A 52,516-nucleotide genomic window follows, 5' to 3' on the forward strand; every position below is an offset into this window, starting at 1 on the left:
TGCGGCCTTGGCGGAATAGGCAGACGCGCACGTTTGAGGGGCGTGTGGGAGACCGTACCGGTTCAAGTCCGGTAGGCCGCACCAAGTTCGACTCGGGATTTTTCGGAATTCCGAGTTTTTTGTACAAATATGTTTTAAAATCAGAATCATTCAGTTACTTTGCCTTGTAAAAAATTTTGATTATAGATATAATGATATTATATAAATTTATTATAAGAGAGCCGGCACGGTGTAAAAAGGAATGGGTGTATCATGATAGAACGAGAATTTATAAAATTTATATCGGGAACACCGATTGCCATCAGAACCTATAACATAGATAAATATGAGCCTCATTATCATGATGATTGTATTGAATTGTTATTCGTGTTGAACGGAGCTGTTAACATACGGGCCAACTATGACAGGTTCTATATGACAAAAAATGATTTTACGATAATAAACAGAGGTGATATTCACTATATAAGAGGTGACAAAGATAACATGGTAGTATCTCTGTATATAAATCTAAAAGCATTTGAGGAAAAATACGAATATGTAAGATATATTTATTTTCTGTGTGAGAGTTTTAATGCCAACAGTGTACAGAAAAAATATAATCCTGAGGTGAGGAAACTTTTTACTGATATAGTTTTAGAGACTGCAGAAGAAAAAAAAGATATACATAAAATAAATGATAAAATATGGCAGCTTATGGATATTTTTATCAGCAAATACGATTTTGCTCATTATCATAATGGCAGAGAGATTCCTGATAATCAGCTTCAGAGATACTATAGAATAATAAAAGAAATAGAAACCAATTACGGAGAAAAGCTCGATCTTGATTATTTTGCTCAAAAAGAATTTGTAGGAAAAAATTATATTTCACAGTTTTGGAAAAAAATAACTAACATGAATCTCACGGATTATATAAATGCTATAAGAACTGAGAAATCTGAAAAAATGATGCTTACAGGTGAAAAAAGTGTCAATGAAGTATCTTTCAAATGTGGATTTTCTGATCCTAAATATATATATAAGGGGTTCAGAAAGTGGTATGAAAAGACACCGTCGCAGCATAAACGTGAATATAAGAGATATAAAGAAGAAGGAACCTCTGTAGATGAGTATGGCATTGGAGAATTTATAGTCAAATTCGGACATGACCTGGTTTATGCCGATATGGATGAAATAAAAGTTTCTCTTATACAAGGAGAAGGCGCTAAAGACAACTGGAAAAGAAAATATGAAGCCGAGGTAAGAAAATATTCGGGAAGCAGGATGAAGCAGGAACTTATAAAAGAAAGCCACCGTGAATCAGGAATACGTGAAGTATATCTTCCTCTTTTCGACAGATCTGTCACCGATGTTTCAGGAGAATATGTGACTTTTGATAAAAAGTTTATCGAAAAAGTCTTAGTAAAAGTTAAAGAACTGGCTCAGACACTTTTTATTGAGATGCGCTTTAGAGAAAGGGCTTCAGATGAATGGGAAAAAATAATAAGAGGTTTTTCCCAGATCGCAAAAGATATAGGATCGCCTGATCTTTTGTCTATGTGCAGATTTGTTGTGTGTTTGGATGAGTTTGGGGCCGATATAGAGGCGAAGGAATTTATCGATAGAATTTCTGATATAGTAAACAGAAAACATATCAAGATAGCGTTAAAGTTTGACTGAATATTATCACAAAACTGACAATTGACAAAAGTGGACAAAAATAGAGAAAAATTGACAAGGATATATTTTAACTTAAAAATCAAGAAAAAGTCCTTGTCTTTTTTGTTTGAAAAAATAGATAATTGAGCGATTGAAGATTAATTTTTTTTAAAATATTATTAAATCAATTTAAAACTATCATCATTTAAACACATTTAAGGACAGATAAATAAAATGTCGTAATATGTCACAAAAAAATAAAGTTTGACAAAATTACAGTTTATGATAAACTTGGGTGTGTTAAATAGTTGACAGGAGGTGTTTTTTTATGAGTCAACAAGAGCAAGTTCATGGTGTTGCCGGACTCAAAAAGCATGATATCAAGGTTTCAGGAATTGTATTCATGCTCTATTGTCTGGTGGCGGCAGGAGCCTTCGGAATCGAAGAGATGGTTCCGGAAGCAGGACCGGGAATGACTATTATCTTACTTTGTGTATTCCCGATAGTATGGGCGTACCCTATCAGTAATCTGGTAGCAGAATCAGGTTCGGTATTACCGTCAGAAGGCGGCGTATACGTTTGGGTAAAAGAAGCGTTCGGTGAGTTCTGGGGATTCCAGGCAGGATGGTGGGGAACAGTATCCACTTATATCACTAACGGCGTATATGTAGCGTTGGTTGCAGGTTACACAAGTCAGATGATACCTGGTATGTCTGAGGCCGGAGTACACGCAATAAAAATCGGAATGATATTGATCTTTACAGTTGTTAACTTGATGGGACTGAAAGAGGTAGGAAAAGTAAGTACTATTCTTTCCATCCTCATCGTTCTTGCGTTCGGACTGGTTGCAGTTGTAGGTTTTATCAACTGGCAGACAAACCCAATTGATCCTATAATGCCTGCTGATTACAGTATTATCGATGGTTTAGGCGGCGGTATCTGTATATGTGTATGGATGTACTGCGGATATGAATGTATCTCCAATATGGCAGGCGAAGTTAAGAATCCTCAGGTAATCCCTAAGGGACTTAAGATAGCTATGCCGCTGGTTGCGCTTACATATGTGCTTCCTACATTGGGTGGTCTTGCATCTCTTCCTGCAGGAAGCTGGGAAAACTGGTCTACAGAAGGCGGTTTCGGAACAGGAGTAGGTTATGCTTCAGTTCTTACAACACATCTCGGACAGGCATGGGGATATATATTCCTGGTTATAGCAATCATTTCACAGTGTGCGATTTTCAATACATATCTTGCATCAGGTTCAAGAGGATTCTTCGTACTGGCTGATGATAATCTTGCTCCTAAGTTCCTGGTAAAGGTAAGCAAGAAGAAAGGTGTTCCTTATATAGGAATCTTATCACTGGCTATAGTTACTCTTATACTGGCACAGTCATCATTCACTACTCTGGTAAGTATGGAAGTAGTTTTCATGCTAGCTCTCTATATTATTCTTCCGATAGCTGTAATAAAGCTGAGAAAGAAGCTCCCTATAGAAGAAAGAAAAAAGAGAGGTCTGTTTGTAATGCCCGGAGGAAGTGCAGGTCTGATCTTCTATGCAGGCTTCCCTATGGTTATTGCAGTTATTGCGCTGCTGATAAACGGTACTGACTATTTGGCTGTAGGTCTTCTGGCTATTTGCTCAGGTCCGGTTGCATATCTGATCTTTAAAAAGATTTACGGTGGAGTTGGTAAGAAAGATCCTGAAAATTATCCACTGAACGGAGCTGGATTTGCAAAGGGTGATACTGTAAGAGTCGGTTTGTTTATGTTCCTTGCAGGACTGATGGCATTCCTCGGACAGTTCTGGCTCAGATGGTATGAGCAGGATTGGGGTCCTGATGATTATGATATGCTGGGAGAATCAATTTCCAAAGTACAAGATATTCTTTTATGGGCTGGTCTTGCGGCTATCGTAATAGGTGCTGTAATATTCTTTGTAGGAAAGAAGAAGGATGCTCCTATGCCTGAAAAACCGGTAGATATGGATGCTCTCATGAATAAGTATCTTAACGAAGAAAAACATGAATCCTTCTTTGAGGATTAATCTTCAATAATAATCTATATTAAAAGCAGTCATCTCGCATTTATTTTAGTGAGGTGATTGTTTTTTTGTACAGGGAGGGATGTTGAAAATACAGCTGCTGTACAGTATAATGAATAAATGATTGTTTTATTGTAATAGAAAATGGAGGAAGAAAAATGGATTACTATTACAGCTACAACAGCACATATGGGTATGAGAATCCGGCATTTATAGTTGGATATACGATCGGCATTCTTGTATTTGCTGCTATCGCTGTTATATCATGGTGGAGGATATTTTCCAAGGCCGGGGAAGCAGGATGGAAAGCTATAATACCTTTCTACAATATGTATACGGCGTATAAGCTGTTTTGGAAGAAAGCGATATTTTTTATCATGCTTGCTCTTGGAGTTGTCGGAGCTATAGGATATTTTATTATGATATTTGGGGTCGCAGCAATGTATATGTTCGGCGGCGGATCAGGAAATATGGCGGCATTTGCTATTGGCCTTATTTTGCTTTTAGGATGCAGCGTAGCAGCGCTTGTACTTCAGATAATATTTTATAATCGTATTTCAAAGGCATTTGGTCATGGCGCCGGCTTTACAGTAGGACTTGTATTGCTGAATTTCATCTTTTGGCTTATATTGGCTTTCGGATCATCCAGATATGTGACGGATGATCAGGTTCAAAATATGAATAATGAAAATGCAAATCAGTATACATATAGAAATCCTATGGAGTGATGACCTGAATAATAATCATTGTTAAATAAAAATGACAGATGATATATAGAAAATATTATCTGCCATTTTTTTTGCGATAATTATCTCTGATTTTGGTAAATAATAAAAGTATTATGTGATGAAATCGGATATCGAAGGAGGAGATGGCAATGAAGTATCTATGGGAAGAAACTGCAGATCGGAAAGTATCAGAATCTTTGATGGGTGATACAGAAACAGAGGTACTGATTATAGGAGGAGGAATATCAGGTATAATGTGTGCCTATATGCTTCAAAGTAATGGTATAGACTGTATGGTAGCAGAAGCTGCTACTGTCGGAAGTGGTACGTCAAGAGGAACAACTGCTGCACTTACTCCGCAGCATGGAGATATATACACAAAACTGACAAAGAAATATGGAAAAAATACGGCGAAGGGATATCTTGATGCTAACCTGGACGCCTTAAATCGGTATGAAAAGCTGGCCGGAGAGTTTGATTTTGATTTTTCTTATAAAGATTCGTACATTTATTCGTTAAATGATAAAAAGCGAATGAGACTTGAAGCTGCCATTGTAAGGGAACTGGGATTCCCTGCGGAATTCACTGACACTACCGAACTTCCTATGAAAGTTGCAGGTGCGGTGAGATTTCCAAAGATGGCACAGTTTCATCCTCTGAAACTTATTTTTTCTCTTTGTGAAAATTTAAATATATACGAAAATACACAGATAAAGAAGATAGATGAAGGCAAAGCCTATTTTTCAAAGGGTTCTGTAAAAGCCAAGAAAATAGTGATAGCAACCAGATTTCCTTTTATGAATATGTACGGTTTATATCCTCTTAAATTATATCAGAAGCGTTCTTTTGTTTTGGCACTTGAAAATGCTCCTGATATTGGTGGCACCTATGCAGATATATCAGAGCGAGGTTTTTACATGAGAAATTATAAAGATCTTCTTATTGTCGGCGGAGGAGATCATAGAACCGGAACAAAAAACGATGGATTTGAAACTGTGAGAAACTTTGTAAGTGAGTATTTGCCTGAATGCAGTGAAAGGTATTCTTGGGCGGTTCAGGATTGCATAAGTCTTGATGATATGCCTTATATAGGAAATTACAGTAGAATGCTTAATAATATATATGTAATATCAGGTTTTAATGAGTGGGGTATGTCGTCTGCTATGGTGGCGGCTTCGATTATAAGCGATAAAATAATGGGCATTGATAACAAGTTTGAACATATTTTTTCTCCTGATAGAGGTATACTTGCGAGACAGACAGTTCTCAACGCTGTTGAGGCAGTAAAAAGTTTTCTGTCTCCGGGGAAAAAGCGATGTGCTCATCTGGGATGTGCTCTTAAAAAAAATATAGATGAAAATACATGGGACTGTCCATGTCATGGCTCTCGTTTTAGCATGGATGGAGAACTTTTGGAAAATCCAGCAGTTCGTGATATTAAATAATGTGAATACTGCGTGATGATTGATCTGCCTTTGTTGAAAATTTGAAAAAGTGCAGATATAATAAAGTATTATGTTGTACCAGTGATTATGATCGGAATAAGAATGACCCAAAGACACAGAAGAAGCAGAAGATACGGCAGCAGATCGCGCAATCAAAAAGTCATCAATAAGATATTTGTGATCGCAGCTATAATCATAGTTGCGATCATAGTTTTATTTGTGCGTAATTTGTATTTTTTTATTACAGAAAGAGATGTAACCGATGAGAACCGTTATCCGGTGAAAGGGGTGGACGTATCTTCGTATCAGCTTGAAATTGACTGGAAAGGACTTGAAGATGAAGGCTTTAAATTTGCTTTTGTAAAAGCTACGGAAGGAAGCAGTCATGTAGATGAGAGGTTTGAGTACAATTGGAATGAAGCTAATAAAACAGATATGAAGATAGGAGCATATCATTTTCTGAGCTATGATACGAACGGGGAGGCTCAGGCAAAAAATTATATTGATACTGTCAATAAAAAATTAGGTATGCTTCCACCTGTAGTAGATGTAGAATTTTATGGAGAATATCAGGAAAAGCATCCTGCAAAAAATACAGTGAGAGAAGTGCTCACTACAGTTTTGGATGAACTGGAGGATCATTATCATAAAAAGCCTATCATATACACTAATTCATACATATATGATGAATATATTTCAGGTATATATGAAGATTATGACATATGGATAAGCGCTCATGATATACCTGAAACTTTAAGTGACGGGAAGAAATGGTCTTTTTGTCAGTATACGTTTTATGGTAAATCAGAAAATGTGGCCGCAGGAGAAAAATATGTAGATATGAATGTGTTCAATGGAAGTTCTTGGGATTTCAGAAAATATGACTGAAAGTAAAGAGGAGGAAGTGTAATGCTGTCTAAATTCAGCGTAAAACGGCCGTTTACCGTATTGGTTGCCGTAGTAATTGTTATTGTGTTCGGGGTGATATCTTTTATGAAGATGACACCGGACCTTTTCCCTAATATAAACACCCCTTATGTGATGGTGATGACTGCATATCCGGGAGCAAGTCCCGAGGAGGCAGAAACGGAGATCACAGAGCCTATGGAGCAGCAGATGGCAACTCTTACCAATATAAAGAATGTGACATCGGTTTCGGCAGCCAATTATTCTATGATACAGATGGAGTTTTCTGACGATGTAAATATGGATGCTATTTCTGTTGATATCAGGGACAAGATAAGCCAAATAGAAGGAAATATGCCTGAAACTGCAGGAACCCCGGTAGTTATGAAAATAAATCCGGATATGATTCCGATAGTAACGTCTGCAGTGGGCATGAAAGGAAAATCTGCGGGAGAAGTATCGCAGTTCACTAAAGAAAATCTGGAAAATCAGCTTTCCGGAGTAGAAGGCGTAGCGTCAGTTTCTGCTATGGGTATGATTTCCGATAATATACAGATAGTACTTTCTCAGAAAAAAATAGATGAAATTAATGATAAAATATCTTCAGCTATAAGCAGTCAGTTGGGAGAGGCAAAAGAACAGATAAACAGCGGAATAAGTGCAGCAAACAGTGGAAAAGAACAGATAGCTTCAGGGAAAACTGCCGTAATTGAGGGGCAGAAGCAGGCATCGCAGCAGATCGCTGCAACAAGATCTCAGCTTAAAAGCGGACGTGAGAAACTTGTCGAGCTTAAAAAACAAGGACCGACACTTAAGGCATTGCTTAAACAGTATGATGAGGCCATAGCTTCCAATAATCCTGTTGCAATAAAAGCTGCTGAACAGGCTATTGCACTTTTGGGAATGGATGTGGATACTCTCAGAAAATCTGTCGAGCAGTTAGATACTATAGATCAGCAGATAGCTGCAGTTGATACTGCATTAAGAGATCTCGATGCTCAGGGGGCTACTGCTACATTTACGCTGGGGAATAAGTATTCTGATCTGTCAGCCGCAGAAAGCACTATAGATGCGACAGTAAATCAACTTCAGAGTGCTCTTGCAGAACTTCAAAGCTCAGAGGAAGCCGCTCTTGCCAGTGCTGATATGACAGGTGTGCTGACAATGAACAACATATCAGCTATTTTAAATGCTCAGAATTTTTCTATGCCTGCAGGATATATAACTGACGGAGAAGCAGAAATTTTGGTAAGTGTAGGCAATAAGATAAAGGACAAAGAAGAACTGAATAATCTTGTTCTGCTTGATATGGGGATAGATGGAGTAGACCCCATAAGATTATCTGATATAGGCACTGTTACATATACTAATCAGGCAGAGGATACATATGCAAAAATAAATGGGCAAAACGGAGTACTTTTGAGTTTTACCAAGCAGTCGAGTTATCCCACAGCTGAAGTTTCGGAAAATATTACAGACAAGTTTTCACAGCTTGAGAAACAGTATGATGAACTGGAATTTACTATGCTTTCAGATCAGGGAGAGTATATAAATATTGTTGTAGATTCTGTTCTTCAGAATCTGCTTATGGGGGCTGTACTTGCTATATTGATATTGCTGTTTTTCCTCAGAGATATCAGACCTACGCTGATAACAGCGGTCAGTATACCAATAAGTGTCGTTTTTGCTATAGTATTGATGTATTTTTCAGGGGTTACACTGAATATGATATCATTGTCCGGCCTTGCTATAGGAGTAGGTATGCTTGTGGATAATTCTATAGTAGTGGTTGAAAATATATATAGGCTCAGAGCTTTAGGATACAGTAGGATAAAGTCTGCAGTTTCCGGAGCGGTTCAGGTTGCGGGAGCTATTACATCATCTACTCTTACTACGATATGTGTTTTTGTTCCTATAATATTTGTAGACGGAATGACTAAGGATTTGTTCACTGACTTGGCACTTACAGTGGCCTATTCCCTTATAGCCAGCCTTATAATTGCATTGACTCTGGTTCCGGCGATGGCTAAGGGAATGCTGGGAAAAGACACGAAAAAATCTATTCTCAGTCAAGACGGCAAGACCATAAGTAATTATAAGAAGATAGCCTCGTGGAGTCTGAGTCATAAAAAAACTTTAATTATAGCATCAGTGGCTATATTAGTTGTATCTACAGGGTTAGCTCTTGCAAGAGGATTTTCTTTTATGCCTTCCATGAGTACTTCTCAAATATCTGCAACGATACAGATGCCGGAGGAAAGTTCGCTTGAAGAAACTTCGGAGACTACGGATGCGATATCTGAAGAAATTAAGAAAGTAGATGGTGTAAAGACAGTAGGCGCTATGCTTTCCAGTGATGCTATGGGAATGTTCGGTATGTCTTCTGGTCAGCAGGATGTGACATCTACTATGCTATACATTATATTGGATGAAAATAAAACAGAAAACGGAAGCCTTATAGACAAAAAATTAGAAAAAATGGCAGAAAAATATGGTTGTGAGATTGTTTCATCATCAGGAACGGATATGACATCTATGATGGGAGGATCAGGTGTGTCTCTGAATCTTTACAGTGATGATCTTGAAATTTTAAGAAAAACAGGTTCATCTATAGAGGATGCTTTGAGAGATATGAAACAGCTTGAAGAAATTTCTGATGTAGATGAGGACAGTACAGAGGAAATGAAAATAGTAGTGGATAAGAATCTGGCTATGAAAGAAGGGTTAACTACAGCACAGGTATATCAGCAGGTTTCTTCTAAACTTACAAAGGAAGCGACAGCTACTTCAATTAAGCAGTCTGATAAATCGGTAGATGTTATAGTTGAGAATACTGTCTCAGAGAATATTGATAAGGATGACCTTATGAATATGAAACTTTCTGCCGATAAAAAAGACGGGACTAAATCAGAGATAACATTATCGTCCATAGCTTCTGTAGAAACAGGGAAGTCCATGAATTCCATAAATCATGATAATCAGAAAAGAAGTCTTAAGGTTACGGCGGCAGTGAAAGAAGGATATAACGTAACACATGTGACTGATGAAGTGAAAAAGATGATTCAAAAGGAAAAACTTGTGCCTGAAAACGTCAAGATAGAATACGGTGGTGAAAATGAAGAGATCGTGGATGCCATGAAGCAGATGTTGCTGATGCTTGTAGTGGGACTCGTTCTGGTCTATCTTATTATGGTAGCGCAGTTTCAATCACTGCGATCTCCATTTATCGTGATATTTACTATTCCGCTGGCTTTTACGGGAGGAATGCTGGCACTGCTTGTATGCGGTCAAGATGTTAGTGTGGTCTCTATGATGGGTTTTGTTATGCTGATGGGCGTTGTGGTAAATAATGCTATAGTGTTGGTTGACTGTATAAACAAATTCCGCATGGAAGGAATGGAAATGGATGAAGCTATCATAAATGCCGGGGCTGTAAGAATGCGTCCTGTACTGATGACTGCCATAACTACTATACTGGGGCTTTTGCCTCTTGCCATAGGAATAGGTACAGGAGCGGAAATGATACAGCCTGTAGCTATTGTCTGCATAGGAGGACTGCTTTATGCAACTCTTATGACTTTAGTTATAATTCCGATCATGTACAAGATTTTTGCCAAGAAACATATTGAAAAAATTAAAGAGGAAGACCTTGAAATACTGTCAGTATAATGATATAATCAATATGCTGTGCCGGCGTGATGGAATTGGCAGACGTGCGGGACTCAAAATCCCGTGGTGGCAACACCGTATGGGTTCGACCCCCATCGCCGGCACCATTATCTTCGGATAAAAATAAATTATAGAACACACTCAAACAGGAGGAGCGTTAAATGAACGGAACTTTGACGATGTTATTGCCATTAGTCATTTTGCTGGCCGTAATGTATTTTTTACTTATCAGACCACAGAAGAAGAGAGAAAAAGAAATCAATGCTATGAGAAGAGGTATCCAGGTAGGAGATGAGATCATAACTATCGGAGGTATCTGCGGAAAGATTGTCAAGACAAAAGAAGAATCTCTCGTCATACAGGTGGGAGCAGATAAAGTGAAATTCGAAATCATGAGATGGGCAGTTTCAAAAGTAGTTGAGGAAAGCAAGAGACCTGCGGCGAAGGCTAAGGAAGAGGTTGAAGAGATCGAAGAAACCGAAGAAGTAAAGCCTGCTAAACCAAAGAGAATGAAAAAAGCAGCTCCTGCTCAAGAAGAAACAATCGAAGCGGAAGCAACTGAAGAAGTTGGAGAAACAGAAGAATCTGCTGAAGCAACTGAAGAAAAATAAACAGAAATTTTAAGAGAGGGAGACCTCTCTTTTTTCGTGGTCAATAAATCTGTTCGCCCTGTGTGTTTTCATAATTAGCTGATGAGTGCAATATAATAAATTATCGGAGGTGAATTATGGAAATATTAAGAAGAACATTAAAAGCTTATATGTTAACATTATGTATCTTTGTGATACTCACATTTGTTCTTGCGGCAATCATCAATTTTACAGGATTCAGGGAGAGCTGGACGTTCGCAGCTTTGTTGGTGGCTTTATCTGTGTCATGTACGTTTATTGGTGTAATGGAAGGCAATATCGTAGGGAAAAAGGGGCTTCTTGTGGGAGCAGCTTCTTCGGCTGTTTTGATTCTTATAATACTTTTGGCGGTGGGAGGAGTTTTCGCAGGAGTCTTTGGAATGCACAGTTTCAATATTTTTTATATTATTCCGGTTATCATAGGCGCTGTCGGAGGAGTTTTCGGTGCAAATCTTGCTAAATAAAAAAGCAGACCTTACCTGCGGTTAGTTCATATAACAGAGTAATATTTTCGGCATGATGAAAAATCAGTGGATTTTCCTTGTTTACAAGCACAAAAAGTAGTAAACTAATAAAAGTATGATTAAATGGATTTTTTGTCGTCTGTTTAAAATAAATCATAGCCGGAGGATCAGATGAACTATAAGTTAAAAAGAGTTTTAGCAGTATTGTTTGTTGTCATAATAGCCGTGGGATGGTATCTTACTATCTTCGGAGCGGGACCTATAGATCCCATAAAGGACAGAATAAAACTGGGCCTTGATATTAAGGGCGGGGTTTATGTAGTAATGGAAGCAGATACGGATCTTAAAGGTGATGATCTTCGGGAGGCAATGGAACAGACACAAAGTGTCATTGAGGAGAGGGTCAATCAGATGGGGCTGGCCGAGCCGGTCGTTACTATAGAGGGAGAGAAGCGAATAAGGGTGGAACTGCCGGGAGCAGATGATGCCCAGCAGGCCATAGAACAGATAGGAAAAACTGCGCAGCTTCAGTTTGCTCTTGCTGATGGAACGATAGTTTTAGATGGAGGCAATGTTAAAGATGCATCTATTGCTACAGATAGTGAAAAAGCAGGGTATGCTGTTTCTCTTGAATTTGACAGTGAAGGAGCGGATCTTTTTTATCAGGCAACGACCAAAGCATATAACGGAACTGTGACATCTTCTGTAGAAGGGGTTTCCAATAAATCTATAATGATAATACTTGACGGACAGATTATCTCGTATCCGGAAGTAAATGAGCCTATAAGTGGAGGAAAATGCAGTATTACAGGCAATTTTTCTCAGGAAGAAGCTTCTAATCTGGCCGCTTTGATAAGAGGCGGAGCGCTGCCTTTGGAGTTACATGAAGTTAATTCTTCTGTTCAGTCGGCAAAGATAGGATATGATGCTCTTGAAATGAGTGTTTACGCAGGACTTATAGGTCTTGCCATAATATTGATACTCATGCTTGTAGCATACAGAGGAATGGGGCTTGCGGCTGATCTTGCGTTACTGTTTTATGTGGTGATAGTACTGAATGTAATGGCATTTATGGGAAGTGTACTGACATTGCCGGGTATTGCAGGTATTATCTTATCAGTAGGAATGGCAGTGGATGCCAATGTTGTTATCTTCTCAAGAATAAGAGAGGAGATTGAATCGGGGAAGACGGTAAGATCTGCTGTGCAGATTGGATTTAAGCGTGCCATGAGTACTGTTATAGATTCTCAGGTAACTACTCTTATTGCGGCTGTCATCTTATATGAAATAGGAACGAGTTCAGTAAAAGGTTTCGCATGGACCTTCATGATAGGTATTGTTGTAAGTATCTTTACAGCAGTAGTTGTCACTCATTTATACGTAAGCATTATGTCTGAAGGCAAGAGAACAGGACGCAAAGGTTTTTTTGGGATAAAGAAAAACAACAAGGCCACTTTCTCTATAAACAGAGACCTTCATTTTATAAAATACAGAAAAATATATTACGGAATATCTGTGGCTATTATGGTGGTGGGCCTTGTATGCGGCGTAGTCAGAGGATTGAACTATGGCATTGATTTTACCGGTGGAACGATGATTCAGATGGATATGGGGAAAGAAATATCGATTTCCGATGTTGAAAAAGCCATAAAAGAATATGATCTGGAGCCGGAAATAATATATTCGGGAGAAAACAATGACCAGATAGTCATCAGGACTATAGAGTCTCTTGATACTGATGAGAGAGCTGAAGTTATAGGAACTATAAACGATACTTTCGGTACGACGCAGGAAGACGTGGTAGCGGAAGAACTTTTTGGTCCGTCAGTGGGAAAAGAACTCAGAAATAATGCTGTTTTGGCAACAGTTCTGGCCGCTGTGTGTATGCTGATTTATATAAGATTCAGATTTTCACAGTGGAAATTCGGCGGTGCGGCGCTTCTTGGAGTGCTTCATGATGTACTGATAGTCATAGCATTTTATGCCATATTTAATATCACTATCAATAATCCTTTCATTGCGGGTATACTTACAGTAGTGGGATATTCTATAAATGACACTATCGTGGTATTCGACAGAATACGTGAGAATATAAAATATATGAAGAAAGGAAGCACAGAACAGCTCGTTGATAGGAGTATAACTCAGACTTTGGGCCGTTCCATGATGACTTCGGCAACTACATTGATAGTTATGATACCTTTGCTTATTATGGCAGGAGATGCTATAAGAGAGTTTGTTATACCTTTGATGGTGGGCATTATTGCCGGAGCATATTCCTCCATAGGAACCTGCAGTCCTCTTTATTATGAGTTTTCGAGACCGGGAAGAATGTCCAAATATGAAAAACATGTAAAAGCAAATCAGAAAAAGACAAGAAAGGAAGAAAAATTCCAGGAAGTGAAAGCACTGGAAGAAAAACATGATCCGGAACCGGAAGTTGAGGCAGGAAGACCTTTAAACGAAAAGGAAAATAATGCTGTCGATAAAAATAAGCCTAAAACAAATGAAAAAAGATCAAAACGTTATGTAAAAGGAAATAAAAAGTAAAGGGCATCTATGTTATGATGAAAAGAAAAGAATTCCTAAACACTATTTTAAAATTTAATTCCAATTACGATATCGAACTGATAGGAAGAGCATATGATGTCGCTGAAGAAATGCACAGAAGTCAGCTGCGTAAATCAGGCGAACCGTATTTGATACATCCTATGGCTGTCGCCGAAATACTGGCTGATTTGGGAATGGACGAAGAAACTATTGTAGCCGGCCTTTTGCATGATGTCGTTGAGGATACTGAGTATACGGAAAAGCAGCTGGTAGCCGATTTTGGAGAAGAAGTAGGTCTGCTGGTGGATGGAGTCACGAAGCTGGGTTCACTTAAATTCCAGAGTAAAGAAGAAAGGCAGGCAGAAAACCTCAGAAAAATGTTTCTTGCCATGTCAAAGGATATAAGGGTTCTGATAATAAAACTTTCAGACAGACTCCATAATCTCAGAACGATCAATTATATGACTCATGATAAAATAATTGAAAAGTGCCGGGAAACACTTGATATATATGCGCCTCTTGCAGCAAGGCTCGGTATATATACCATGAAAATGGAGCTTGAGGATATAGCTTTGAAGTTTTTGGAACCTGAAGCCTATTATGAACTTGCAGAGCAGGTGAACGAGAGAAAAGGCGAACGGGAAAAATCTATAGAAACAGTAGTGGAAAAAATAAAAAAATCACTGGATGAAATAGATATAAAGTATGATATATATGGTCGGTCCAAACATTTTTACAGTATATATAAAAAAATGAAATACCAGCATAAGAGTATTGATGAGATTTTTGATCTTATGGCTGTGAGAGTCATTGTTGAAACAGTAAGAGATTGTTACGCTGTGTTAGGTATGGTGCATACTATGTGGACTCCTATACCGGGAAGATTTAAAGATTATATAGCTATGCCTAAACCTAATATGTATCAGTCACTTCACACTACAGTCATAAGTGAAAACGGTAAACCCTTTGAGATACAAATCCGTACTTATGAAATGCACAGAATTGCCGAATATGGTATAGCTGCTCACTGGAAATATAAAGAAGGAATCGAGTCAGATAAAGAAGAAGTTAAGCTTTCATGGCTGAGGCAGGCTCTTGAATGGCAAAAAGATGTAAAAGATCCTAAGGAATTTATGGAGTCCTTGAAGATGGATCTGTTCTCAGGGCAAGTGTTTGTTTTTACTCCTCAGGGAGATGTCATAGAGTTGCCGGCGGATTCTACTCCTCTTGATTTTGCTTTCAAGATACATTCCGATGTAGGGTGTAAATGTGTAGGAGCTAGGGTGAACGGCAAGATGGTTACTATAGACCATAAGCTTGAAAACGGTAATATTGTAGAGATAGTGACTTCTCCCAATGCCGCAGGCCCCAGCATAGATTGGCTTAAGATAGCCAAAAGCAGTTCTGCCAGAAACAAAATAAGACAATGGCTGAAAAAGGAAAGTAAAACGGACAGTATAGATAAAGGTAAAGATCTTCTTGATAAATATATAAGAAAAAAAGGACATGATCCAAGAGATCTTTTAAAGAATACCTTTCTTGTTAGGGCAGTTAGGGAGATGGGATATAAAAGCAGTGACGAGCTTTATAACCATTTGGCAAACGGCGGAACTTTGCTGACAAAGCTTAACAATCTTTTGCTTAAATACGATGCCGAAGCAAAAGAAGCAGAAGCTGAAAAAGAAAAAAGCCTTCTTGAGAACCTCAATGAAATGAGCGAGAAGACTCAGAAACGTATACAGCAGAAGAAACATAAGAAGGAAGACAATTCAGGTGTAGTAGTAGATGGCGTTAATAATCTTATGATAAGGATAGCCAGGTGCTGTAATCCTGTACCGGGAGACGATATAGTCGGATTCATAACTAAAGGCAGAGGGATTTCCGTTCACAGAAGAGACTGTGATAATCTTAAGTCTCTGTCTCCTGCCGATAAAGCAAGATTTATTGATGTGAGATGGGATAAAGATATATTGGACAAGTCTTTTGATACTGAGATAAGCCTTATTGCGAAAGACCAGAAGAGTATGCTTTCCAGCATATCTAAAATTTGTGAAGACATGGATGTTCATATATCGGGATTAAATGCAAAATCTAATAAAGATGAGACTGTCAAGATAAACTTGACTCTTTCCATAAAAAATAAGGAACAGATGGAGAAAATATGCCGTTCTCTCAAGGGAATTCCGGGGATATTAGAGGCATACAGAGCAACAACATGAGAGCAGTAATACAGAGAGTAAAAAACAGCAAAGTCACTGTAGACGAAAAAGTGACGGGAGCCATAGGAAGAGGCCTTATGGTTCTTATTGGTGTCGAAGTCGGAGATTCAGAAAAAGACGCACAATATATTGCAGATAAAGTTACAGGACTGCGTATTTTTGAAGATGAAAACGGAAAAATGAATCTTTCTGTAAAAGAAACAAACGGAAAGATTCTTGCAGTATCCCAGTTTACGCTTTTGGGAGATGTAAGGAAAGGGAAAAGACCCAGCTTTACAAAAGCTGCGCGCCCTGAAGAGGCTCAGTCTCTTTACAGGAGAGTTATAGAAAATATAATATCGCAGGGCATAGATGTAGAGGAAGGGATATTCCAAGAGGAAATGCTGGTAGAGATTTACAATGACGGCCCTGTAACTATACTTCTTGATAGCAACAAGAAATTTTGAAAGGAGATTATAAAATGAAAATAACTTGTCTGCCCAGCGGAGCGTTGGGAGTAAACACATATCTTGCTATAGATGAAAATACAAAGAAAGGTTTTATCGTAGATCCGGGAGGATATAACCCTAAGCTTACGAAGATGGTAAAGGAAGAAGGAGCAGATATTCAATATATCATTCTTACTCACGGACATGCAGATCATATATGCGGAGTCAATGAACATTTAGATGATTTTCCGGGAGTGAAAGTGGTCGCAAACAAAAACGAAGAAAATATGTTGTCGGATGTTAACTTTAACCAGAGCGCGATGTTTGGTGTTCCTCAGACTGTAAAAGCCGACATACTGACTGATGATGGGGATGAATTGAAAGTAGGTGATCTTACACTTAAATTTATATATACTCCGGGACATACGCCCGGCGGAATGTGTGTATATATAGCATCAGAAAATGTTCTGTTCAGCGGAGATACTTTATTCTGTGAGTCTATAGGACGTACAGATTTTCCGGGAGGATCGTTTCAGGAACTGAAGGATGCCGTGCACAATAAGCTTTTCACGCTTCCGGATGAGACAGCAGTTCTTCCGGGACATATGGGAGCTACCACCATAGGACACGAGAAAGGGAATAATCCTTTTGTATAGATGTGTGCTGAGAGGTGTTCAAAACACCCATCAATATGAAGAACTTATAAAAATATTTTTGACTGCAGGAGAGTATGAGATACTAAGCGAGTCAACAGAGAATTTCGGCGCTTGTAAAGTCTTTGAGTTTAAAGGAGATAAGAATCTTCTGAAGCGTGAAATATACGAAAGCCTCCGAGAGTATACAGGTAAAAGCCCTAAATGGGGGATTCTCACAGGCATCAGGCCTGTAAAGCTTACAGGAGAGATTATGGATAGGTGTGGCAGTGCTGAAGAAACGGAAGAGATATTGGCTAAAAAGTATTTAGCTCACGCTGACAAACGCTCTCTTATTATGGAAATACTGGACTATCAGCGTCAGACGGCAGGCAGACCAAAAAGAGACAGCATGAGTCTCTATGTGGGCATACCGTTTTGCCCCACAAGATGTCTGTATTGTTCCTTTACATCTAATCAGGTTGAGAAAACCGAAATTGACAGGTATCTTGAAGCACTCTTAAGGGAAATAGATTACTGCGGAGAAAGAATGCGACAGCACGGTAACAGACCGGAGTCTGTTTACATAGGCGGAGGTACTCCCACATCTTTAGATGAGTTTCAGCTTCAGAGATTGCTTGATAAGTTAAATGACGAGTTTGATACGCAGGTTCTCCGCGAATTTACTGTGGAAGCCGGACGACCGGATACCATCACGAAAGAAAAGCTGGAGATAATAAGAGATTCAGGAGTGGGACGTATAAGTATCAATCCCCAGACTATGAAAGAGGAGACTTTGAGGATAATCGGAAGAAACCATACGGTAGATGAGACTGTGAAAGCTTTTGAGATGGCTCATAAAGCAGGAATAGACTGTATCAACACCGATCTTATAGCAGGTCTTCCGGGAGAAAGCTTTGATGACTTTAAAAACAGCGTTCAAAGAATAGAGGAACTTGGTGTCGAAAATATAACTCTGCATACTCTTGCTGTCAAGAGAGCTTCGGCACTCAAGGCGATAGACGAGGAATTTAACTATAAAAACGAAGATCTGTGTGAGAGAATGCTGTCATATGCAGGAGAATACCTAAGGAGCAGAGGGTACAGACCTTATTATCTTTACAGACAAAAGCATACGTCGGGGAATACCGAGAATCTGGGATTTTGCAGAAACCATAAAATTTCGGTTTACAATATAAGAATTATGGAAGAGGCACAGTCTATTCTGGCTCTGGGAGCAGGCGGTGTAAGCAAGGTATATTTTCCTGATGAAAACAGGCTTGAAAGAGTAGCAAACGTGTCCAATTACCAGATTTACATAGACAGAATAGATGAAATGATTGAGAGGAAAGAAAAGGAATTTTGGAGGTGAACTTATGTTGACAAAAGCTCCTAAGGGAACTAAAGATATGTTGCCTGAACAGGCGTATAAATGGCATTATATAGAGAAAGCATTCGCAGATATTTGCGAAAAATACGGGTTTGAAGAAATCAGAACGCCTATGTTTGAGCATACCGAGCTTTTTCAAAGAAGTGTGGGAGATACTACTGATATCGTACAGAAAGAAATGTACAGTTTCCAGGATTATGGCAAGAGAGCCATAACTCTTAAGCCTGAGGGGACATCTCCAGTGGTAAGGGCATATGTGGAACATAAGCTTTATGCAGGCGTTCAGCCAAGCAAGTTTTATTACAATATTCCTTGTTTCAGATATGAGAAGCCTCAGTCGGGAAGGTTAAGAGAATTTCATCAGTTTGGAATAGAGACCTTTGGGACTTTCGACATGATGGCAGATGCAGAGATAATAAGTCTGGCTTATGAATTCCTCAACGAAATGGGAATAACAGATATAGAACTGAGAATAAACAGCGTGGGATGCCCTAACTGCAGAAAGGTGCACAGAGAAGCGCTGAAAGATTTTCTTAAGCCAAAGTACGATCAGCTTTGCGATACATGTAAGGATAGATATGAGAGGAATCCTATGAGAATACTTGACTGTAAGTCGCCTGACTGTCAGGTACTTGTACAGGGAGCCCCTATGATGCTTGATTATCTGTGCGATGACTGCAGCGACGCATTTACACAGCTTAAGGATAATCTTGATGCCATGGGCATAGATTATGTGGTTGATCCTGGAATCGTAAGAGGTTTGGATTACTATACTAAAACGGCCTTTGAATTTGTTACTACAAAGATAGGAGCTCAGGGAACTGTGTGCGGCGGAGGAAGATATGATCATCTTGTTGAAGAAATCGGAGGGCCGTCTACTCCGGGAGTAGGCTTCGGTTTGGGTAAAGAAAGACTTCTGCTGACTATGGAGGCATGTAAGGCGCAGATACCAGAGCCGGAAGGCGCAGATGTATTCATCGCTTTTATGGGTGATGAAGCAAAAGCCCTCGGTCTTAAACTCATGGGACAGCTGAGACAGAAGGGTCTCAAAGTCCAGATGGATATAATGGGAAGAAACATCAAGAATCAGTTTAAATATGCCAACAGGATAAATGCGCGAAAGACCGTTGTCATTGGTCAGGATGAGATAGAAAATAACAGTTTTGCCATAAAAGACATGAGCACTTCACAGCAGGTGACGGTTTCCATGGAAAACATCATAGATGAATTGTTGAAATAATTTAGGAGCAGGAGATAAGACAATGAGTATATATAAAAGAAGTCATATGTGCGGAGACTTGAGAGAAGCCAACGTAGGGCAAGAAGTAGTCCTCAATGGCTGGATACAAAAGAGACGAAATCTTGGAGGCCTTATTTTCTGTGATCTTCGTGACAAAACAGGTATTACGCAGATTGTATTCAATGATGAAATCCCGCAGGAGATTTTTGAGAAAGCGGACACTTTAAGAAGTGAATACGTAGTGGGAATTAAAGGAAAGGTAATGGAAAGGGAATCAAAAAACCCTGACCTTCCCACAGGAGATATAGAAGTATTTGCCAGCGACCTTGTAATATATTCAGCTGCCGATACTCCTCCTATCTATATAAAAGATGATGATAATGTAGATGATAACTTAAGGCTTAAATACAGATATCTTGACTTAAGAAAGAAGAAGATGCAGGATAATCTTACATTCAGACATAACCTTGCAAAGTTGACGAGAGATTATTTTGCGGAAAACGGCTTTACTGAAGTGGAAACTCCTGTATTGATAAAATCAACTCCTGAAGGGGCAAGGGATTATCTTGTTCCCAGCAGAGTAAATCAAGGGCGTTTTTATGCGCTTCCTCAGTCACCGCAGATGTTCAAGCAGCTTTTGATGGTGGGCGGAACCGACAGATACATGCAGATAGTGAAATGTTTCAGAGATGAGGATCTTCGTGCTGACAGACAGCCTGAATTTACACAGATCGACCTTGAGATGTCTTTTGTTGATGTAGATGATGTAATAGAAATACAGGAAGGTTATTTAAAAAGAGTTTTCAAGGAAATGAAGGGCATAGACATTGAGACTCCGTTTCCGAGAATAACATATGATGAAGCCATGACGAGATACGGAAGCGATAAGCCGGACACAAGAATCGGGTTTGAGCTTCAGGATATAACAGATCTTGTAAAAGACTGTGATTTTAAAGTCTTCACAGATGCCATAGCAGCAGGCGGCAGCGTCAGAGGCATATGTATAACAGGCGCAGCGGGCGAATATACGAGAAAGAAAATAGATAAGCTTACCGAAATGGTAAAAAGCTACGGTGCAAAGGGAATGGTATGGATGAAGGTTGCGGCAGACGGCGTATCCTCATCTGTCAACAAGTTTTTTTCACCGGAGCAGCTTAAGGAAATCGCAGACAGCATGGGAGCAGCAGACGGCGACCTTATTCTCATAGTTTCGGATAAAAATAAAGTGGTATTTGACAGTTTGGGATTTTTAAGAAGACATATTGCAGGAGAACTTGGTCTTCTTGATGATGAGCAGTACAATCTGCTGTGGGTTGTGGATTTTCCTCTTCTCGAGTATGATGAGGAAGAAGATTCGTATCATGCAATGCATCATCCGTTCACATCACCTAAGGAAGAGGATGCAGAGCTTCTCAAGACTGATCCTACAAAGGTAAAGGCCAACGCCTACGATATCGTTCTCAACGGTGTTGAACTTGGCGGAGGCAGTATAAGAATACATCAGCAGGACATGCAGGAGGATATGTTCAGAGCTCTTAATATGACTCAGGAAGAAATAGATGAAAAATTCGGTTTTCTTGTTGAAGCTTTTAAATACGGTACGCCTCCTCACGGCGGCTTGGCTTACGGCCTTGACAGACTTGTAATGCTCCTTACAGGAGAAAAATCCATAAGAGAAGTAATAGCATTTCCTAAAAATCAGAACGCTCAGTGTATGGTGAGTGAAGCGCCGGGAGTCGTTGAGGATAAACAGCTGAATGAATTAGGTATAAAAATCATTACAGAAGTGGAGTAACATAAATGAACTTATTGCAGAAGTGGACGGATACAAGTCTTATCTTAAGGATCATAGCAGGTCTGATTTTGGGCGTAGTTTTGGGTATCACTGTTCCCAGCGCTGTCGGGATCAGTATGCTGGGGGATCTTTTTGTAGGAGCTCTTAAAGCTATTGCTCCGCTGCTTGTGTTTTTCCTTGTAATGCACTCCCTCGCAAATAAACAGGATACTGCACAAAGTAATATGAAGACGGTAATTATACTGTATCTTGTAAGTACTTTTTTGGCTGCTCTTACTGCGGTAGCAGCAGGATTTCTTTTTCCTTCTGATATAGTTCTTGTTCAGGGGGTAGAGGATGCTGCGGTTCCCGGAGGAATAGCAGAGGTTCTCAAATCTCTGCTGATGAATGTGGTGGACAATCCTGTCAGCTCTCTGATCAACGCAAATTACATAGGTGTGCTGGCATGGGCGCTTATACTGGGGTTTGCTTTCAGAAAGGCCGGGGATAATACAGTGAAGGTTTTGGGAGATGTATCCGATGCTTTTTCTTCTGCTATAAGATGGATAATAAACTTTGCTCCTCTTGGTATTTTGGGACTGGTGTTTGCTACTGTTTCTGAAACAGGAATAAAATCGCTTATGGATTATGGACACCTGATACTTGTACTGGTAGGATGTATGCTGTTTGTGGCATTTATCGTGAATCCTGCCATCGTATTTGTAAACATAAGACAGAATCCTTATCCGCTTGTTTTTAAGTGTATAAAAGATAGTGGTATAATGGCGTTTTTTACGAGAAGCTCAGCTGCCAATATCCCGGTCAATATGTCTCTTTGTGAGTCTCTTGGCCTGGATGAAAAACAATATTCAGTTTCAATACCTCTGGGAGCCACTATAAATATGGCCGGTGGTGCAGTTACTATAACTACTTTGACTTTGGCAGCAGCAAATACCTTGGAAATTCAAGTGGATTTCCCCACAGCGTTGCTGCTGAGCATAATCGCATCCATATCGGCATGCGGGGCGTCAGGCGTCGCAGGAGGATCGCTTTTGCTTATACCTCTGGCTTGCAGTCTTTTCGGCATATCCAGCGATATAGCTATGCAGGTTGTAGGCGTGGGATTCATAATAGGCGTTATTCAGGATTCTTGTGAGACGGCGGTTAATTCATCGTCAGATGCTCTGTTTACAGCTACTGCTGAATTCAGAAAATGGAAAAAAGAAGGACGGAAGATTAAGTGGTAAGATCCGGCGTGAAAAAAATAGGTATAATGGGAGGGACTTTTGATCCGATACATTTAGGACATATAAATCTGGCTATGGACGCTAAGAAGCAGGTGGGGTTGGATAAGGTAATACTTGTTCCGGCAAAGCTTCAGCCCTTTAAGCTTGACAGAAAAACAGCTTCGGCAGAAGATCGTTTGAATATGATAGAGTGTGCCATAGAAGATGTGGAAGGTCTTGATGTATCATCTTTAGAGCTTGATTCGGAAAGCATATCGTATACGTATCTGACCATCAGAGCCATGAGAGATATTTACGGAGAAAAGGCCGGACTGTATTTTATAACAGGAACAGATTCGTTTTTGAAGATTGATAGCTGGAAAAATTCAGAAGAGCTTCTCAGAGGCTGCTCATATATTATAGGCACAAGACCGGGATATAAACAGAAGGAACTGGAATCCTGTATAGAGAGAATACGCCGTGACTATAATACAGAAGTGAGAAACATTAAAAATACTCAGCTTGATATCTCATCTACCGAAATACGTAAAAGACTTAAAAACGGTAAACAATGCAGAGAACTGATTCCATATGAGGTAGAGAAGTATATTAAAGCAAATGGATTGTATAAAGAATGAAATAATAAAATATATAGAACTAAATTTAACACAAAAACGGCTCAGGCATACTTATTCTGTGGCATCAGAAGCTGTAAAACTGGCTGAAAGATACGGATGCGACACGAAAAAGGCAGAGCTTGCTGCGCTTTGTCATGATATGTTTCGAAGTAAGCCGGCCGGGGATCTGGATATGTATGTGAAAGAATTGGGCTTGCCGCAGAAACTGCTGGAAAATGTCAATCTGTCGCACGGTAAAGTGGCTGCGGAGATGATGAAACAAAGGTATCATATTGATGATAAAGATGTGATAAACGCAGTGGCTTTTCATACTACAGGACGAAAAGGCATGTCTGTATTGGAAAAAATAATTTTTTTAGCAGATGCCATAGAGCCGGGAAGAAATTATCCGGGTGTTGAAGAAATGAGAAAAACTGCGTATACCGATCTGGATAAAGCTTGCATTATGTCTCTTGAAAGAACTGTGCAGTATGTGAGAGACAGAGGAGAATACCTTGATCCTGATACGGAAGATGCGTTAAATGATTTAAAGGAGAAACAGAATTTATGATTGAATCTAAAGAATTAGCATTGAAGATTGCAAGGCTTCTGAAAGAAAAAAAAGCTATAGATGTGACAGTGATAGATATTTCACCTAAAGCATCGTTTGCTGATTATTTTGTTATGTCCTCGGCCGGAAGCGAAAGGCAGATGAGTGCTCTTGTTGATTATATTGAGGATATGCTGGAGCCACAGGGTGTATTCCCTAAGAGCGTTGAAGGAAAGCGCAGCTCGGGCTGGATACTTATGGACTACGGTGATGTAGTCATCAATGTCATGACTGTTGCCACGAGAGAAAAATATAACATTGAACGAATATGGGGAGATTGTGATAATCTTGAAATAGACTAATTGGAGGTAGAAAATGATAGATAAATATAATTTCAGCGAGATCGAAAAAAAATGGCAGACAAAATGGGAAAAGGAAAATACTTTCAAGGTCGTTGAAGACAAGGACAGGGAAAAGTATTACGTTTTGGAAATGTTCCCTTATCCGTCAGGAAAACTGCATATGGGACACGTTAGAAATTATTCCATCGGCGATGTTTTAGCGAGATTTAAGAAAATGAAAGGCTATAATGTTCTGCATCCTATGGGCTGGGATTCTTTCGGCCTTCCTGCCGAGAATGCTGCTATAAAGAATAACGTAGAGCCAAGTGTATGGACGTGGAACAATATAGATGAAATGAGAAAGCAGCTGAAAGAACTTGGCCTTTCTTATGACTGGGGACGTGAGGTGGCTACGTGTCATCCTGATTATTACAAGTGGATGCAGTGGATATTCATTCAGTTTTATAAAAAAGGTCTGGCATATAAAAAAGAAAATCCTGTGAACTGGTGTCCAAGCTGTCAGACTGTTCTTGCCAATGAGCAGGTAGTGGATGGCAAATGTGAACGATGTGGCTCAGTTGTAGGAAAGAAAGAACTTTCACAGTGGTATTTCAAAATAACAGATTACGCTGAAAGGCTTCTTGATAATCTTGATGATCTTCCGGGATGGCCCAATAAAGTTAAACTTATGCAGAAGAACTGGATCGGAAAGAGCACGGGAGCTGAAGTAACATTCGAAATAGATGGATATGACAAGGGGCTGGATATATTTACTACAAGACCGGATACTCTTTATGGAGTAACATATATGGTTCTTGCGCCTGAACATCCTTTCCTTAAAGATCTCGTTGCAGGTAGTCAGTATGAAGACGCTGTGATGGCATATATAGATAAAGTACAGCATATGAGCGATATAGAGAGAACCTCAACAACTAAGGAAAAGACGGGAGAATTTACAGGAAGATACTGTATCAATCCGCTTACCGGAAAGAAAGTTCCTATTTTTATCTCTGACTATGTACTCATGGATTACGGAACCGGAGCCATTATGGCTGTACCGTCTCATGATCAAAGGGACTTTGATTTTGCAAAAGCTTTTGATTTAGAGATAATTCCCGTAGTTGATCCCGAAAATGATGAAATAGATCTCAATGATCTTAAAGAAGCTTTTGAAGCAGAAGGTAAACTTATTAATTCCGGGAAGTTTGACGGAATGAACAATAAAGAGGCTATCGTAAAGATTACCGATTATCTACAAGAACAGGGAATAGGAAAAAAGACTATAAATTATAAGCTCAGAGACTGGCTTATATCCAGGCAGAGATATTGGGGAACTCCTATTCCTATGATTCACTGTGACAGCTGCGGATGGGTACCTGAAAAAGAAGAAAATCTTCCTGTAATGCTCCCTACGGATGTTGAGTTTACAGGAAAAGGCGAATCCCCTCTTGCAACAAGCAAGACTTTCCGTGATACAGTTTGTCCTGTATGTGGAAAGCCTGCAAAGAGGGAGCTTGACACTATGGATACTTTCCTGGATTCATCATGGTATTTTCTCAGATATTGTGATGCCAGAAATACGCAGGAAGCCTTCAGCAAGGAAAAAACAGATTACTGGATGAGTGTGGATCAATATATAGGCGGTGTAGAACATGCCATACTGCATTTAATGTATGCAAGATTTTTCCAGATGGCTCTTTATGATCTGGGATATGTAAGCCAAGAAGAACCATTTAAAAATCTTTTGACTCAAGGAATGGTAATAAAAGATGGCGCCAAAATGAGCAAATCCATCGGAAATGTTGTGAGTCCGGCAGAAATAATTGAAAAATACGGAGCCGATACGGCGAGACTTTTCATACTCTTTGCAGCGCCTCCTGAACGTGAGCTCGACTGGTCGGACAAAGGTGTAGAGGGAAGCTTTAGATTCATCAACAGAGTGTACAGAATGGTCTATGAGTTTTCCGAAAAGTATGCAGATATTCCTGATAATTATGAGATTTTAAGCGAAGCTGACAAGAGTATGGCATATTGGATGAATTATGCCATCAAAAAGGTATCAGATGATATCGGCGAAAGGTTTAATTTTAATACAGCCATAAGCACCATAATGGAAATGGTAAATGAAATGTACAGATATAAAGAGGGCACAGTAAACGAGGGTCTCTTTGCAGCAGCTGTAAAAAATCTTATAATCATGATGGCTCCGTTTGTCCCTCACGTTGCCGAGGAAATGTGGGAACATCTTGGGTACGGCGGTTCTGTACATGAACAGCAGTGGCCTGAATATGATGAAAAAGCCCTTGTCAAAGATACCGTTGAAATCGTAGTACAGATAAACGGTAAGATAAAAGAAAAAATAAATATAGCAGGTGATTCATCCAAAGAAGAAATGGAAAAAATTGCTGTAGAAAACGATAATATAAAAGCTTTGACGGAAGGCAAAAATATTGTAAAAATAATAGCCGTTCCCAATAAGCTGATAAATATCGTTGTGAAATAGAGACCCGTTAGTTTCTACAGCGGGAAAGGAAATTATGAACGAACAAAAAATAAATACGTCCGCGAAAGCGCATAAGTCTGCTGCTTCCGGAAACAGAAAAACAAACAGCAGCAGGGCAGGAGGCCGAAGCAGAGGTACGAAAAATAATAATACTGCAGGCGGTAAAAGGACGCAGACGGCAGTTTCCAATGAAAAGAATACGGGAAAAAAGATTGCTCCCCGTAAAAAGCAGCCGTCCGGAAATAAGAACAAAAGAGCAATCAACGAACCTAAAGTCAAAATTATTCCGTTGGGAGGCCTGGGTGAAATAGGAAAGAATATGACCGCTGTCGAATACGAGAACGAGATTTTAATAATCGACTGTGGACTTTCTTTTCCTGATGATGATATGTTTGGTATAGATAAGGTTATTCCGGATTTTTCTTATCTTGAAGAAAACAGCAAAAAAATAAAAGGTTTGGTTATAACCCACGGTCATGAGGATCATATAGGAGGAATCCCATATCTTTTAAAAGAACTTAATGTCCCGATTTACGGAATGAGATTTCCTTTGGGACTGATCGAAAATAAGCTTAAGGAACACCGACTGAGAGCAGTGATGCATACTATCGAAGCCGGGGAAATTTTTAAAGTCGGACGACATTTCAAAATAGAGGCTTTGAGGATAACCCATTCTATAGCTGATTCTATCTGCATGTCCATAGCAACACCTGCCGGACGGATTTTTCACACGGGAGATTTTAAGATAGATTATACACCTGTAGACGGCAATCCCATAGATTTTGCCAGACTGGCACAGATAGGCTCTGAAGGAGTGCTGCTGATGATGGCAGACAGTACTAATGTCTTAAGACGCGGATATACAGCATCCGAACGTGTAGTTGGAAGAACTCTGGAAAATATTTTCAGACGGTCTGACAAGAGGATAATAATAGCTACGTTTTCATCAAATGTACACAGAATCCAGAAGATAATAGATCTGGCAGTTTTATGTAAGAGAAAAGTGGCAATCTCGGGAAGAAGTATGGTCAATGTTGTTGATCTTGCAAAAGAGCTTGGATATATAAAAATTCCGGCTAATGTATTAGTTGATCTTAATAAAACAAAGAATATACCGGATAAGGAACTGGTGGTAATAACCACGGGAAGTCAGGGAGAGCCTATGTCGGCTCTTGCAAGAATGGCTTCATCAGATCATAAAGCGATAAGTATAAAACCGGGAGATATGGTAATACTATCGTCTTCTCCTGTACCGGGCAATGAGCTTACCGTATCAAACGTAGTAAATCAGCTGGTGGAAAAAGGTGCAGAGGTAATATATTCAGATATAGCCGATACTCACGTTTCAGGTCATGCCTGTCAGGAAGAACTGAAGCTGATGCACTCCCTTATACGTCCTAAGTTTTTTATGCCTGTTCATGGAGAATACAGACATCTGAAGACACATGCCGAACTGGCTCATTTATTGGGAATGCCCATGGAAAATATCTTCATTCTGCAAAACGGCGACTGTTTGACAGTTTCTCAAAGTAAAGCTTTTATAACAAAAAAAGTTGCTGAAGCAGAAGGCATAATGGTAGATGGTTTAGGGGTGGGAGATGTAGGCAACATCGTTTTAAGAGACAGAAGATTGCTTTCTGAATCAGGTCTTATAATTTTGGTTGCAGCTATAGACAGAAAGGCCAATACAATAGTATCAGGACCGGATATAATCTCAAGGGGTTTTGTATATGTGCGTGAGAATGAAGATCTTATAGATGACGCCTGCAGCCTTGCCGAGAAAATACTTGAAGATTGTATGAGTAAAAACATGAAGGACTGGAATGGAATGAAAACAGCAGTAAGAGAGGGACTCAGAAAATATATATATAATAAAACAAAGAGAAGCCCGGTAATACTGCCTATATTTCTTGAGGTATAGAGGGGCTACCCCTGCAAACTAAGTGAATGGCGGAAATTTGAAAGGAGATTAAGATGAATGTATACGATCAGGCGCACGGTCTGGCTGCAGCAATAAAGGCATCAGAAGAATTTAAACAATATGAACAGCATAAGAAAGTTATCGAGGCGAACCCTCAGCTTAATGATTCTATAAAAGACCTTATGAAAAAACAGATGGAAATGCAGGCTGCCCAGATGATGGGGCAGGAAGTGAATTCAGAAGCTTTTCAGCAGATACAGCAGCTTTCTGCCATATTAATGCAAGATCCTGCAGCAGCACAGTATCTTCAGTGTCAGATGAGATTTTCAATGATGATGGCAGATGTTTATAAGATAATAGGAGAAGCTGCAGATCTTGGTATGGATCCTTTTGGAGGTTCAGCTCAGTAAAATTTGAGGTATTGGCAACTATCATATAATTTGGTATAATAAGTGTCGTGATCCTAACGGCTTTGCCGAAGCACGAGCAGTATTTAAGAAAAACAAGGTCAGTCCGTTTGATTTTGCCAACGGACAGACTTTGGCGATATTAAGGAAATATCGATACAGATATTTCACGTATAATAAAAAGAGAGGTCAATAGATTTATGATTTACGCAGGTGATTTTAGAAAAGGTATTACATTTGAGATCGATGGAGATCCGCATATCGTAATTGATTTCCAGCATGTTAAGCCGGGTAAGGGTGCAGCTTTCGTCAGAACTAAGCATAAGAATATATTGACAGGAGCCATAAAGGAAGAATCTTTCAATCCTGACGCTAAGTTTCCTAAAGCTCATATAGAGACGAAAACCATGCAGTACTTATATAATGACGGAGAGCTTTATTATTTCATGGATCAAGAGACTTATGATCAGATCCCTCTTACTTATGATCAGGTTGAAGATGCCATGAAATATCTGAGAGAAAATGATGAGGCCACTATCAAGTTTTATAAAGGAAATGCATTCTTAGTGGAAGCTCCTAACTTTGTGGATTTGAAAGTAATTGAAACAGAACCGGGAGTTAAAGGAGATACGGCCACTAATGTGACTAAAGCAGCAACTGTAGAGACCGGCGCGGTGATCCAGGTACCTATCTTCATTGAAGAGGGTGAAGTGATTCAGATTGATACGAGATCAGGAGAATATCTGGGAAGATCAAAATAAATCATGTTATATGAAAAAGGGGCGCATATACGTCCCTTTTTGTAAACCAATAAAAACGATATTTCCTACATAACAATAAATACGGACAAGATCCGGAAATGAGGTATCAAATGTCGAAACCTAAAGGCAGTAAGATAAAGTGGATATTGATAATTTTAGCTATAGCAGTAGTTCTTATAACAGGAGGCTCGATAGCTTACCTTACAGGAATAGGCGCTGTAGATTCGGAAAATAAGGAGACTGTAACAGTAAATATACCATCCGGAAGCGGGGCTTCATCTATAGTAGAGATACTTGATGAAAGTGGCCTTGTAAAAAACAAAACTTTTGCGAAAATACATGCCAGAATAGGCGGCTATGATACATTGCAGGCAAACAGTTATTTGTTTAATAAATCCATGACTTTACCTGAAATGATGGATGCTATAAATACAGGTGATTTTGAATATATTTCAAAAGACAAAATAATAGTCAGAGAAGGTCTTACCATTCCTGAAGTAGCAGCAGCTATAGCCGAGGAGATGCCTTTTTCTTCAGAAGAGCTGATCGCTAAGTGGGCGGATAAGAATTATCTAAAAGAATTGATAGATAAATATTGGTTCCTCACAGATTCTATACTGAGTGATGATATAATGTATCCACTTGAAGGATATTTATATCCCGAGACGTATTTTATAACAGAAGAAAATCCTACAATGGAATCAGTGACGGAAATTATGCTTGATATGATGGATTCAGCTTTATCTTCTAGAAAAAGTCAGATAGAGTCAAGTGGATTTACGGTACATGAAGTTCTTGCCTTATCGTCTGTCGTTGAAAGAGAGGCCAGCAATGTTAAGGAAGAAATGCCGAAAGTGGCAGGTGTGTTTATAAACCGCATGAATAAGGGAATGAATTTGGGAAGTGATGTAACAGTCTGCTATGCCAACGGGAAAACGTCATTGGAATTGACTCAATCAGAGCTTAATATAGATTCAAAATACAATACTCGAAAATATGCAGGTCTTCCGGTTGGTCCGATATGTGCGGTAAACGGTGATGCTATGGACAGTGTTCTTGATTATGAAAAATCAGATTATCTGTTTTTCTTTGCAACCCAGGATGGAACTATTATTTATTCAAAAACAAATGAGGAACATGACAAAGTCGTAAAAGAAAACAAATGGTATTGATATGAATATAACAAATGATATAGTGACTTCATATATAGAGACACTTTATAAAAATGACAATCCGAGGCTCAGGGAGCTGAGAGCTTTTGCTGAGGAGAGGCATGTTCCTGTGATTTTGAAGGATACGGAAGGACTTTTACTCAATATACTGAGGATCAAGAAGGCCTCTCATGTACTTGAAATCGGATCCGCCGTCGGATATTCAGCATGTTGTTTTGCAGACAGCTGCGGCTGTAAAGTGATAACCGTAGAATCTGATAAAGAAGCGTATGATGCAGCTAAGAGTAATATATCAGAATTAGGGTTTTCTGATAAAGTACAGGTGCGATTCGGAGATGCCCGTGATGTGCTTTTGCAGATGGCTGCTGAGAAGGAAACTTTTGATGTAGTTTTTATTGATGCGGCTAAAAGTCATTATCGGGAATTCTGGGATTTGGCTCTTCCACTGTGCAGTCAGGATGCTCTTGTCATATGTGATAATGTATTGATGAAAGGTATGACTGTATCAGATGAATATGATCCGGGAAGAAGATACAAGACCAGTATACGGAAAATGCGTGAATTTATAAAGTATATAACTCATTTGGAATATGCGGATACCTGTGTCCTTCCTGTAGGAGACGGAGTTTCCGTAAGTGTTATAGATAAGGATTTGTATATTCTTTAGAAAGAATCATAAAACTATGAGAAAACTGGAACTTTTAGCTCCTGCGGGAGATTTGGAAAAACTGAAAATAGCTGTGGATTATGGAGCTGACGCCGTGTATTTCGGCGGAGAGATGTTCAGCCTTCGTGCCGGAGCAGGGAATTTCTCTGAGAGTGAGATTATAGAGGGCGTAAAATATGCGCATGACAAAGGTGTAAAATGTCATATGGCTTTTAATATCTTTGCTCATAATGAAGATATAGAGCCACTCACGCAATATTTGAAAAAAATAAAAAAAATTCCTATAGATGCTTTTATCGTATCTGATCCGGGTATTATCAGTATAATAAAGGATGTAATACCCGAAGCTGAACTTCATCTTTCAACACAGGCTAACATGACAAATTATGCTACAGCTAATTTCTGGTATAGACAAGGAGTAAGACGCCTTGTTTTGGCGAGAGAGTTAACCTTTGAAGAAATAAAGGACATAAAGTCGAATATACCTGATGATATGGAGCTGGAGGCGTTTGTACACGGAGCTATGTGCATTTCTTATTCAGGGCGCTGTCTTCTCAGTAATTTTATGATAAACAGAGATGCCAACAGAGGACAATGTGCTCATCCATGCAGATGGAAGTATAAACTAGTGGAAGAGCAAAGGCCGGGAGAATACTATCCTGTAGAGGAAGATTCTCGTGGAACATATATTATGAATTCCAAGGATCTCTGTATGCTTGAATATATTCCGCAGCTTGCGGATGCCGGGATATCTTCAGTAAAGATAGAAGGCAGAATGAAAAGCGTATTTTATGTTGCGACAGTGGTAAGCGCTTACAGAAGAGCGATTGATACTTACTATGATAATCCTGATGGATTTGTATATAATCCTGAATGGATGGAAGAGCTTAAGAAAGCAAGTCACAGAGAATTTACAACAGGATTTTATTTCAATAAGCCTACAGATAAAGATCAAAATTATCAGACAAGTGATTATACAAGAGACTATAGCTTTATCGGAATGGTCAGAAGTTATGATCCTGAAACGAAGATAGCAGTGGTTGAGCAGAGGAATAAAATGATTCTGGGAGATGAAATAGAGATATTTGGACCCGGAAAACCTTATTTTTCACAAGTACTTGACGTTCTTCAGAATGAGGACGGTGAATCTATAGAGTCGGCACCGCATCCTCAGCAGATAGTCAGAATAAAAATGAGACAGCCTGTGGCAGAAAATTTTATATTGAGAAAGAGGAAATAATTTCCCTTTATACATATAGTTATTTATATAGGTTTAAGATTGATTTTATTGGATGAGAAAGGAGAAAAAAATGTCATCTGATGCTGGACCCATGTGGGGACAAATTATTGTATTAGTCGTATTGGTAGCGGTAAATGCTTATTTTGCTGCGGCAGAGATCGCCATCGTCTCCGTAAACAAAAACAGAATACGGACACTTGCGAATGAAGGAAACAAAAAAGCGGAGGCATTATCAAAACTGATTGATGATCCTAATAAATTTCTTTCAGCGATACAGGTAATAATAACTTTAGCCGGGTTCTTTTCCAGTGCGAAAGCTGCCACCAGCTTTTCCGAAGGAATGGGCAGAACACTTGAAGGTTGGGGAATCCCTTACGGAGAGGGTATAGCTGTATTTGTTATAACACTGATCCTGTCGTTTTTTACACTTGTATTCGGAGAGCTTTTCCCTAAGAGAATAGCAATGCTTCATGCTGATAAGGTGGCTATGGCTGTAGTGAAACCTATACAGATCATATCCGCTGTTTTCAAACCTTTTGTATGGCTTCTGTCTATATCGGTTACTATTGTTCTGAAGATATTCAGACAGAAAACTGATGTGGCCGGTGAAGAGTACTCTGAAGCTGATGTTGTTTCTATGCTGGAGACAGGACAGGAGAAAGGTGAACTTAAAGAAGTAGGCAAGAAAATGATTACGAGCATATTCGCCTTTGATGATATGCTTGCCTATGAAGTAATGACACCGAGAACAGAAGTGTTTTCGATAGATATAAATGCTCCTACAGAGGAATATATAGATGAGCTGATGGAGCTTAGATATTCACGTATACCTGTTTACGAAGACGACAGTGATAATATTATAGGTATATTGTATATAAAGGATTATCTTATAAAAGCAAGACAGGAAGGGTTTGACAACGTAGATTTCAGATCTATTTTAAGGAAACCGTACTTTGTTCCTGAGACTAAGAATATAGATGCTTTGTTCTTTGAGCTTCAGTCTACGAAACAGCATATTGCTGTATTGATAGATGAATATGGCGGTTTCTCGGGCATAGTAACCATGGAAGATATAATAGAAGAAGTCATGGGAGATATAGATGATGAATATGATGAAGAAGAACCCGATATACAGAAAGTGTCAGACGATACTTATGTAATGGAGGGAAGTATGGATCTTGATGATATAAACGATGAGCTGAATACCGATCTTGAATCTGACAATAGTGAAACTATAGGCGGGCTCATTATAGATATTCTTGGTGAGATACCTGATGAAAGTGATGTAGGAAAAGAAGTTGAATTTGGGAATTACAAATTTAAGATAGACTCTATAAAGGAAAGAAGAATAGAGCAGATCACCATGAAGATACTTCCTGTAACTGACGAAAGTGAATCAGCAGCTGATCAGGAAAAACAGGATAAAAATGAAAAACGCGATAAGCGTGAAAAGATCAAAGATACTGTCGGCAATGTAAATCATCAATAAGAATTATAATCTAAGCGGAAGCGATGACTCATTATGTCGTCGCTTCTTATAATTATGAAAAACAGAGAAAGAGGTTTTATAATGTCATTGCTAATAACATTTTTTCTGGGAATATTTATTATGGCAGGAGCCTTGATTGCGAGATCAGCAAAAAATAAAAAGCTTATAGAACATCTCTCTATTTCTATTGCTTTAGGAACTATGTCGGCTTTGGCAGTTTTGGAGCTGTTTCCGGAAGCTTTGGAAAAATTGGGCAAAACCCATATTATCATATTGATTGTATGTATAGCATTGGGAATAGCAGTTCTTAAAGTTTTGGATAACTTTATACCTGATCATGAACATGGATCCGGGGGAAAATACACAACAGGAAATGTTATCCACATAGGCATAATTTCATCAATAGCTATAATACTTCATAATATCATAGAAGGTATGGCTGTTTACAGTATGTCAGCAGAATCAGCAAGTGTAGGATTTCTTATCGGTATAGGTGTAGGTTTGCATAATATCCCTATGGGAATGGTTATTTATTCCACACTGGCACGAGAAAAAAGAAGCAGGAAAACAGCGTTTCTTCTTGCGGCTTCCCTGTCTACCTTTGTCGGAGGTATAATGATGAAATTGCTTTGGCTCTTTATAAATGACTTTATTGTGGGAATACTCATATCCCTTACTTTGGGAATGATCATATATATAGTCATTTTTGAGTTGCTTGCGCATTTAATTCATACAGAAAATAAATGGTTGTCAGCAGCGGGTGCTGTAGCAGGAATTGCTGTTATTTTGATAAGCGGAATATTTGAATGATATGGTTTTTATTTTTAAAACTGTGTACACATTGAGAAATGCTCTCCTTGTGTACACAGTTTTTTTTTAGAAAAAACTCTATTGTTTAATTTTAGATCTGATGTTTTTTATCAGTCATATTTTCTGGGACAAGGAATATCTTGTAATGTAAGAGACAACGAAAGAAAAGGGGTGGGATGATGGACAAAAACACAGAAAAAATATTGAGGAAGCTTCCGTCTTCGGTGAACGAGAGGATAGAAACTCTTCCGGAAAGTATAGTCGATCGTTTTGAGGAAATAAGATTAAAAACATTTCAAGATACGCTTATCATAAGTGAAGGAAGAGAGATAAGTCTTCATGACGGCAAAGCCGTAACGCCTGATGTTCTTGATGAAACATTGAACAGGTTACTAGATTATTCTTATTACGCTTATGAGGATGAGCTTTCTAAAGGTTATATAACTATAGAGGGTGGTCATCGTGTGGGTATATGCGGGAGAGTAACCTTAAGGGATGGAAAAGTACATCTGATAAAAGAGATTTCATCGCTTAATATAAGGAGGAGCAGACAGATAATAGGTGCATCAAGAAATGTCATAAGTTCAGTATGTGATGATAAAAAAAATCTCATAAAAAATACTTTGATAATATCACCGCCTAAGTGCGGAAAAACAACAATACTGCGGGATTTAGCCAGAAGCCTGAGTTATAAGGGCTACAGAGTGGGGATATGTGATGAACGTTCTGAAATAGCAGGAAGTTATAACGGGGAGACAAGTTATGACTTGGGAAAAAGGACTGATATACTGGATGGATGCCCTAAAGCAGAGGGGATATTGATGCTGATACGTTCAATGTCTCCTGATGTTATTATAACCGATGAAATAGGAAAGAGCGAAGATGTGAGCGCTATAGAAGCAGCATTGTGTGCTGGCGTTAAGACCATTACCACTATACATGGCAGTAGTTATGAGGACGTTGAAAATTCAGCTATAGGAAAACTGATAAGAAATCATGTCTTTGAAACGTTAATATTTTTATCAGCAACGCCGACTACAGGAACAGTAAAAAGGATCATGAAACTGTCGAATCTGGGAAAGGGTGCGTAAAATGTTCAGATTAATGGGATGTATCCTCATATTTATAAGCTGTTCCTGCCTTGGATTTATAAAAGCCTCGTCTTATAAAGCAAGAACAATAGAACTTGAAAATACACTTGAACTCATAAGGCTACTCAATATGGAAATTGTTTATAAAAAAGATTCTCTTGCCAAGACTTTCAAAAAAGTGTCCGAAATGAAATCCTGTTGGTTTTCACAAGTGCTCAGAAGCTGTAGTTTATCAATGCAGAAGCAAAATACACTGAAGGATTCATGGCAAAAAGCGCTGGAGGATAATATGAAAAACTGTCCTTTGAAAGAAAATGATATCAAAATATTACAAGATATCTCCATAGGTCTGGGAAAAAGCGACATCAGAGGACAGAAGAATATAATGGAGCCTGCTGTAATCAGAATGGAAACAAGCCTTACTGAAGCCAGACAGCAGGAAAAGAAAGAGAGCCGTATGTACAGGGGCTTAGGTGTAGCGGCAGGCGTAGTTATAGCAGTAATGTTGATTTGAGTTGGGAGTTTACCGAATATGGATATAGACATCATTTTTAAAATAGCGGCTATAGGCATAGCCATAGCAGTTCTTAATCAGGTGCTTATAAAAGCCGGAAGAGAAGAACAAGCTATGCTGACAACTCTTGCAGGTGTCATTGTCGTGCTTATGCTTGTGATACAGATGATAAGTGAATTTTTTGATACGGTGAAAACATTCCTTCAGTTTTAGGGAGAACTTATGGAGATTCTTAAAATCGTAACTTTGGCATTGACAGGAGTCATACTGGCCTCTCTGATGAAGAGCGTAAATAAGGAAATATCTATTTATATAATTCTCGCCACTGTAATAATTCTTTTTGTATCTATCATAGATAAGCTTACATATATTTTTCATTTTCTTGAAGGAATATATGACAATGTTACTTATGGCAGGACGTTTTTTCCCGTAATACTTAAGGTTTTGGCAGTAGCGTATATAACAGATTTTACTGCACAGCTGTGCAAGGATGCCGGAGAAACCACCATAGGATCAAAAGTAGAGCTTGCGGGAAAGGTGATCATATTTTATCTGGCTATGCCTATTCTGACTGCAATACTTGAGCTTATAGGATCATTGCTGAATTAGGGAGAGTGATAAAATATGGATTATGAAACTATCATAGAAGAACAACTGAATTCCATGGATTTATCGGGACTTGAAAGTATCATGTCAGAGGCATCCAAGCAGGGTGGGATATTTGAAGATATGACAGTAAGCCAGATAATAAATAATCTTATAAACGGAGATGCTATTTTTGATTCAGATAAGATCATCGATAATCTTATAAATCTGTTTCTGCTTGAAGTGAAAGCTTCTGTTTTTTTAGGATGTGAAATACTGGCAATATGTATTGTTGTAGGACTTTTGACAAATTTTTCAAATACATTTGGAAGCAAGACTGTATCTTCGTTGAGTACAATGATATGCAGTGTGGTAATAATCGCGTTATGTATAGGTAATTTTTATCAAACATATGAATATTGTCAGGATGCCATGAACACTATGACTTCGTCTATGGAAATACTGCTTCCGATAATGATTCCGCTGCTGATATCTATGGGAGGCATCTCATCAGGGAGTATCATGGATCCGGTAATGATAGGGTCGGTGACAGGATTTAATTTTATCATGCAGCATATTATTCTTCCTCTTGTATTCTTATCGGCAGTATTTGTCATGATAAACAGTATTACAGAGAAGGATTATGTTAAGAAGCTGTCAGGTTTTATAAGAAAAGGAGCAATTTTTCTGACTGGCCTTTTGATAACTATATTCACAGGGATAACAGCAATACAAGGGATTGTCACTAAATCTGCCGATGGTATTCTAATAAACACCGCCAGATTTTCCATAGATAATTTTGTTCCAATTGTGGGAGGCTTTGCTGCTGATTCTCTGGATATGGTGATAAGTTGTATAGGACTGATAAAAAATTCTGTGGGACTGATAGGGATAATAATAATAATTTCTCTTTTAATATTGCCGGTTATCAAGATACTTTCTATAGCGTTTATATATAAGATAATAGCTATAGCAGCTGAACCTATAGCGACAAAGAATATTTCCGACAGCCTGAGCGAAATAGGCAGTGCGGCCATAACTATGACGGTGGTTTTGGCTACGGGAGCTTTTATGTTTCTCATTTTCATAACTATAATAATGGGTATGGGAGGAGGCGGAACTTGGACGTCATAAAGCAATGGGTAAGCAATCTGTTTATCATAATACTGGCTCTTTCATTTATAGAGATTCTTTTGCCGGACACATCTATGGGGAAATATATCAAATTTATTTTTTCTTTGGTAATAATGGCTACTATACTATATCCCATTATTTATCTTCTGGGGGAATAAGAACAGATTTAATAAATATATATTGTATAGGAGGAGAGTAATTTGCTGGAAAAATTTAAAAACGATCCTGAAATTAAAGAAAAAGGTCTGAAAATAATTGCGCTGCTTGTGATAATCGCAGTTATACTGCTGTCCTTTGATGTTTTTACGCAAAATAAGGACGGAAGAAAACAGATTATAGATGAAGACGGAGGTACGGAAGCTCAGCTTTGCAGTATACTTGCGGATATAGACGGAGTCGGCGATGTAGATGTAATGCTTCAGCATGATGACGATGATAACATAACAGGTGTAATAGTAACTGCTCAGGGAGCAGGAAATCCTATTGTAAAAAATAATCTCATAAATGCAGTAATGGCTGTATTTAATATATCATCCACCAGTGTGGAAGTATTTGAAAAAAAAGCTGCCAATGAATATAAGGAGGAAGACTTAAATGAAAAGTAAGAAATCTATTTTTTCTTTTATAAAAAATAACAAGAAAAAGATTGCGGGACTTGTCGCTATAGCTATATGTTTCGGGGTGTATACAGCTATAGGAGGTGTATTTTCAGAGAAAGAAGTCAGTGAGGATGTACCTCTTCATGACGGAGATGTGCTTGTAGATAGTCTGAACGTAAAGGAGGAAAACAGTAAGTCTGAAAATAAAGTTGATGAATCAGCGCTTGTAACTTCTGATGATGTTTCTGAAGTGAAAAACACGGATACATATTTTCAGGAACTGAGAGCTACGCTGGATATGGACAGAAATAAAATAATTTCTATGCTTACGGATGCAGAAAGTTCAGCTTCCACAAAAGCAGAGAAAGAAGAAGCTTCAGCTGAGAAGATGCGCCTGCTCAATTATATGGAACAGGAGAAGACCATAGAAACTCTGATAAAAAATAAAGGACTTCCGGAGACTTTTGTGGTAATAACTGATAGCGGAGTCAATGTAACGGTTAATTCGGAAGAGCTGGATCAGAGTATGGTAACTAAAATATGTGAGATAATAATGCGCGAGACGGACAGAAAGGCCAGTGAGATTGTAGTTCAGGATGCATCATAATATTTTGAGGTTGCGTATATACAACTTAAAGTAGCAAAACTGCACCTGAAGAGGACTTTTGTATATTAATCAAAACAGCTGATAATACTGTGAAAAACAATGTTATCAGCTGTTTTTTGTTTTTTCTGAAAATTGGCACATATATTGCTTTATTAATAAGCGAAAAATTTTATCATGTAAATTCGTATGAGGAGGTAAAAATGAAGATATTGATAGTAGGAGCAGGAGGTCAGGGCGGTTCATGTGCATCTATACTGGCAAGACAGGATAACGTTGAAGAAATACGTATAGCAGATCTGAAAGAAGAGACTGCAAATGCAGTAGCTGATAATATTGGCAGTGATAAGATAAAGACCGATACCGTCAATGCCACAGATCCTGATGATGTGGCGAGGGCAGCAGAGGGTGTCGATGTAGTTGTGGATATGGTAATGCCATGGATGGTACCATATGTTATGGAAGGAGCTCTTAAAGCAAAAGCAAATTACATAAATACAGCATTTGATGCTCCTTTCTGGGATAAGTTTATAGAAGGTGTTTCTATAGAAAATATGCCTATGTACAGAGAGTTTAAAGAAGCCGGACTTACTGCACTTTTTGGATGTGGTTTTGCTCCGGGCTGGACAAATGTTTTAGCAAGAAGGCTGGCCAACAGACTGGATAAAGTTAACAGCATAAGGATGAGAATTGGAAAAGCAACGCATCTTCCTGGTGAACATGAATATGACTGGGTGCTGAGGCCATGGAATCCGGGCTGGTCGCCAAAACAGGCACTCATAGACTGTGCTTCACCTACATATGCATTGGAAGAAGGCAAGTACGTGAAATATCCACCATTTGGAGGACTTGAAATGTGGGATTTTCCTGAGCCTGTGGGAAGGTTACCTGTTACACATCATTCTCATGAAGAGATATATAGCATGCCTGCAACCTTTAAAGATGTAAAATATGTTGATTTCAAATATTATATGATGTATCAGCCTGCGATTTTTTATGCTATGGGGTTGTGCTCACAGGAAAAAGTAAAAGTCAAAGATACAGAGGTGGCGCCTATAGACGTGGTTACGGCAATGGTACCTCCTCCTCAAAACAACATATTTGGGGCTACTGACAAACAGCTTGAGTATGCCGATAAAACCGCCTTTATAGAGTTGGTAGTGGAAGTTTCAGGGGAAAAGGATGGCAAACCTTTTACATGGACGGCAAACTGTCCAAAGATGAATGCTCCCGGACCTGAGCTCAAAAAGATATACGGAACGGCTCTTGTTTATGTATCTCTTCCGCTGGCTACAGGAACCATGCTCATAGACGAAATGGATATGCCTAAAGGAATCATCTTTGCGGACCAGTTGGATCCTGAAGCATTTATCAGCAAAATGATGGGAACAGGATATCCGTATAAGTGGAAGGAAATCGTAAGGGAAGGGAGTGCAGTGGAATAATGAAAGATACTATGGTGAAACATCTGAATAAAAGGAAAGAAGAATTTTATACAGAGGAAATTGCTGACAGAAAGAAAGCTGTAGAAAGCAAACTGAAGCTTCTCCATGGCAGTTTCTTCGGAAAGCAGATAGTAAAATTTGAAATAGGAAGTGTTGCAGATGTTTGGGTACCATACTGTTATCTTGAATACGATTTCCATGTAGAACGAAATATTATGTTTAAGAAAAAAGGTCTTGTAAAAGAGGGGAAGGTTGCCGTCGTTTTTGATGCTAATGAGATGCATCCATTTCAATATGATGTATATGAAAGCGGATCACTACCGCTGAAAAAAGGAAAGATAAAAATTGAAGAAAAGAAAGTGGTAGCTGCTTCAGGTTCTGTTTCTGATATGAAAAAGAAATCTGAGGAATATATCCAGTATAAAATCATGAGAAAATTTTACGGCCGCAACGGAGAACTTACTTTGAGAAAAGAAACTCTCTTTTACAGACCTGCTGTAGAACTTGAGATCATATATAAAGGTCGGCATTCTAATATGAGATATGCTTATCTTGATCAGTTCGCCATTGAAAATGAACATGTTCTGGGTCTTAAGTACAGAGTAGAGAATAATTTTTAAAAAGGAGGAATTTTATGGCTATAAACTTTTCCGAAATATGGTCGGCCTTTGACTGGATCATAATATCAGTATATTTTGTGATCATTATAGCAGTAGGACTAGCCATGCGTAAAAGAGCGAGCAAAAATATGAAGAGCTTTTTTGTGGCTTCCAGAAGACTTACAATACCTGTTTTGGTAGGAGTAGGTGCAGCCAGCTGGTATGATTCGTGGACTATCGTAGGTCTTGCAGAATGCGGAACGACTATGGGTATATGTATAATATTTATATACATAATACCTACGGCTATTTTGAGGCTTCCTTTGGCTGTATGGATAGGACCTCTTGTAAGAAACAAAATTCCCGACTGGGTACTTACCATGCCGGATCTTATGTCTTATATGTATGATAGAAAAACAAAGTTCGTAATGGCAATAGGAATGCTGCCTCCTTTTCTTTATGAATCTGCTCTTCTAACGGCAGGGGGATCTGTCATAGCGTATGTAACGGGGATGAATATGTGGCTGGCCTTTGCTATACTGGGAATAATTATTATATTTTACACATCTTTGTCAGGACTGTGGGGGCTTGCGATAACGGACATGATGCAGTTTGTTGTGATGTCAGTATCTGCCGGTGTACTTTGTTTCGGGCTGTTCAATCATTTTGGCGGATTCGGAAGCTTATTTGATCAGGTAGGCGCTGTAAATCCTGATTTTCTGACGGTTACAGGAGGAAATGGATTTATGGCAGTATTAGGATGGGTAATAAGTGCTTTGGCTATGTATGCGAATTCTCAGTCATATCAGAGATTCGGTTCTTCAAAATCTGGAGGTGATATCAAAGTATCGTATACTTGTATAATGATTTTTGGATTGTTTTTCAGCACTGTGATGGTATTTGGAGGAATGGCAGCACTCGTGATGTTTCCGGATGCAGCTCAAGAAGCTCCTTCGGAGGCATTTTGGGCGGTGGTCTTCACTACACTTCCGGTAGGTCTGAGGGGACTTTTCGTGGCAGCGCTTCTTTCTGCTGTAATGTCTACAGTCAGCGCTGATTATCTTATTTGCGGAGCGGTAGTTGTACACGATATAATAAAGGGCTTCTTTAAGCCTGATCTCAGTGATAAAGCAGAAGTCTGGGGAACGAGAGTTGTTATCTGGGTAGTAGGACTTCTCATTATTGTTGCTACGTATTTCTGGTCTGACGGAATTTCAAAAGCATATTACTATTGTGGTGGATTTCAGGTAGCAGCTTTTATAGTTCCACTTATGCTGGGATTATTTTACAAAAAAAAGACTCCTGCTGCAGGTTTTTGGAGCTTGCTTCTTACAGTAGTTGCCTATGCTGTCTGGGAGTTTGTTCTGGGAATTCCATGCGGAATTCCAGCCAACGTAGCCTGCATAATATTCAGTGTTATAGTATATGTTACAGTCGCCAAGCTTACTTATAAAGAAATTGGGCAGAAAACGCTTACTGTTTAGGAAAGGCAGGATATATATGAAAAAAGATATAGGTGAAGAAAGAAAAAGCAAATTAGCATTTATATGGGCAGCTATATGTTTGATATGTTCCGTATTAATATGGATACTTACTATCAGCAGATCTGATATTATATTACCTCTGTTTATGGGAACTGCCGCACTTCTTTACGGACCTGTGACTGCCTTTTTATATTTAAGAGAAGTAAAAAACGGCGTGTTTAATGCGGAGGATGAAAATGAAGAAGAAAGCCTTTAGATGTAGGAATATTTATACATCTCTTACTCCACAGTTGATTGACGGATATGTCATATGCGACAGAGAAAAGATAAGCTTCGTAGGCTCGTGTGAAGATGCAGAACAGTACATAGATAAAAACACTGAGATCCTGGATTTTGAAAACAATTTTATAATGCCCGGTTTTAATGATTTTCATGTCCATCTTTTAAGTGGCGCTCTTATGGAAAGAGACGGGGTACTTAGGTATGCATCTTCAGAGGAAGAAGCTGCTTATATAATCTGGGAAAAAAATAAAGATCGCCGGGATGGCGGATGGATAATGGGAGGAGCTTGGGACAATTTCAGATGGCCGAAAGGTAAACTTCCCACAAAGGAAAGCTTGGACAAATATTTCAAGAATACTCCTGTATTTCTCTTGAATAAAGAATGCCATGGTGCATGGGTCAACAGTGAAGCTCTCAGAAGATTTAATATCAGCAGAGATATTGATGATCCCGACAACGGAAGTTTTTTTAGGGATGATAACGGGGAACTTACCGGTTATATACATGAAGCTGCTGTAATACCCATGCTTAAAGATATTTTAAGTGATATGACGGCAGAAGAAATGGCATCCTATGCAGTATCATTTGCCGAAACAGCCTCACAGTACGGAATAACGTCAGTTGCAGATCTGCCTCTTTACGGGATCAGAACGGAACATGCTTACAAGATCCTTGAAAACAGCGGAAAGCTTAATGTCAGGATACATTTTGCATTGGCCTTCAGCGAAGCACTTGATGAAATTCTTAAAATCAGAAGTAATTATAATTCCGATATGCTTAGATTTATAGGAGTAAAAGATTTTCTTGACGGGACCCCTATGGGGCATACAGGATACATGCTGAAACCTTATACTGACAGGCCGGGGTTTAGAAGCAGTTCCATGATAGATCCACAGTATCTGAAAGAACGTGTTGCGCTGATGACAAAAAATAATATAAAGGTAAGGCTGCACGCTTGCGGAGATGCAGCTGTACGATTAGGACTTGATGCTTTTCAATATGCAGAAAATATTCACGGAAAAAGAGATATCAGGCATTGTATAGAACACATAGAATCCATTTCTCCCGAAGATATAGGCCGATTCGGACAGTTGGATGTCATCGCATCGGTACAGCCTGATCATCTGCCTAAATATAATTTTTCGGATCATCCGTTCCATACTATGGTTGGTGAAGAAAGAATGAAGTATTCATGGCCTTTTAGATCTATAAAAAACAAAGGCGGGAGACTGGCTTTCGGAACTGATTATCCCGTGACGGAGCTTAATCCTTTGAGAGGTATATTCAGATCAGTAAGTCGTCTTACAGATGATAATGAGCCGGAGGGAGGTTTCTCTCCCGAAGAAAAGCTGTCAGTACATGAAAGCCTCAGAGCTTATACATATGGTTCGGCATATGCGGCGAATTTCGATAAAAGAATAGGAAGCATAGAAAAAGGTAAGCGGGCTGATATAGCTGTTTTTGAAAACAACATATTTCAGATGGCATATGACAGAGAACAAATGTTTAATATGAAAACTCTTATGACAATATTAGGAGGGAAAATAGTATATAAAAAGATATAATTTCATTAAATAAAAGTAATAAAGCCGGCAAAACAGCTGTTTTACCGGTTTTATTTATGTTGTTTTCCCTGTGGACATGAAGACTAAACTGATTTAGAATAGGAAACATGAATTATTGCGTCAGTAAAATCAAAAATATGACTGAAGCTATCAGGAGGTAATTTATGAAAACGGCATTTCAGATTTTCAGTCGAGATATAAGACGTCTTTCACATAATAAAGCTGCCATTATAGTAATGATAGGGGTATGTGTTTTGCCATCTCTTTATGCATGGTTTAATATAGCGGCCAATATGGATCCGTACGGCAATACACAAGGTATCAAAGTAGCAGTTGCTAATAATGATACAGGATCTGAAACAGATAAGCTGTCTATAAATGCAGGAGATACAATTATTGAAAATCTTAGGGAAAACAGTCAGCTGGGCTGGACATTTGTAGATGAAAAACAGGCTGAGGAGGGTGTCCGTTCTGGGAAATATTATGCAGCTATCATAATTCCTGATGATTTCAGCGATTCGTTGCTTAGTATATTGTCAGGAAAAATCGAAAAACCAAAGCTTGATTATTATATTAACGAAAAGAAAAATGCTATAGCACCTAAAATAACAGATACCGGAGCAACTACAGTTCAGCAAGAAATAAATGAGACTTTTTCATCTGTCGCTTCAGAAACGATATCAGGAATAATCCGATCAGCAGCAGATCAATTGACAAATGACATGAATGCAGCAGATTCTCAGCTGATTACGGCTGTTTCCGATGTACGATCGAATCTGGCTGAATATCAGACTGCGCTGGGAGACTTCCAGGAAACTGTAAAGGGATCGGAAACAGTTATAAAAGAGACAATAGATACCCTCGATAAAGTTGATTCTGCTTCAGATGCAGCTGCTGCAGCTTTTGAAGATACATCTTTTCTGTTGTATGAAAGCCGCTCGGCTTTGAGTCGCTTTTCGGCTCAGATATCCGGAAGTCTCTCGCAGAGTGAGATCCTGATAAATGATATTTCCATATCAGCTTCAGCAAAGTTGGGAACTTTTGAAGCAAATGCTCAGAAAGCTACCGCTGATGTAGGAAATGCGATAGATTCAGTATCAGAGCTGAATGAAAAAAATGAAAAATTGCTTCAATCTCTTGCCGAACTCAATGACAATATAGGGAATAATACAGAACTTTCGGCTATAATAGGCGAACAGATAAAACATTTACAGAGTCAGAATGAGACTTATGAAAAGATTTTGGATTCCTTGAGCGGAGGTAATGACAGTGTCAAGAATATACTTACGACGGCGAAGGATACGCGCTTAGATCTGGAAAAAATATCAATAGATGGAAGACAATCCATGCAGGACAGCAGAAAAGCTTTTGAGCAAAATACTCTTCCGAAAGTAAATAAGTCTCTTGATGATCTGGCATCAGTCAGTGGAAGTCTTTCAGCAACACTTTCAGCAACAGAGCCTATGACCAAGCAGATAAAAGGAATCCTTCAGCAATTTGAATCAAGCCTTGATATGAGTTTAGCAGCATTGGAACAAACAGGTGAAGTATTGGAAAGAGTAGATGAGAATCTGAATTCTGTAATGACAGATATAAGTGCTTTACAAAGTTCCGGTACATATCAGCAGCTTCTTTCTCTGGAAGGAATAGATCCGCAATCGGTTTCAAGATTTATGGCATCTCCTGTTTCTTTGAAATCTGAGGTTCTTTATGATGTGGAAAATTATGGATCTGGAATGACCCCGTTTTATACAAATCTGGCATTATGGGTAGGTGGGTTAATTTTAGTTTCCATTCTCAAACAGGAGGTAGACCAAGAAGGGTTTATACATCGTTTTGATACGACAGATGCTTATTTCGGGCGATGGCTTTTGTTTTCATCTGCTGCACTGATCCAAGGATTCATAGTATGTACAGGAGATCTAATATTGCTTAAAACACAATGTATGCATCCTACAGCATTTCTTCTGGCAGGTATGTTCTGCTCCTTTGTATATGTGAATATCATATATGCGCTTGCGATAACCTTTAAACATATAGGAAAAGCCGTAGCTGTTCTTCTTGTGATACTGCAGATACCAGGATCTTCAGGGACTTATCCCATAGAAATGATGCCTGGCTTTTTTCAGAAAGTACATCCTCTGTTTCCGTTCACATATGGCATAGATGCTATGCGGGAAAGTATGGCGGGCTTTTACGAAAATTACTATATAAAAGACCTTTTGATACTTCTTATTTTTATATTGATTTCACTTTTAACGGGGCTTGTTCTTCGGCCACTTATTTTGAATCTTAATCATATGTTTGATAAACATCTTGAAGAAACGGATCTCATGATAGGCGAGACTGATACTGTCAGGAATGAAAATCCCCAGCTCCAGCTGCTGATAAAAGCTCTTCTCAGGCATGATGAAGGAAAACAAAAATTCATGGCAAGATCTGCGAAGTTTGAGGCACATTATCCCAAGATGATAAAATATGGATTTATTTGCATGATAGCTATACCGCTGTTTTTTCTTATTCTCATGTTTAGTCTGGAATCAAGAATAGTATTTTTAGTTTTATGGATAGTTTCACTTATAGGGTTGTCAATATATTTAATTTGTGTTGAATATATTCATGACAGAGTGCAAAGACAGATAAAAGTCAGTGGGCTGACATCAGAAAACCTTATAGACATCATAGAGGAGGAGAAGAGCAAATGAAAAATATATGGCATATTTTTACGGGAGATGTCAGACGTATAAAAAAGAACGTAATTGCACTTATTGCCATTGTAGGAATAGCTGTCGTTCCATGTTTGTATGCGTGGTTTAACATAGCTGCCAGCTGGGATCCTTATAAAAATACAGGCAATTTAAAAGTTGCTGTGGCCAGTGTTGATGAGGGATATGAAGGTAATTTGATCCCTATACAACTTAATGTAGGAGATCAGGTTCTGTCAATACTTAGAGAAAATACTGATATGGAGTGGGTATTTACCAGTAAAGAAAAAGCTGTAAACGGCGTAAGGTCAGGAGATTATTATGCGGCAATCGTTATTCCGGAACAGTTCAGTAATGAAATGATGAGTATATTTTCCGAAGATATAAAAAAAGCAGAAATAATCTATTATTCCAATGCAAAAGAAAACGCTATTGCTCCAAAGGTTACGGAAAAAGGTGCCACTTCTATACAAAGACAAATAAATCAAGTATTCATAAGAACTGTTTCAGATACGATACTTGTAGTTCTTCAATCTGTATCCAATATGACTGATACAGAGGGAGCTGAATCTGTGGTAGAAAATCTGGAAGCTAATCTTGACAGAATATCTTCAGATCTTTCATCCTCAGCTGATGCTTTGCAGTCATTTTCAGCAGCGACCTCATCCTCCGGAGATCTTCTCGAGGCTACATCAGGTGTTCTTGAACAGGCTCAGACTCAATCTGAAAGCAATATGAAGGTACTTAAAGACATCAGAGAGACTTTTTCAGATGTCCATGAAGCACTTTCGGGAATAACAGATGATGTTAATGGAACGCTGTCATCTGGCAAAGATTTTTATGATCAGATGTCATCTGTTGTAGATACGGCTTTTGAAACACAATCAAAGGATGTGGAATCGGCAGCGTTTTCGCTAAATACTATTGCAGAACAATTGGATAGTCTTATAGTTTCCTATACATCACTTAGAGATTCTCTTGAATCTATGGGAAAAAAATATCCACAGTTTGCTTCCCTTACAGAACCTATTGTTGCTAAGCTGAATGCTTATATTGCTACACAAAATGAGCTTAAAGATAAGCTTATCTCTGTAGCAGATTCTATGAGAACTACATCAGCAGATATTGGCGAGGCAAAAAAAGAACTGGATAATCTGATTATGAAGAGCATAGAAGAAATAGAAAAGATAAAGACAGATTACGAAGAAAATGTCACAGATACATTAAAAAATCTTTCAAAATCTCTGGAAAAAACTGATGACGGTGTGAAAGAACTTCTCTCTCAGATAGGAAAAACCACAGACGGAATAAAAGCATTATCAGATTCAGCGACGGATCAGCTTTCAAGACTTCAAAGCGCACTGGATAGCTCCATAGCTATTCTTTCGAGTTCTTCATCAAGGATATCAGAAGTGACAGGAAAGCTTCAGCAAATGGAAGAAGACGGCGATTTTTCTGAAATAGACAATCTTCTGTCTGATAATAAAGATAAACTTACGTCTTTTGTGTCTTCTCCGGTATCTCTAAAAACTCATAAGATATATGAAATGGAAAACTACGGATCCTCTATGGCTCCTTTTTACTCTACGCTTTCCATTTGGATCGGAGGTATCGTTCTTGTTGCAATGATGAAGGTGACTGTTTCTGAAACACAATTGGCAGGTCTGCGGAATGTAAAACCAAGTCATATATATTTCGGACGATATGTTATTTTTCTTATAATAGGATTGCTTCAAAGTACATTGATCGCATTAGGAGATTTATTTTATCTTGGGATACAGTGCCGACATCCGTTTTTGTTTCTGCTGGCAAGCTGGTTTTCAAGTATTGTGTATGTGAATATTATTTACACTTTAACAGTATCTTTTGGAGATATAGGAAAGGCGATAAGTGTTATACTTCTCGTTATACAGGTGGCTGGAACAGGAGGAACCTTCCCTATTGAAGTGGCTCCTTTGTTTTTCAGAGTTGTCTATCCTCTTCTTCCTTTTACTCATAGTATGTCTGCAATGAGAGAAGCAGTAGGAGGTCTTTATGGTATGTATTATTGGGCAGATATGGGAAAACTTGGAATATTCCTTGCTCTTTCTCTCATAGTAGGACTCGTTTTGAGAAAGCCTATAATAAAGCTCAATTCTGCTTTTTCTGAGAAACTGGAAGAGACTAAAATCATGTAGAACACCATGGACACGTTGTTTTTTAGACTAATATTTGATATAATATTTAAGAGGTGGTTTTATGGGCACAAATAAAATAAACGGTGAATACGGCATAAGAATTTCGGATGAAGTCATCGCTGTTTGTGCCGTAAATGCAACATTGAAAACAGAGGGCGTGGCCGGAATGTCGGGCGGTATACCTAATGCACTTTCCAGGAATTTTTTAGGCAAAGAACTGCTGGCAAAAGGAATAAAAGTCAGTCAGACAGATGAAGGTGTGGAAGTAGACGTATATATAACCGTAAAATATCATGCAAAGATACCTGCAGTAGCGTGGGATATACAGGAAAATGTTAAGAAAGAGATACAGTCCATGACGGAACTGGACGTCACAGCTGTAAATATACATGTACAAGGTGTTAAAATACCATCGGAGGATAAGAAACAAAATGACGAGAAATGAAGCAAGAGAGATCTTGATGCAGATACTTTATGAAATGGACACTACAAAAACAATGGATCTTGAAACCGCAGAAAAGCTTTCTCAGGAAAGGCTGTCAGGCAATCATAAAAGAAGAGGACTGAAACTTCTTACCGATATAGTCCGAAATTTAGAAGATATTGACGGAGAAATTAACCGAAACAGCCGTTCGTGGAAAACCGGAAGGATGCCTAAAGTAGATCTGGCCATAATGCGTCTTGCTCTCGGAGAGATAAAATTCGATGAAGGGATTCCCGAAGCTGTATCTATAAATGAGGCTGTAAATCTGGCCAAAAAATTCAGTCTGGACAAATCGTCGGGATTCATAAATGGAGTTTTAGGTGCGGTAGTGAATTCCAATGAATAGTAGATATATATTAGGCATAGATACAAGTAATTATAAAACATCTGTTGCTATTATCGACACAGAGTGTAATATTTTATGTGATTTAAGAAGGTTTTTAACTGTAAAAGAGGGTGAAAAAGGGCTGAGACAATCCGACGCCCTTTTTCAGCATATTAGGAATCTGCCGGAATTACTTGAAGAAGCCATGAGTGATAATAATTATCATATTGGGGCTATATCCTTTTCATCCAAGCCAAGACCTGTTAAAAATTCATATATGCCGGTGTTTTTTGCCGGAGAAAGTTATGCGAGATCCCTTGCTGCTGTTTTAAGTATACCTTCATTTGCTTTTTCTCATCAGGAAGGGCATATAGAGGCCATAAAGGCTTTTTCAAAGCACAGTAATAAAAAAGAGCTCCTTGCATGCCATTTTTCCGGCGGTACATGTGAAATGCTCAGTGTAAAGTCAAAACATACTGGGTATGATATAGATATCATAGGCGGATCAAAAGATATTTCTTTTGGCCAAGTAATTGACAGAACCGGTGTGCAACTGGGTATGTCCTTTCCTGCCGGAGAAGAAATGGACAGGCTGGCCCTCGCATCTGATGAAATATCCAGTTTTCTTACCCCTATTAAAGTAAAAGAAGGATGGCTCAACCTGTCGGGAATAGATACTCAGATAAAAAGGCTGACGATTAATATGGATATACAGCAGGCTCAGCCTGTTATAAAAGAGCTGTTTGAAAAAGTCGCAGATGCTATGACAAAGATGATTTTTCAGTGTGCCGAAAAAACAGGAATAACAGACGTAATCATGGCAGGCGGAGTTACCTCCAGCTTATTTATAAGAGACAAGATAGTAAAAAAATTGGCAGAAAATCATATAGATGCAGCCTTTGGTCAGGCAGATCTTGCGCAGGACAACGCGATCGGCACAGCAATATTGGGAGGAAAGATTTATGGGAATGAAACCCGTTAAAGTTTCACAGCTTAACAGCTATATAAAACGAATACTTCAGACAGATCCGCTGCTTGGCAATATTTCTGTAACAGGAGAAATATCCAATTTAAAATTTCACGGATCAGGTCATGTTTACTTTTCGCTTAAAGATGAAAAAAGCAAAATAAATTGTTTTCTGTCGGCAGGAAATCTGGCTTCCCTTGAATGTCAGCTGGCGGAGGGAAACGGAGTAATTGCAGATGGATATATATACTTATATGAAAGAGGCGGCAGTTACTCTCTCAATGTGAAAAATATGGAAAACGCCGGTCAGGGCGATTTAGCAGCGACTTTTGAAAGGTTAAAGAAGAAACTTGAAAGTGAAGGGTTATTTGATAAGTCTAAAAAAAAGACTATTCCTGTTTTTCCTAAAAAAATAGCGGTTGTTACGTCTGCAACAGGTGCAGCAGTGAGAGATATAGTAAAAATAATAAAAGGGAAAAATGACTGTGTTGATATAGTC

At 38.8% G+C, this 52,516-nt stretch carries 47 protein-coding genes and 2 tRNA genes; all 49 read left to right on the forward strand.

Going from position 1 to position 52,516, the window contains the following annotated elements; genetic code table 11:
* The first annotated feature begins 1 nt into the window (after nt 1).
* A tRNA-Leu gene (locus ACLR96_RS05295) sits at nt 2–84 on the forward strand.
* A gap of 168 nt (nt 85–252) precedes the next feature.
* Nucleotides 253–1,659, forward strand: coding sequence for a helix-turn-helix domain-containing protein (locus tag ACLR96_RS05300; RefSeq protein WP_177268380.1), 1,407 nt, complete (start codon nt 253–255; stop codon nt 1,657–1,659).
* 307 nt (nt 1,660–1,966) lie between these two features.
* On the forward strand, nt 1,967–3,682 hold the full coding sequence (locus ACLR96_RS05305; RefSeq protein ID WP_412265378.1) for an APC family permease: 1,716 nt from the start codon (nt 1,967–1,969) through the stop codon (nt 3,680–3,682).
* A gap of 155 nt (nt 3,683–3,837) precedes the next feature.
* The gene (locus ACLR96_RS05310; RefSeq protein ID WP_177268384.1) at nt 3,838–4,407 is read left to right on the forward strand and encodes a DUF5684 domain-containing protein; all 570 of its coding nucleotides are present in this window, start codon (nt 3,838–3,840) and stop codon (nt 4,405–4,407) included.
* A 149-nt stretch (nt 4,408–4,556) separates the two neighbouring features.
* Nucleotides 4,557–5,852, forward strand: coding sequence for an FAD-dependent oxidoreductase (locus ACLR96_RS05315; RefSeq protein WP_177268386.1), 1,296 nt, complete (start codon nt 4,557–4,559; stop codon nt 5,850–5,852).
* 87 nt (nt 5,853–5,939) lie between these two features.
* A complete protein-coding gene (locus ACLR96_RS05320; RefSeq protein ID WP_177268388.1) occupies nt 5,940–6,740 on the forward strand; it encodes a GH25 family lysozyme in 801 nt (266 codons plus the stop codon).
* Nucleotides 6,741–6,761: 21 nt separating this feature from the next.
* Nucleotides 6,762–10,427, forward strand: a complete 3,666-nt coding sequence (locus tag ACLR96_RS05325; RefSeq protein WP_177268390.1) for an efflux RND transporter permease subunit — start codon at nt 6,762–6,764, stop codon at nt 10,425–10,427.
* A gap of 20 nt (nt 10,428–10,447) precedes the next feature.
* Nucleotides 10,448–10,534 (forward strand) — tRNA-Leu (locus tag ACLR96_RS05330).
* A gap of 54 nt (nt 10,535–10,588) precedes the next feature.
* A complete protein-coding gene (yajC, locus tag ACLR96_RS05335; protein WP_187525533.1) occupies nt 10,589–11,038 on the forward strand; it encodes a preprotein translocase subunit YajC in 450 nt (149 codons plus the stop codon).
* Between the two features lie 116 nt (nt 11,039–11,154).
* Nucleotides 11,155–11,520 carry a TIGR04086 family membrane protein gene (locus ACLR96_RS05340; protein ID WP_177270321.1) on the forward strand — a complete coding sequence of 122 codons (366 nt, stop codon included), beginning with the start codon at nt 11,155–11,157 and terminating at the stop codon, nt 11,518–11,520.
* A gap of 171 nt (nt 11,521–11,691) precedes the next feature.
* Nucleotides 11,692–14,070: a protein translocase subunit SecD gene (gene secD, locus ACLR96_RS05345; protein WP_177270319.1), complete on the forward strand. Its 2,379-nt coding sequence runs from the start codon at nt 11,692–11,694 to the stop codon at nt 14,068–14,070.
* A gap of 14 nt (nt 14,071–14,084) precedes the next feature.
* The gene (locus ACLR96_RS05350) at nt 14,085–16,289 is read left to right on the forward strand and encodes a RelA/SpoT family protein (RefSeq protein WP_177270317.1); all 2,205 of its coding nucleotides are present in this window, start codon (nt 14,085–14,087) and stop codon (nt 16,287–16,289) included.
* The gene (dtd, locus tag ACLR96_RS05355; protein ID WP_177270315.1) at nt 16,286–16,735 is read left to right on the forward strand and encodes a D-aminoacyl-tRNA deacylase; all 450 of its coding nucleotides are present in this window, start codon (nt 16,286–16,288) and stop codon (nt 16,733–16,735) included. Before ACLR96_RS05350 ends, dtd begins: the two co-directional genes overlap by 4 nt.
* A gap of 14 nt (nt 16,736–16,749) precedes the next feature.
* Nucleotides 16,750–17,373: an MBL fold metallo-hydrolase gene (locus ACLR96_RS05360; protein WP_177270313.1), complete on the forward strand. Its 624-nt coding sequence runs from the start codon at nt 16,750–16,752 to the stop codon at nt 17,371–17,373.
* Nucleotides 17,366–18,721 (forward strand): coproporphyrinogen dehydrogenase HemZ, encoded by a 1,356-nt coding sequence (gene hemZ, locus ACLR96_RS05365; protein ID WP_177270311.1) that lies wholly within the window; start codon nt 17,366–17,368, stop codon nt 18,719–18,721. The genes ACLR96_RS05360 and hemZ overlap by 8 nt, the downstream gene beginning before the upstream one ends.
* Before the next feature lie 4 nt (nt 18,722–18,725).
* Nucleotides 18,726–19,979, forward strand: coding sequence for a histidine--tRNA ligase (gene hisS / locus ACLR96_RS05370; RefSeq protein ID WP_177270309.1), 1,254 nt, complete (start codon nt 18,726–18,728; stop codon nt 19,977–19,979).
* A gap of 22 nt (nt 19,980–20,001) precedes the next feature.
* Nucleotides 20,002–21,774 carry an aspartate--tRNA ligase gene (gene aspS, locus ACLR96_RS05375; protein WP_177270307.1) on the forward strand — a complete coding sequence of 591 codons (1,773 nt, stop codon included), beginning with the start codon at nt 20,002–20,004 and terminating at the stop codon, nt 21,772–21,774.
* Between the two features lie 5 nt (nt 21,775–21,779).
* Nucleotides 21,780–23,000: a serine/threonine transporter SstT gene (gene sstT, locus ACLR96_RS05380; protein ID WP_177270305.1), complete on the forward strand. Its 1,221-nt coding sequence runs from the start codon at nt 21,780–21,782 to the stop codon at nt 22,998–23,000.
* Nucleotides 22,994–23,617: a nicotinate-nucleotide adenylyltransferase gene (nadD, locus tag ACLR96_RS05385; RefSeq protein ID WP_412265385.1), complete on the forward strand. Its 624-nt coding sequence runs from the start codon at nt 22,994–22,996 to the stop codon at nt 23,615–23,617. The genes sstT and nadD overlap by 7 nt, the downstream gene beginning before the upstream one ends.
* Nucleotides 23,598–24,167, forward strand: coding sequence for a bis(5'-nucleosyl)-tetraphosphatase (symmetrical) YqeK (yqeK, locus tag ACLR96_RS05390; RefSeq protein ID WP_177270301.1), 570 nt, complete (start codon nt 23,598–23,600; stop codon nt 24,165–24,167). The genes nadD and yqeK overlap by 20 nt, the downstream gene beginning before the upstream one ends.
* Entirely contained in the window at nt 24,164–24,508 is a 345-nt protein-coding gene (gene rsfS, locus ACLR96_RS05395; RefSeq protein ID WP_177270299.1) for a ribosome silencing factor, read from the forward strand. The genes yqeK and rsfS overlap by 4 nt, the downstream gene beginning before the upstream one ends.
* A 13-nt stretch (nt 24,509–24,521) precedes the next feature.
* Entirely contained in the window at nt 24,522–26,990 is a 2,469-nt protein-coding gene (leuS, locus tag ACLR96_RS05400) for a leucine--tRNA ligase (RefSeq protein ID WP_177270291.1), read from the forward strand.
* Between the two features lie 34 nt (nt 26,991–27,024).
* Nucleotides 27,025–28,911, forward strand: coding sequence for an RNase J family beta-CASP ribonuclease (locus ACLR96_RS05405; protein ID WP_177270289.1), 1,887 nt, complete (start codon nt 27,025–27,027; stop codon nt 28,909–28,911).
* Between the two features lie 53 nt (nt 28,912–28,964).
* The gene (locus ACLR96_RS05410; protein WP_177270287.1) at nt 28,965–29,321 is read left to right on the forward strand and encodes a YlbF family regulator; all 357 of its coding nucleotides are present in this window, start codon (nt 28,965–28,967) and stop codon (nt 29,319–29,321) included.
* 197 nt (nt 29,322–29,518) lie between these two features.
* Nucleotides 29,519–30,079, forward strand: coding sequence for an elongation factor P (gene efp, locus ACLR96_RS05415; protein WP_177270285.1), 561 nt, complete (start codon nt 29,519–29,521; stop codon nt 30,077–30,079).
* Between the two features lie 110 nt (nt 30,080–30,189).
* Nucleotides 30,190–31,251 (forward strand): endolytic transglycosylase MltG, encoded by a 1,062-nt coding sequence (mltG, locus tag ACLR96_RS05420; RefSeq protein ID WP_177270283.1) that lies wholly within the window; start codon nt 30,190–30,192, stop codon nt 31,249–31,251.
* Between the two features lies 1 nt (nt 31,252).
* Nucleotides 31,253–31,918, forward strand: a complete 666-nt coding sequence (locus tag ACLR96_RS05425) for an O-methyltransferase (RefSeq protein WP_177270281.1) — start codon at nt 31,253–31,255, stop codon at nt 31,916–31,918.
* A 16-nt stretch (nt 31,919–31,934) separates the two neighbouring features.
* Nucleotides 31,935–33,158, forward strand: coding sequence for a U32 family peptidase C-terminal domain-containing protein (locus ACLR96_RS05430; protein WP_177270279.1), 1,224 nt, complete (start codon nt 31,935–31,937; stop codon nt 33,156–33,158).
* A gap of 70 nt (nt 33,159–33,228) precedes the next feature.
* Nucleotides 33,229–34,647 carry a hemolysin family protein gene (locus ACLR96_RS05435; protein WP_177270277.1) on the forward strand — a complete coding sequence of 473 codons (1,419 nt, stop codon included), beginning with the start codon at nt 33,229–33,231 and terminating at the stop codon, nt 34,645–34,647.
* An 81-nt stretch (nt 34,648–34,728) separates the two neighbouring features.
* Nucleotides 34,729–35,457 (forward strand): ZIP family metal transporter, encoded by a 729-nt coding sequence (locus tag ACLR96_RS05440; RefSeq protein WP_177270275.1) that lies wholly within the window; start codon nt 34,729–34,731, stop codon nt 35,455–35,457.
* Nucleotides 35,458–35,633: 176 nt separating this feature from the next.
* The gene (spoIIIAA, locus tag ACLR96_RS05445; protein ID WP_207722984.1) at nt 35,634–36,548 is read left to right on the forward strand and encodes a stage III sporulation protein AA; all 915 of its coding nucleotides are present in this window, start codon (nt 35,634–35,636) and stop codon (nt 36,546–36,548) included.
* A 1-nt stretch (nt 36,549) separates the two neighbouring features.
* The gene (locus ACLR96_RS05450; RefSeq protein WP_177270273.1) at nt 36,550–37,062 is read left to right on the forward strand and encodes a stage III sporulation protein AB; all 513 of its coding nucleotides are present in this window, start codon (nt 36,550–36,552) and stop codon (nt 37,060–37,062) included.
* A gap of 18 nt (nt 37,063–37,080) precedes the next feature.
* Nucleotides 37,081–37,275 (forward strand): stage III sporulation protein AC, encoded by a 195-nt coding sequence (spoIIIAC, locus tag ACLR96_RS05455; RefSeq protein WP_177270271.1) that lies wholly within the window; start codon nt 37,081–37,083, stop codon nt 37,273–37,275.
* A 9-nt stretch (nt 37,276–37,284) separates the two neighbouring features.
* Nucleotides 37,285–37,671 (forward strand): stage III sporulation protein AD, encoded by a 387-nt coding sequence (gene spoIIIAD, locus ACLR96_RS05460; RefSeq protein ID WP_177270269.1) that lies wholly within the window; start codon nt 37,285–37,287, stop codon nt 37,669–37,671.
* A 15-nt stretch (nt 37,672–37,686) separates the two neighbouring features.
* Nucleotides 37,687–38,781, forward strand: a complete 1,095-nt coding sequence (spoIIIAE, locus tag ACLR96_RS05465; protein WP_177270267.1) for a stage III sporulation protein AE — start codon at nt 37,687–37,689, stop codon at nt 38,779–38,781.
* Nucleotides 38,769–38,939 carry a stage III sporulation protein AF gene (locus tag ACLR96_RS05470; protein ID WP_177270265.1) on the forward strand — a complete coding sequence of 57 codons (171 nt, stop codon included), beginning with the start codon at nt 38,769–38,771 and terminating at the stop codon, nt 38,937–38,939. Before spoIIIAE ends, ACLR96_RS05470 begins: the two co-directional genes overlap by 13 nt.
* 42 nt (nt 38,940–38,981) lie before the next feature.
* Entirely contained in the window at nt 38,982–39,386 is a 405-nt protein-coding gene (locus ACLR96_RS05475; RefSeq protein WP_177270263.1) for a hypothetical protein, read from the forward strand.
* Complete coding sequence (locus ACLR96_RS05480; RefSeq protein WP_177270261.1) at nt 39,376–39,987, forward strand: SpoIIIAH-like family protein; 612 nt, start codon at nt 39,376–39,378, stop codon at nt 39,985–39,987. Before ACLR96_RS05475 ends, ACLR96_RS05480 begins: the two co-directional genes overlap by 11 nt.
* A 200-nt stretch (nt 39,988–40,187) precedes the next feature.
* Nucleotides 40,188–41,429, forward strand: a complete 1,242-nt coding sequence (locus tag ACLR96_RS05485) for a saccharopine dehydrogenase NADP-binding domain-containing protein (RefSeq protein ID WP_177270259.1) — start codon at nt 40,188–40,190, stop codon at nt 41,427–41,429.
* A complete protein-coding gene (locus ACLR96_RS05490; protein WP_177270257.1) occupies nt 41,429–42,049 on the forward strand; it encodes a hypothetical protein in 621 nt (206 codons plus the stop codon). Before ACLR96_RS05485 ends, ACLR96_RS05490 begins: the two co-directional genes overlap by 1 nt.
* A 14-nt stretch (nt 42,050–42,063) precedes the next feature.
* Entirely contained in the window at nt 42,064–43,512 is a 1,449-nt protein-coding gene (locus ACLR96_RS05495) for a sodium:solute symporter family protein (protein ID WP_177270255.1), read from the forward strand.
* Between the two features lie 16 nt (nt 43,513–43,528).
* Nucleotides 43,529–43,768: a hypothetical protein gene (locus ACLR96_RS05500; protein WP_177270253.1), complete on the forward strand. Its 240-nt coding sequence runs from the start codon at nt 43,529–43,531 to the stop codon at nt 43,766–43,768.
* Nucleotides 43,749–45,359, forward strand: a complete 1,611-nt coding sequence (locus tag ACLR96_RS05505; RefSeq protein WP_177270251.1) for an amidohydrolase family protein — start codon at nt 43,749–43,751, stop codon at nt 45,357–45,359. The genes ACLR96_RS05500 and ACLR96_RS05505 overlap by 20 nt, the downstream gene beginning before the upstream one ends.
* Before the next feature lie 164 nt (nt 45,360–45,523).
* Nucleotides 45,524–48,064: a YhgE/Pip domain-containing protein gene (locus tag ACLR96_RS05510; RefSeq protein ID WP_177270249.1), complete on the forward strand. Its 2,541-nt coding sequence runs from the start codon at nt 45,524–45,526 to the stop codon at nt 48,062–48,064.
* On the forward strand, nt 48,061–50,241 hold the full coding sequence (locus tag ACLR96_RS05515; protein ID WP_177270247.1) for a YhgE/Pip domain-containing protein: 2,181 nt from the start codon (nt 48,061–48,063) through the stop codon (nt 50,239–50,241). The genes ACLR96_RS05510 and ACLR96_RS05515 overlap by 4 nt, the downstream gene beginning before the upstream one ends.
* Before the next feature lie 61 nt (nt 50,242–50,302).
* Nucleotides 50,303–50,686 carry an Asp23/Gls24 family envelope stress response protein gene (locus ACLR96_RS05520; protein WP_177270245.1) on the forward strand — a complete coding sequence of 128 codons (384 nt, stop codon included), beginning with the start codon at nt 50,303–50,305 and terminating at the stop codon, nt 50,684–50,686.
* A complete protein-coding gene (nusB, locus tag ACLR96_RS05525; protein ID WP_177270243.1) occupies nt 50,673–51,071 on the forward strand; it encodes a transcription antitermination factor NusB in 399 nt (132 codons plus the stop codon). The genes ACLR96_RS05520 and nusB overlap by 14 nt, the downstream gene beginning before the upstream one ends.
* Nucleotides 51,064–52,032 carry an O-sialoglycoprotein endopeptidase gene (locus ACLR96_RS05530; protein WP_177270241.1) on the forward strand — a complete coding sequence of 323 codons (969 nt, stop codon included), beginning with the start codon at nt 51,064–51,066 and terminating at the stop codon, nt 52,030–52,032. Before nusB ends, ACLR96_RS05530 begins: the two co-directional genes overlap by 8 nt.
* Nucleotides 52,013–52,516: exodeoxyribonuclease VII large subunit (xseA, locus tag ACLR96_RS05535; RefSeq protein WP_412265397.1), on the forward strand; the 504-nt coding region annotated here is incomplete at its 3' end. The genes ACLR96_RS05530 and xseA, both read left to right, overlap by 20 nt.

The organism is Lentihominibacter sp., from assembly GCF_046951855.1.
In the GTDB taxonomy this organism is placed as follows: Bacteria; Bacillota; Clostridia; order Peptostreptococcales; family Anaerovoracaceae; genus Lentihominibacter; species Lentihominibacter hominis.

Bases quoted from the DNA above. Each gene is read 5' to 3' on its own strand.
- ACLR96_RS05360 (WP_177270313.1), top strand. From the start codon at position 16,750: ATGAAAATAACTTGTCTGCCCAGCGGAGCGTTGGGAGTAAACACATAT.
- ACLR96_RS05495 (WP_177270255.1), top strand. From the start codon at position 42,064: ATGGCTATAAACTTTTCCGAAATATGGTCGGCCTTTGACTGGATCATA.
- ACLR96_RS05450 (WP_177270273.1), top strand. From the start codon at position 36,550: ATGTTCAGATTAATGGGATGTATCCTCATATTTATAAGCTGTTCCTGC.
- ACLR96_RS05405 (WP_177270289.1), top strand. From the start codon at position 27,025: ATGAACGAACAAAAAATAAATACGTCCGCGAAAGCGCATAAGTCTGCT.
- ACLR96_RS05315 (WP_177268386.1), top strand. From the start codon at position 4,557: ATGAAGTATCTATGGGAAGAAACTGCAGATCGGAAAGTATCAGAATCT.
- nusB (WP_177270243.1), top strand. From the start codon at position 50,673: ATGACGAGAAATGAAGCAAGAGAGATCTTGATGCAGATACTTTATGAA.
- ACLR96_RS05320 (WP_177268388.1), top strand. From the start codon at position 5,940: ATGATCGGAATAAGAATGACCCAAAGACACAGAAGAAGCAGAAGATAC.
- ACLR96_RS05410 (WP_177270287.1), top strand. From the start codon at position 28,965: ATGAATGTATACGATCAGGCGCACGGTCTGGCTGCAGCAATAAAGGCA.
- ACLR96_RS05430 (WP_177270279.1), top strand. From the start codon at position 31,935: ATGAGAAAACTGGAACTTTTAGCTCCTGCGGGAGATTTGGAAAAACTG.
- rsfS (WP_177270299.1), top strand. From the start codon at position 24,164: ATGATTGAATCTAAAGAATTAGCATTGAAGATTGCAAGGCTTCTGAAA.
- ACLR96_RS05520 (WP_177270245.1), top strand. From the start codon at position 50,303: ATGGGCACAAATAAAATAAACGGTGAATACGGCATAAGAATTTCGGAT.
- yqeK (WP_177270301.1), top strand. From the start codon at position 23,598: ATGGATTGTATAAAGAATGAAATAATAAAATATATAGAACTAAATTTA.
- ACLR96_RS05480 (WP_177270261.1), top strand. From the start codon at position 39,376: ATGAAAAGTAAGAAATCTATTTTTTCTTTTATAAAAAATAACAAGAAA.
- leuS (WP_177270291.1), top strand. From the start codon at position 24,522: ATGATAGATAAATATAATTTCAGCGAGATCGAAAAAAAATGGCAGACA.
- ACLR96_RS05305 (WP_412265378.1), top strand. From the start codon at position 1,967: ATGAGTCAACAAGAGCAAGTTCATGGTGTTGCCGGACTCAAAAAGCAT.
- dtd (WP_177270315.1), top strand. From the start codon at position 16,286: ATGAGAGCAGTAATACAGAGAGTAAAAAACAGCAAAGTCACTGTAGAC.
- ACLR96_RS05340 (WP_177270321.1), top strand. From the start codon at position 11,155: ATGGAAATATTAAGAAGAACATTAAAAGCTTATATGTTAACATTATGT.
- ACLR96_RS05500 (WP_177270253.1), top strand. From the start codon at position 43,529: ATGAAAAAAGATATAGGTGAAGAAAGAAAAAGCAAATTAGCATTTATA.
- spoIIIAD (WP_177270269.1), top strand. From the start codon at position 37,285: ATGGAGATTCTTAAAATCGTAACTTTGGCATTGACAGGAGTCATACTG.
- ACLR96_RS05515 (WP_177270247.1), top strand. From the start codon at position 48,061: ATGAAAAATATATGGCATATTTTTACGGGAGATGTCAGACGTATAAAA.
- ACLR96_RS05440 (WP_177270275.1), top strand. From the start codon at position 34,729: ATGTCATTGCTAATAACATTTTTTCTGGGAATATTTATTATGGCAGGA.
- ACLR96_RS05350 (WP_177270317.1), top strand. From the start codon at position 14,085: ATGATGAAAAGAAAAGAATTCCTAAACACTATTTTAAAATTTAATTCC.
- aspS (WP_177270307.1), top strand. From the start codon at position 20,002: ATGAGTATATATAAAAGAAGTCATATGTGCGGAGACTTGAGAGAAGCC.
- secD (WP_177270319.1), top strand. From the start codon at position 11,692: ATGAACTATAAGTTAAAAAGAGTTTTAGCAGTATTGTTTGTTGTCATA.
- spoIIIAE (WP_177270267.1), top strand. From the start codon at position 37,687: ATGGATTATGAAACTATCATAGAAGAACAACTGAATTCCATGGATTTA.
- ACLR96_RS05435 (WP_177270277.1), top strand. From the start codon at position 33,229: ATGTCATCTGATGCTGGACCCATGTGGGGACAAATTATTGTATTAGTC.
- ACLR96_RS05325 (WP_177268390.1), top strand. From the start codon at position 6,762: ATGCTGTCTAAATTCAGCGTAAAACGGCCGTTTACCGTATTGGTTGCC.
- spoIIIAC (WP_177270271.1), top strand. From the start codon at position 37,081: ATGGATATAGACATCATTTTTAAAATAGCGGCTATAGGCATAGCCATA.
- ACLR96_RS05530 (WP_177270241.1), top strand. From the start codon at position 51,064: ATGAATAGTAGATATATATTAGGCATAGATACAAGTAATTATAAAACA.
- sstT (WP_177270305.1), top strand. From the start codon at position 21,780: ATGAACTTATTGCAGAAGTGGACGGATACAAGTCTTATCTTAAGGATC.
- yajC (WP_187525533.1), top strand. From the start codon at position 10,589: ATGAACGGAACTTTGACGATGTTATTGCCATTAGTCATTTTGCTGGCC.
- ACLR96_RS05425 (WP_177270281.1), top strand. From the start codon at position 31,253: ATGAATATAACAAATGATATAGTGACTTCATATATAGAGACACTTTAT.
- efp (WP_177270285.1), top strand. From the start codon at position 29,519: ATGATTTACGCAGGTGATTTTAGAAAAGGTATTACATTTGAGATCGAT.
- ACLR96_RS05505 (WP_177270251.1), top strand. From the start codon at position 43,749: ATGAAGAAGAAAGCCTTTAGATGTAGGAATATTTATACATCTCTTACT.
- ACLR96_RS05490 (WP_177270257.1), top strand. From the start codon at position 41,429: ATGAAAGATACTATGGTGAAACATCTGAATAAAAGGAAAGAAGAATTT.
- ACLR96_RS05310 (WP_177268384.1), top strand. From the start codon at position 3,838: ATGGATTACTATTACAGCTACAACAGCACATATGGGTATGAGAATCCG.
- spoIIIAA (WP_207722984.1), top strand. From the start codon at position 35,634: ATGATGGACAAAAACACAGAAAAAATATTGAGGAAGCTTCCGTCTTCG.
- hisS (WP_177270309.1), top strand. From the start codon at position 18,726: ATGTTGACAAAAGCTCCTAAGGGAACTAAAGATATGTTGCCTGAACAG.
- mltG (WP_177270283.1), top strand. From the start codon at position 30,190: ATGTCGAAACCTAAAGGCAGTAAGATAAAGTGGATATTGATAATTTTA.
- ACLR96_RS05300 (WP_177268380.1), top strand. From the start codon at position 253: ATGATAGAACGAGAATTTATAAAATTTATATCGGGAACACCGATTGCC.
- ACLR96_RS05485 (WP_177270259.1), top strand. From the start codon at position 40,188: ATGAAGATATTGATAGTAGGAGCAGGAGGTCAGGGCGGTTCATGTGCA.
- ACLR96_RS05510 (WP_177270249.1), top strand. From the start codon at position 45,524: ATGAAAACGGCATTTCAGATTTTCAGTCGAGATATAAGACGTCTTTCA.